General features: G+C 57.1%; 49 protein-coding genes and 7 pseudogenes (2 of these 56 only partly in view). 33 read left to right on the forward strand and 23 right to left on the reverse strand.

The annotated features are described in order from the left end of the window. The 3 genes in view from B0G73_RS18880 to B0G73_RS18890 are tightly spaced (each overlapping or abutting the next) and all read right to left on the reverse strand, a layout consistent with a single transcriptional unit that may run on beyond the window. On the reverse strand, positions 1–311 hold the 5' end (the start) of the coding sequence (locus B0G73_RS18880; protein ID WP_106282834.1) for an ABC transporter permease. The gene continues 643 nt to the left of window position 1, outside the view; 311 of the gene's 954 nt are visible here — the first part of the coding sequence; the start codon lies at positions 309–311; its stop codon lies off the left edge, out of view. Next, a complete protein-coding gene (locus B0G73_RS18885) occupies positions 295–1,869 on the reverse strand; it encodes a sugar ABC transporter ATP-binding protein (RefSeq protein WP_106282835.1) in 1,575 nt (524 codons plus the stop codon). The genes B0G73_RS18880 and B0G73_RS18885 overlap by 17 nt, the downstream gene beginning before the upstream one ends. Next, the gene (locus tag B0G73_RS18890) at positions 1,866–3,020 is read right to left on the reverse strand and encodes an ABC transporter substrate-binding protein (protein ID WP_106282836.1); all 1,155 of its coding nucleotides are present in this window, start codon (positions 3,018–3,020) and stop codon (positions 1,866–1,868) included. The genes B0G73_RS18885 and B0G73_RS18890 overlap by 4 nt, the downstream gene beginning before the upstream one ends. 233 nt (positions 3,021–3,253) lie before the next feature. On the opposite strand from B0G73_RS18890, the gene B0G73_RS18895 reads away from it, so the two are divergent. Both B0G73_RS18895 and B0G73_RS18900 read left to right on the forward strand, forming a co-directional pair. After that, the gene (locus B0G73_RS18895) at positions 3,254–4,174 is read left to right on the forward strand and encodes a helix-turn-helix transcriptional regulator (protein ID WP_106282837.1); all 921 of its coding nucleotides are present in this window, start codon (positions 3,254–3,256) and stop codon (positions 4,172–4,174) included. Positions 4,175–4,290: 116 nt separating this feature from the next. Then, positions 4,291–4,634 (forward strand): annotated as a pseudogene (locus tag B0G73_RS18900) (DDE-type integrase/transposase/recombinase); the annotation flags it as partial. 152 nt (positions 4,635–4,786) lie between these two features. Here the strand turns inward: B0G73_RS18900 and B0G73_RS18905 are convergent. Both B0G73_RS18905 and B0G73_RS18910 read right to left on the reverse strand, forming a co-directional pair. Continuing rightward, positions 4,787–5,362 (reverse strand): DUF308 domain-containing protein, encoded by a 576-nt coding sequence (locus B0G73_RS18905; RefSeq protein ID WP_106282838.1) that lies wholly within the window; start codon positions 5,360–5,362, stop codon positions 4,787–4,789. Between the two features lie 209 nt (positions 5,363–5,571). Beyond that, positions 5,572–5,871, reverse strand: coding sequence for a hypothetical protein (locus B0G73_RS18910; protein ID WP_181196584.1), 300 nt, complete (start codon positions 5,869–5,871; stop codon positions 5,572–5,574). Between the two features lie 401 nt (positions 5,872–6,272). On the opposite strand from B0G73_RS18910, the gene B0G73_RS18915 reads away from it, so the two are divergent. Further along, on the forward strand, positions 6,273–7,757 hold the full coding sequence (locus B0G73_RS18915; RefSeq protein ID WP_106282839.1) for an HD domain-containing phosphohydrolase: 1,485 nt from the start codon (positions 6,273–6,275) through the stop codon (positions 7,755–7,757). Between the two features lie 77 nt (positions 7,758–7,834). Here the strand turns inward: B0G73_RS18915 and B0G73_RS18920 are convergent. Then, positions 7,835–8,568 (reverse strand): annotated as a pseudogene (locus tag B0G73_RS18920) (IS6 family transposase). A gap of 1,465 nt (positions 8,569–10,033) precedes the next feature. On the opposite strand from B0G73_RS18920, the gene B0G73_RS18925 reads away from it, so the two are divergent. The 3 genes from B0G73_RS18925 (at position 10,034) to B0G73_RS18940 (ending at position 14,173) form a co-directional block, all read left to right on the forward strand. Further along, positions 10,034–11,281: a nucleotidyltransferase gene (locus tag B0G73_RS18925; protein WP_106282840.1), complete on the forward strand. Its 1,248-nt coding sequence runs from the start codon at positions 10,034–10,036 to the stop codon at positions 11,279–11,281. Between the two features lie 526 nt (positions 11,282–11,807). After that, complete coding sequence (locus B0G73_RS18935; protein ID WP_106282842.1) at positions 11,808–12,734, forward strand: S-4TM family putative pore-forming effector; 927 nt, start codon at positions 11,808–11,810, stop codon at positions 12,732–12,734. After that, positions 12,731–14,173 (forward strand): cyclic GMP-AMP synthase DncV-like nucleotidyltransferase, encoded by a 1,443-nt coding sequence (locus tag B0G73_RS18940; RefSeq protein WP_106282843.1) that lies wholly within the window; start codon positions 12,731–12,733, stop codon positions 14,171–14,173. Before B0G73_RS18935 ends, B0G73_RS18940 begins: the two co-directional genes overlap by 4 nt. A 323-nt stretch (positions 14,174–14,496) precedes the next feature. Here B0G73_RS18940 and B0G73_RS18945 read toward each other — a convergent pair. After that, a pseudogene (locus tag B0G73_RS18945) lies at positions 14,497–14,975 on the reverse strand (IS21 family transposase); the annotation flags it as partial. A gap of 399 nt (positions 14,976–15,374) precedes the next feature. Then, positions 15,375–18,086 (reverse strand): lipopolysaccharide assembly protein LapB, encoded by a 2,712-nt coding sequence (locus B0G73_RS18950; RefSeq protein WP_106282844.1) that lies wholly within the window; start codon positions 18,084–18,086, stop codon positions 15,375–15,377. A gap of 487 nt (positions 18,087–18,573) precedes the next feature. Here B0G73_RS18950 and B0G73_RS18955 point away from each other — a divergent pair, with 487 nt between their 5' ends. After that, on the forward strand, positions 18,574–18,855 hold the full coding sequence (locus tag B0G73_RS18955; protein ID WP_146144198.1) for a hypothetical protein: 282 nt from the start codon (positions 18,574–18,576) through the stop codon (positions 18,853–18,855). Positions 18,856–19,075: 220 nt separating this feature from the next. Here the strand turns inward: B0G73_RS18955 and B0G73_RS18960 are convergent, their stop codons facing one another. Beyond that, positions 19,076–19,627 (reverse strand): hypothetical protein, encoded by a 552-nt coding sequence (locus B0G73_RS18960; protein WP_106282846.1) that lies wholly within the window; start codon positions 19,625–19,627, stop codon positions 19,076–19,078. On the opposite strand from B0G73_RS18960, the pseudogene B0G73_RS18965 reads away from it, so the two are divergent. After that, positions 19,617–20,003 (forward strand): annotated as a pseudogene (locus B0G73_RS18965) (tyrosine-type recombinase/integrase); the annotation flags it as partial. The gene B0G73_RS18960 and the pseudogene B0G73_RS18965 sit on opposite strands and share 11 nt — an antisense overlap. A gap of 70 nt (positions 20,004–20,073) precedes the next feature. Here B0G73_RS18965 and B0G73_RS18970 read toward each other — a convergent pair. Beyond that, positions 20,074–20,451 (reverse strand): helix-turn-helix domain-containing protein, encoded by a 378-nt coding sequence (locus tag B0G73_RS18970; protein WP_181196585.1) that lies wholly within the window; start codon positions 20,449–20,451, stop codon positions 20,074–20,076. A gap of 150 nt (positions 20,452–20,601) precedes the next feature. On the opposite strand from B0G73_RS18970, the gene B0G73_RS18975 reads away from it, so the two are divergent. The 7 genes from B0G73_RS18975 to B0G73_RS40930 all read left to right on the forward strand — a co-directional run bounded on the left by B0G73_RS18975 (position 20,602) and on the right by B0G73_RS40930 (position 23,600). Then, the gene (locus tag B0G73_RS18975) at positions 20,602–21,069 is read left to right on the forward strand and encodes a hypothetical protein (protein ID WP_106282848.1); all 468 of its coding nucleotides are present in this window, start codon (positions 20,602–20,604) and stop codon (positions 21,067–21,069) included. A gap of 11 nt (positions 21,070–21,080) precedes the next feature. Continuing rightward, entirely contained in the window at positions 21,081–21,248 is a 168-nt protein-coding gene (locus B0G73_RS40545) for a hypothetical protein (RefSeq protein ID WP_181196586.1), read from the forward strand. 6 nt (positions 21,249–21,254) lie between these two features. Further along, the gene (locus tag B0G73_RS41905; RefSeq protein ID WP_106282849.1) at positions 21,255–21,515 is read left to right on the forward strand and encodes an AbiEi antitoxin N-terminal domain-containing protein; all 261 of its coding nucleotides are present in this window, start codon (positions 21,255–21,257) and stop codon (positions 21,513–21,515) included. 41 nt (positions 21,516–21,556) lie between these two features. Next, positions 21,557–22,219 (forward strand): type IV toxin-antitoxin system AbiEi family antitoxin domain-containing protein, encoded by a 663-nt coding sequence (locus B0G73_RS18985; RefSeq protein ID WP_106282850.1) that lies wholly within the window; start codon positions 21,557–21,559, stop codon positions 22,217–22,219. 268 nt (positions 22,220–22,487) lie between these two features. Next, positions 22,488–22,907, forward strand: a complete 420-nt coding sequence (locus tag B0G73_RS18990; RefSeq protein ID WP_106282851.1) for a hypothetical protein — start codon at positions 22,488–22,490, stop codon at positions 22,905–22,907. 26 nt (positions 22,908–22,933) lie between these two features. Beyond that, positions 22,934–23,377, forward strand: coding sequence for a hypothetical protein (locus B0G73_RS18995; RefSeq protein WP_106282852.1), 444 nt, complete (start codon positions 22,934–22,936; stop codon positions 23,375–23,377). Between the two features lie 112 nt (positions 23,378–23,489). Further along, positions 23,490–23,600 carry a DUF29 domain-containing protein gene (locus B0G73_RS40930; protein ID WP_146144199.1) on the forward strand — a complete coding sequence of 37 codons (111 nt, stop codon included), beginning with the start codon at positions 23,490–23,492 and terminating at the stop codon, positions 23,598–23,600. A 521-nt stretch (positions 23,601–24,121) separates the two neighbouring features. On the opposite strand, the pseudogene B0G73_RS19000 reads toward B0G73_RS40930, so the two are convergent. After that, positions 24,122–24,366 (reverse strand): annotated as a pseudogene (locus tag B0G73_RS19000) (DUF932 domain-containing protein); the annotation flags it as partial. Positions 24,367–24,655: 289 nt separating this feature from the next. Between B0G73_RS19000 and B0G73_RS19005 the strand changes: the two are divergent. Continuing rightward, positions 24,656–25,879, forward strand: a complete 1,224-nt coding sequence (locus tag B0G73_RS19005; protein WP_106282853.1) for an Eco57I restriction-modification methylase domain-containing protein — start codon at positions 24,656–24,658, stop codon at positions 25,877–25,879. Between the two features lie 3 nt (positions 25,880–25,882). On the opposite strand, the gene B0G73_RS40065 is transcribed toward B0G73_RS19005, so the two are convergent. The 4 genes from B0G73_RS40065 to B0G73_RS19025 all read right to left on the reverse strand — a co-directional run bounded on the left by B0G73_RS40065 (position 25,883) and on the right by B0G73_RS19025 (position 31,047). Next, positions 25,883–26,800 (reverse strand): hypothetical protein, encoded by a 918-nt coding sequence (locus B0G73_RS40065; protein ID WP_146144200.1) that lies wholly within the window; start codon positions 26,798–26,800, stop codon positions 25,883–25,885. Between the two features lie 9 nt (positions 26,801–26,809). Continuing rightward, the gene (locus B0G73_RS19015; RefSeq protein WP_106282855.1) at positions 26,810–28,759 is read right to left on the reverse strand and encodes a hypothetical protein; all 1,950 of its coding nucleotides are present in this window, start codon (positions 28,757–28,759) and stop codon (positions 26,810–26,812) included. Continuing rightward, positions 28,759–29,649, reverse strand: a complete 891-nt coding sequence (locus B0G73_RS19020; protein ID WP_106282856.1) for a hypothetical protein — start codon at positions 29,647–29,649, stop codon at positions 28,759–28,761. Before B0G73_RS19020 ends, B0G73_RS19015 begins: the two co-directional genes overlap by 1 nt. 303 nt (positions 29,650–29,952) lie before the next feature. Next, positions 29,953–31,047, reverse strand: coding sequence for a lactonase family protein (locus B0G73_RS19025; protein WP_106282857.1), 1,095 nt, complete (start codon positions 31,045–31,047; stop codon positions 29,953–29,955). Between the two features lie 245 nt (positions 31,048–31,292). Between B0G73_RS19025 and acnA the strand changes: the two genes are divergently transcribed. The 4 genes and pseudogenes from acnA (at position 31,293) to B0G73_RS19045 (ending at position 35,934) form a co-directional block, all read left to right on the forward strand. Beyond that, positions 31,293–33,965: an aconitate hydratase AcnA gene (gene acnA / locus B0G73_RS19030; protein ID WP_106282858.1), complete on the forward strand. Its 2,673-nt coding sequence runs from the start codon at positions 31,293–31,295 to the stop codon at positions 33,963–33,965. Next, positions 33,955–34,847, forward strand: a pseudogene (locus B0G73_RS19035) (FCD domain-containing protein). Before acnA ends, B0G73_RS19035 begins: the two are co-directional and overlap by 11 nt. 7 nt (positions 34,848–34,854) lie before the next feature. Then, positions 34,855–35,589, forward strand: a complete 735-nt coding sequence (locus tag B0G73_RS19040; RefSeq protein WP_106282859.1) for an ABC transporter substrate-binding protein — start codon at positions 34,855–34,857, stop codon at positions 35,587–35,589. A 36-nt stretch (positions 35,590–35,625) separates the two neighbouring features. Beyond that, positions 35,626–35,934, forward strand: a complete 309-nt coding sequence (locus tag B0G73_RS19045) for an antibiotic biosynthesis monooxygenase (protein WP_106282860.1) — start codon at positions 35,626–35,628, stop codon at positions 35,932–35,934. A gap of 136 nt (positions 35,935–36,070) precedes the next feature. On the opposite strand, the gene B0G73_RS19050 is transcribed toward B0G73_RS19045, so the two are convergent. Next, on the reverse strand, positions 36,071–36,823 hold the full coding sequence (locus B0G73_RS19050) for an alpha/beta hydrolase (protein ID WP_106282861.1): 753 nt from the start codon (positions 36,821–36,823) through the stop codon (positions 36,071–36,073). 179 nt (positions 36,824–37,002) lie between these two features. On the opposite strand from B0G73_RS19050, the gene B0G73_RS41260 reads away from it, so the two are divergent. From B0G73_RS41260 to B0G73_RS19065, 4 genes are all read left to right on the forward strand, one after another. Then, positions 37,003–37,185 carry an Lrp/AsnC family transcriptional regulator gene (locus B0G73_RS41260; RefSeq protein ID WP_258193364.1) on the forward strand — a complete coding sequence of 61 codons (183 nt, stop codon included), beginning with the start codon at positions 37,003–37,005 and terminating at the stop codon, positions 37,183–37,185. Between the two features lie 27 nt (positions 37,186–37,212). Beyond that, entirely contained in the window at positions 37,213–37,473 is a 261-nt protein-coding gene (locus tag B0G73_RS41265) for an Lrp/AsnC ligand binding domain-containing protein (protein ID WP_258193365.1), read from the forward strand. A gap of 590 nt (positions 37,474–38,063) precedes the next feature. Further along, positions 38,064–38,360 (forward strand): hypothetical protein, encoded by a 297-nt coding sequence (locus tag B0G73_RS19060; RefSeq protein ID WP_106282862.1) that lies wholly within the window; start codon positions 38,064–38,066, stop codon positions 38,358–38,360. Between the two features lie 185 nt (positions 38,361–38,545). Further along, positions 38,546–40,318: a hypothetical protein gene (locus B0G73_RS19065; protein WP_146144201.1), complete on the forward strand. Its 1,773-nt coding sequence runs from the start codon at positions 38,546–38,548 to the stop codon at positions 40,316–40,318. A 301-nt stretch (positions 40,319–40,619) separates the two neighbouring features. Here B0G73_RS19065 and B0G73_RS19070 read toward each other — a convergent pair whose 3' ends face one another. After that, complete coding sequence (locus tag B0G73_RS19070; RefSeq protein ID WP_106282864.1) at positions 40,620–41,960, reverse strand: MFS transporter; 1,341 nt, start codon at positions 41,958–41,960, stop codon at positions 40,620–40,622. A 222-nt stretch (positions 41,961–42,182) separates the two neighbouring features. Continuing rightward, complete coding sequence (locus B0G73_RS19075) at positions 42,183–43,121, reverse strand: dihydrodipicolinate synthase family protein (protein ID WP_106282865.1); 939 nt, start codon at positions 43,119–43,121, stop codon at positions 42,183–42,185. Positions 43,122–43,202: 81 nt separating this feature from the next. On the opposite strand from B0G73_RS19075, the gene B0G73_RS19080 reads away from it, so the two are divergent. Continuing rightward, on the forward strand, positions 43,203–43,997 hold the full coding sequence (locus B0G73_RS19080) for an IclR family transcriptional regulator (protein ID WP_258193366.1): 795 nt from the start codon (positions 43,203–43,205) through the stop codon (positions 43,995–43,997). A gap of 301 nt (positions 43,998–44,298) precedes the next feature. On the opposite strand, the gene flgE is transcribed toward B0G73_RS19080, so the two are convergent. After that, positions 44,299–45,534 carry a flagellar hook protein FlgE gene (gene flgE, locus B0G73_RS19085; RefSeq protein ID WP_106282867.1) on the reverse strand — a complete coding sequence of 412 codons (1,236 nt, stop codon included), beginning with the start codon at positions 45,532–45,534 and terminating at the stop codon, positions 44,299–44,301. A 1,394-nt stretch (positions 45,535–46,928) separates the two neighbouring features. On the opposite strand from flgE, the gene B0G73_RS19090 reads away from it, so the two are divergent. The 4 genes from B0G73_RS19090 to B0G73_RS19100 all read left to right on the forward strand — a co-directional run bounded on the left by B0G73_RS19090 (position 46,929) and on the right by B0G73_RS19100 (position 50,044). Continuing rightward, positions 46,929–47,453, forward strand: a complete 525-nt coding sequence (locus tag B0G73_RS19090) for a helix-turn-helix domain-containing protein (protein ID WP_106282868.1) — start codon at positions 46,929–46,931, stop codon at positions 47,451–47,453. Positions 47,454–47,910: 457 nt separating this feature from the next. Then, complete coding sequence (locus tag B0G73_RS40070; protein ID WP_146144202.1) at positions 47,911–48,312, forward strand: hypothetical protein; 402 nt, start codon at positions 47,911–47,913, stop codon at positions 48,310–48,312. A 132-nt stretch (positions 48,313–48,444) separates the two neighbouring features. Then, positions 48,445–48,972, forward strand: coding sequence for a DUF3331 domain-containing protein (locus B0G73_RS19095; protein WP_181196587.1), 528 nt, complete (start codon positions 48,445–48,447; stop codon positions 48,970–48,972). 85 nt (positions 48,973–49,057) lie between these two features. Further along, complete coding sequence (locus B0G73_RS19100; RefSeq protein ID WP_181196588.1) at positions 49,058–50,044, forward strand: alpha/beta fold hydrolase; 987 nt, start codon at positions 49,058–49,060, stop codon at positions 50,042–50,044. Positions 50,045–50,175: 131 nt separating this feature from the next. Here the strand turns inward: B0G73_RS19100 and B0G73_RS19105 are convergent, their stop codons facing one another. Both B0G73_RS19105 and B0G73_RS19110 read right to left on the reverse strand, forming a co-directional pair. After that, positions 50,176–50,796, reverse strand: coding sequence for an isochorismatase family cysteine hydrolase (locus B0G73_RS19105; protein ID WP_106282870.1), 621 nt, complete (start codon positions 50,794–50,796; stop codon positions 50,176–50,178). 239 nt (positions 50,797–51,035) lie between these two features. Beyond that, positions 51,036–51,575: pseudogene (locus B0G73_RS19110) on the reverse strand (c-type cytochrome); the annotation flags it as partial. Between the two features lie 10 nt (positions 51,576–51,585). On the opposite strand from B0G73_RS19110, the gene B0G73_RS19115 reads away from it, so the two are divergent. Beyond that, on the forward strand, positions 51,586–51,801 hold the full coding sequence (locus B0G73_RS19115) for a 2Fe-2S iron-sulfur cluster-binding protein (RefSeq protein WP_106282872.1): 216 nt from the start codon (positions 51,586–51,588) through the stop codon (positions 51,799–51,801). Between the two features lie 93 nt (positions 51,802–51,894). Here B0G73_RS19115 and B0G73_RS19120 read toward each other — a convergent pair whose 3' ends face one another. Further along, positions 51,895–52,746 (reverse strand): enoyl-CoA hydratase/isomerase family protein, encoded by an 852-nt coding sequence (locus B0G73_RS19120; RefSeq protein WP_106282873.1) that lies wholly within the window; start codon positions 52,744–52,746, stop codon positions 51,895–51,897. 193 nt (positions 52,747–52,939) lie between these two features. Continuing rightward, positions 52,940–53,368 (reverse strand): OsmC family peroxiredoxin, encoded by a 429-nt coding sequence (locus tag B0G73_RS19125; RefSeq protein ID WP_106282874.1) that lies wholly within the window; start codon positions 53,366–53,368, stop codon positions 52,940–52,942. Between the two features lie 556 nt (positions 53,369–53,924). Here B0G73_RS19125 and B0G73_RS19130 point away from each other — a divergent pair. From B0G73_RS19130 to B0G73_RS19140, 3 genes are all read left to right on the forward strand, one after another. Beyond that, positions 53,925–55,028, forward strand: coding sequence for an alkene reductase (locus tag B0G73_RS19130; protein WP_106282875.1), 1,104 nt, complete (start codon positions 53,925–53,927; stop codon positions 55,026–55,028). An 81-nt stretch (positions 55,029–55,109) separates the two neighbouring features. Next, positions 55,110–55,538, forward strand: a complete 429-nt coding sequence (locus tag B0G73_RS19135) for an OsmC family peroxiredoxin (protein ID WP_106282876.1) — start codon at positions 55,110–55,112, stop codon at positions 55,536–55,538. A gap of 313 nt (positions 55,539–55,851) precedes the next feature. Further along, positions 55,852–56,605, forward strand: the 5' portion of a protein-coding gene (locus B0G73_RS19140; protein WP_106282877.1) for an enoyl-CoA hydratase/isomerase family protein. It continues 80 nt past the right edge of the window; only the first 754 of its 834 coding nucleotides appear in the window; it begins with the start codon at positions 55,852–55,854; its stop codon lies off the right edge, out of view.

The raw sequence follows: 56,605 nt of genomic DNA on the forward strand, positions 1-56,605 counted from the left end.
AACGCAATCGCGACAGAAATCGCCATGCCCCATCCGCCTTGTGTCGCATCGGAGATGCCGGATGTGAGCGTGGCTGTCACGCTGATCAGCGAACCAACGGACAGATCGATGCCGCCTGTCAGAACGGCGAGCGTCTGCCCGAGAGCGACGAGCGCAAGGCCCGTCGCCTGCTGATGGACGTTCAGCAGATTGGACAGCGTCGAAAAACGGTCGTTGACGTTTGTGCCCGTGACAAACAGCACCGCGATCAGCACCGCGACGATGAACGGCGCTGCATTCTGCGAGACGTGGCGTCTAATGAGCGTACGCATGAGCGCCTCCCGTCTGCGTGAGCTGCGTGCCACCCGTTGCGAGCGCCATGATGTCGTGCTCGGTCATTTGCTGGCCGCTGACTTCGCCCGCAATACGCCCTTCGCGCATCACCAGCACGCGGTCGGACATGCCGATGACTTCCTGCAACTCGGAACTGATCATCAGGATGCCGAGGCCGCGATTCGTCAGTTCGCGCATCAGGCGATAGATTTCCGCCTTCGCGCCGATGTCGACACCGCGGGTCGGTTCGTCGAGAATCAGCACGCTGGTGCACACGCGTACCCATCGGCTGATGAGTACCTTCTGCTGGTTGCCCCCCGACAGCGTCGCGACGCTGCCCGCGGGCCGCGCGCCCGCAATGCCGTACTCGCGGATTGCATGCGCGCCTGCCGTGCGCTCTTCTTTCGCTCTCAGCAATCCAAAACGGGACACGCGCCGCAGGGTAGTCGCCGTGACGTTCTGCGCGACGTTCAGGTACATCAGCAAGCCTTCGGATTTACGGTCTTCCGTGACGAAGCCCAGACCGAGGCGGATCGCCGTTGCCGGTGTCATACGCGTATGGCGCGCGCCACGCACTTCGACCGTGCCGCGCGCGGGCAGCGCGCCGAACACGCCGGCCGCGAGCTCGGTGCGGCCCGAGCCGACCATACCCGCGAGCCCAACGATTTCACCCGCGCGCACGCAGAGCGAAGCATCGACTACCCGATTGCCGACCTGCAGACCTTCGACGTTCATCAGCACCGTGCCGCCCGCGGCCAGCGTGGACTTTGGCGGATAGATGTCTTTCATTTCGCGGCCGACCATCATGCGCACGAGTTCGGCGCGTGTCGTTTCCGACACGGCTTGTGTGCCGATCTTGCGGCCGTCCTTCATGACGGTCACGCGGTCGCACAGTTCGAAGATTTCATCCAGCCGGTGCGAGATGTAGATAATGGCGACGCCGCGCGCGCGCAGCACGCGCAGCCGTTCGAACAGGAGCTGTACCTCCTTGCCCGCGATGACCGCCGTCGGTTCGTCGAGGATCAGCACGCGTATTTCGCTCGCCATCGCCTTTGCGATCTCGACCATCTGCTGGCTCGCGACAGAGAGCGCGCCGACTCGCTCGCGCGGATCGAGTTGTACGCCGAGTTCCTGTAGCAGCGTGGCGGCGCGCTCGTTCATCGCGCGGTGGTCGATCGTGCCGAGCCGTGTGCGAGGCTCGATCCCCGCGAAGATGTTCTGTGCGACGCTCGACTGCGGAAACAGCACGAGTTCCTGATAGATGATGTGAACGCCGTGCGCCTTTGCGTCTGCGGGGGACTTCCACGCGACGGGCTGACCGTCGAAGCACAATGCGCCCTCGTCCGGCAGATACGCGCCGGCGAGCACTTTCATCAGTGTCGATTTGCCCGCGCCATTTTCGCCGACCAGTGCGTGAATTTCGCCGCCGCGCACGCCGAAGCTCACGTCATCGAGGCTCTTCACGCCAGGGAACTGCTTGACGATGCCCCTGACGTGGATGACGTCGGGCGAGGGCGCGACGACATCACCTGAAACACCCGCTATATGCGCGTTCATTTCTCACCCGGCAGCTTGATCTTGAACGTCGAGGGGTTGTAGTCCGCTCCCATGCCGCCGTCGATGATCTTGTCAGGCGGGCCCTTCGCATCGACCACCTGATCGATGTACTGGTCGGGATGCGGCACCGATGCCGTCTCGTCGCCCCGCGTCAGCGCGATCTGCGGGCTGATCTCGTAGATCTTCGGCAGCGGTTGACCCTGCAGCACCTTGAGGGCGACATCGAGCGACGTGCCGCCCATCGAAGGCGGATAGCCGATTTCGAGCATCGGAATCTTGTACTTCAACGCCAGTTGCAGCGGACCGTTGAGGTCGGCTGTCGTGTGCGGCGGAATTTCACCGGGCCTGAAGCCTGCCGCAAGGAACGCTTCGATTGAGCCCGCGACGGGCAAGCCATGCGCGCACCATACGGCGTTGATGGTGTGCCCGTACTTTGCGATCATCGCCTGCATCTGCTGCTTGGCCTTCACGGGGCTCCAGTCGGAGTAGACCGTGTCGAGCACCTTGATGCCGGGATATTGCGAGAACACTTCGTGCGCGGCAGCTTCACGGTCGGCGCTGACGCTGGAGCCCGCCTGGCCCGCCAGCATGATGACGTTGCCCTTGCCGTGCAGCTTCTCGACGATCCATTGCGCCCACACGCGGCCCATCATCGCATCGGAGCCCGTCACGAACGATACGAAGTTATCCGATGAAATGCGCCGGTCGACCATCACGACGGGAATGCCCTGTTTCATCGCACGCGTGACCACGGGGTCGAGCGCCTTTTGCGTGTTTGCACTGACGATCAGCAGGTCCACGCCTCGCGAGATCAGGTCCTGAATATCGGCGGCCTGTTTGGCGTCGTCCATGTTCCCGTTGGTGATCAGCAATTGCTTGATCTGGTCGGGATGCTCGGCGGCGGCTTTCATCAGCGAGTGCTGCATCACGACGCGCCAGCTGTCGCCGAGTCCCGCATTGGAGAAGCCGATCACGTAGGGCGGTTTCTTCTTGAACTTCGCAGTATCGGAGAACGGAATCTGCACGGCGGGATTGAACAGGAACGTGCGCGCCGCGCCGGTGTAGTCTGCACGCGCGGCACAGGAAGCCGTCAGGATGAATGCCGCAGCGGCGAATACGCTTGTACGGTGAAAGCGGGTCGAACGACGCATGAATGTCTCCGTAAATGTTTTGATATCCGTCGGAAGACGCGCGCGCCGCCGTCCCTGCTCTTCAACGCGTCTGGCCATCACATGCACCGGTAACGGGTTCTATAATCTGGCGTTACCGATGCGGGACACAGCGTGCTTCCCGACGGCGCCAATGTGGCATGCTTCACGGAGCGCATCTAGCAATTGCCATTACTAGTAATGGCAGTAACAGGGAAAGCCGGAGGAGGCGAGACATGGAGAAGCAGCAGCGTCTGAACGAACTGGCCGATTTTCTGAGGACGCGCCGCGCACGTCTTCGGCCTGAGGACATCGACTTTCCGAGTGGCACCCGCCGCAAGAACCCGGGCCTGCGCCGTGAAGAGGTGGCCGAACGCGCTGGTATCAGCGTGACCTGGTATGCGTGGCTCGAGCAGGGCAGGGAAGTGAATGTGTCGTTCAAGACGATTGAAAGCCTCGCCAATGCGCTGAAGCTTTCGCCGCACGAGCGAACGCATCTGTTCGAACTGGCCAATCACTACACGCCGCCTGGTCCGTATCCCATTGCACAGAACGCGACGGATACGGTTCGGCGCATGCTCGATCAGCTTGGCAACATGCCGGCGTATGTCGTCGACGGCAACTGGAACTATGTGACGTGGAACGAAGCCGCTGTGCGCGTATTCACCGACTTTCGCAAGATGCCTGCGGGCCGCTGCAATCTCCTGTGGTTCACGTTTCAGCAAGACGGCGCGCGTGCGCTCTTTCAGGGCTGGGACGCCTACGCGAAATGCGTGTTGGCGCAGTTTCGCGGTGACTACATTCTTCGGCCTTCCGGCGAGGTTTTTTTGCGCGATCTCGTCGAAGAACTGAGCGATACGGACGCTGACTTCTGCCGCTGGTGGGCGGAACACGAAGTGCTCAAGCGCAGCGACTGGCGCAAGGTGGTTGAGCATCCGGTGGCCGGGTTGCTCGAGCTGGATGCATTATCGCTGGAGGTGCCCGATGCGCCGGGGATGCGCATCATGGTCTACACGCCCGCACCGTCGACGGATACTGCCCAGCGTATCGAGGCGCTGATGAAAGCCAGCAATGCGGCTGCAATTCCCGTTCAAGCCGCCACGGTACTCGATACATTTCGAAAGTCGCGGGTTTCGAAAACAGGGCGCGGCGGATGAGCGTCGAAACCAATCTTTTTTGCTCGTTTTCTGCCATTCGCTAGCGCGACGCAGCGATCGCTCGAACGGCTTTAAAACGCCCGCACCGTCGATGCCGGGCTTGCGGGTGTCTCAGGAGAGCCGTCAAACATCAGGGCCAGCCGCCGAAGACCATCACGCTGGATGGCTACGCCGCCTCACACCGCGCGGTGCGTGAGATGAAGGATCACGGCCTGCTGCCTGAAGACACAAAGGTTCGATCCTCGAAATACCTCAATAGTCTGGTCGAACAGGACCATCGCACATCAAGTCCCGGACAAATGTCATGCTTGGTTTCAAACGTTTCAGGAGCGCAGCGATTACGTTGGCGGGCATCGAATTGATGCAACGCATTCGCAAAGGTCAGTTTAACCTCGCGAAGCTCGGTCTCAAGAATTTCGCAGCGCCCGCGCTTTGCAATGCGGTCCTGTCTGCTCAATAAGGCATCCTGATCTATAGAAAATAATTGACCGCAACGCTTATTCGCACCAGAGCCTATCCGCGGACCAGACCGTACGCCGGAAGGAGGGTGGGTAGCCAATGGGAGGGTCTCTGGACGCTTCGTCAGTGCGTACGGCAAGTGAATCCCGAGCATCACGAATTGCTGTGCCGCATCCGCCGCACCTGCAGCCAGATGGCCGATATCAGGAAATAGAGAGCGCCGATCGCCGCGTAGCCTGCGATCTTCACGATCGCGGGCGGCACGGAAGCGTGGCTTTGGACAATGAAGAACAATCCGGCCAGCGCCGATTGCGCACCGCTCAGGACCATCACCCACTGTGCGCCGACACGCTTCCAACGACGCACGGCTGTGCCGAGTTGAAGCGCACCGGAGAGCATCGCCCAGATTCCGAACACCGTGAGTACCGCGTGTGTGCCCGCATTCAACGCCGTAAATACCGCCAGGGTCGCGACGGCGCTGATCGCGACGTTGGCCGCCTGCGTACGGTTGGCCGCCGCCCCGCCGCTGCGTGCCAGGTCGACGAAATTGGCGAGCGCGTCCCAGGCCGGATAAACGACCAGCAGGATCGCGGCGCAGGCCGCACTCTGCCGCCCGACGGAAAACGCCAGCGCGACCCAGATCAGCGAGAATATCGCCCTGGAAAAGTAGTACCGTTTCAACCAGCTGCCATCGGCTGGGGCATCGAATTCGGAGGGGCGGTTGACCATTTGCATTCCTTTGTACATCGAATTGTCGTTCCGGCCGACGCGCAGTGGTGGGGCCGCTATGCGGATGCGGCTCTGACCGGATATCCAGGGCGTCGAGTATCTCAATCGTCGGGGCATGCCGCTATCGGTCGGATATCCGATGGCGAAGGTTCGCCGGCTGCCCGAACCGATGCAGGTATCCCGCGTATCGACAATGACGGTCGTGCCGTTCAGGCCGGCCCGTCTTTCGTCCGTTCCGGGCGATCCGGCTCAGGCGCGTCGACGTCCGCCCATCGGTCACCCAGTGCCGCGATCGCGAAGTAGACGGCGCCCCTCGCTTCGCATGAGAGCAGCGCGCCGGCCAGTGCCGTTTGCGCGCCGGCCGAGATCGCTCGCCATGACGTGCCGACGCCCTGCCGGCGACCCACAGCGATGCCAATCCGAAACAACCCCGACAGCACGGCGAACACGCCGAACGCCCGGGGCAGGCCGCTCGCCAACGCAACGATGAAGCGCTGATGTTCCGACATGGTGTCGTGGTCCCGGTTTGGTCACTCGAGTGACGGTTTCCTATCCTCGCATCAGGTCGTTCGCGGGCTCCATCGGACAAATGACCGATGGAGCCCGCCGGAACGAACGCGTGCCCGCGGCTCGGCGATAGGAAACGACGCAATACGTAAGGATCCTCCAGGTCGGACCGATGCAACGATGAGTGTCGAGACGGGCGACTACGGCCGATTGCGTTCAGGGCCGAAGCCCGGCCGGGCGGCCGCACGGCCCGAAGTCGGTGCGGGCGAACAATCCGTTCCTGCCGGCGGTCATGACACGTTCCGGTACCCGAACCGTTGCAAGCGCGGAGCCGTTGCGTAGCGCAATGACACTCCTAAGCTTCGCGTATGATCTGTGGCGATCACCACAATCCTCTGTACTCATGCCCACGTTCGACGTCGATGCCAACCAGACCGCGCTGCGGGTATTCGATTCGGTAAGAGCGCTGGCGTTCGTCGGCGACCTCAGTATGGGACAGCCGACGGACCATTCATTGCGCACCGGATGGCTGGCGGCTCGGCTCGCCCGCGCAGCCGGGCTCGATTCGCAAGCTTGTGACACGGTGCGCGAGGTAGCGCTGCTGCGCTGGTCGGGCTGCACCGCGAACGCGTCGGGCTTCGCCGATGTGTTCGGCGACGATATTGCGATCAGGGCGACGATGCTCGAGGGACGATCGGACTGGGCCGCGCCGCTGGAGGCGCTGGGCGGGGCGGCGTCCGTCATGCTGCCGCTCGCGGAAACCCACTGCGAGGTATCGGGAGAGATTGCGAGTATGTCGGGCCTTTCAAGCATGACGGTCACGTCGCTCCGTCACATTTTCGAAACATGGGACGGTTTCGGGTTTCCCGCGAAAATGGCTCGCGAGTCGGTGCCGATGGCGGTGTTCGTCGTTGCGCTGGCGGGCGATCTGGAGGTGTTCGGTCGCACTTACGGCACCGAACGGGCGCTCGAGCTCATCACGCAACGCTCCGACAGTCGATATCCGGCCCATCTCGTCGCAACGGCCGTCAGTAACGCAAGCGGCTGGCTCGATGAGGTCGGGCGCGCGACGCTCGACGACTTCGACGCGGCATTGATCACGCCCGACATGCAACAGCCGACCGCGGCCGAGCTGATCGCCGATGTGATCGATCTCAAGTTGCCGTGGATGACGGGCTTTTCGCGCGCGGTCGCGACGACTGCAGCAGCGTGCTGCGTGCGGCTTGCACTCGATCAAACCGCGCAAACCCGCGTCTACCATGCTGCGTTGATTCACGGCATAGGTCGAGCCGCCGTCCCCAACGAGGTGTGGAATCAGCGTGAGACGCTAGCGGCCAGCGCCTGGGAAAAGATTCGGCTGGTTCCTTACTGGACAGCGCGCGCCGGCAGGCAAACCGGCGCCCTCGCCGAGGCCGCCGGCCTAGCTTCCTACGCGTACGAAAGGCAGGACGGCTCTGGATACTTTCGCGGCGTAGCCGGACACGCGTTGACGCTCGAGGCACGTGTGCTGGCGGCCTCGGTCGCGTGGGTGGCTCTGCGTTCGCCAAGGCCCTGGCGCGACGCGCTGCCGGCCGATGCCGCCAGGAAGATCTTGCGCGAGGAGGTCGAGCGCGGAAGGTTGAGCGACGAAGCGGTCGACGCGCTCGTGGCGCAGGCGCCTGCGAGCGGACGGTTCGCGAAACGCGTCTCGCAGAGAGCGCGCCTGTCGGCGCGGGAGATGGATGTGCTGCGTGTGATCTCGCGTGGCGCGAGCAACAAGGAGGCAGCGCGCGAGTTGGCAATGAGCCCAAGCACCGTGCGCACCCACGTCGAGAGCATGTTTCGCAAGCTCGATTGCTCGACTCGCGCGGCAGCCACGCTTAAAGCGTCGGCGATGGGGCTGCTGTAGTGATAATGCCCCGCCTGTCGGGACGGCGTTGTCAACTTGCCATGCGTGAGACAAAACGCTGGAGGTGTGACGACGATTTAGAAACCAGTCGACGGATCTTGGGCGAGGTCGGTGAATTCGCGCCAGGCAACGAACCTTGCTGCAAGCTGTTTGCGATAAAACGAAGCGCGCAGCAGATGCCGCTTGATCGCGAAGTGTTGCCGGATCAGTCCGAAGCCCGACAGGAAGGCCTGCGTGCGTTTCGAATCGCGAAAACCGCGCATGCGACGCTCGCGTTCACGTGTCGGCTGGTGGCTGTTTTCAGCCCTGTTGTTCAGTCGGGCTGCCGCTTTGGCAAACACGTGCTTTACGCTCCCCAGCTCTGGAATCTCAGCTTTGGCGGCCGGATAGCTGCGCAGTTGATCGGTAATGATCTTGCGCGGCACCGGGTTCGAGCGCAGCACACGCTTGAAGAAGCGCTTGGCCGCGGCCTTATCGCGCCGCTTTTGCAGCAGGATGTCGAGTGCGGCGCCGTGCTCGTCCACTGCGCGCCATAGCAGGTACGGTTCTCCGCGCAACGTCACGAACATCTCGTCAAGGTGCCGTGTGCCGCCTGGCTTGCGACGCGCCGCTTTGACCCGACGAGCAAAGGCGGCGCCAAACTTATCGCACCAGCATCGGATCGTCTCGTAGGTCACGATCACGCCGCGTTCAAGAGCAGTTCTTCGATGTCACGCAAGCTCAATTGATATCGGTAGTACCAGCGCACGGCGCAACTGATCACGCCGGCTGGAAAACGGTGCCCGCGATACAGCGATTTCGATTTCTTCATCGCCTCATCTACGCGAGACGGCCAGCAACCTGACAACGCCCTCAGGGGAAGTTCAGTCATGGCCATGACCCACTCATTCATGCATTGATTGCCGCAACATGACAAATGAAGCAAAAGCCGACAGAAAATAAACCAAAAAGTTGAACGTCAGATCGGGAGCGCGGTCTGTTCGGAAGACGCTGAATAAACCAAAATCCTGCGATTATTTGCAGAAATAAAGCAAAAGCTGAGATTGTTTGAATTTCAATGTAATCCACTGATTTTAAATGTGATTTTTTATAAACCAATTGTTGGATAAGGCATATGTTGAGCGTTCCGCCGCCGTAACGTTGCGGCGGCAACCGTCTACTGGGTTATTAAGCAAAACGTGGTCTGTCCGAGAGGTCCCGCAGAGCAGATTGTATCTTTCCGTACGAGGCCGAAGTTGGGGACGGGAGAGTCTCAAGCGCGGTCCGAAGAATGGCTGCAGCTTTCAAGGGAGCATCTTTCGAACCGCATTTCTTTGATGCTCCTGTGCGCGGGCCTTAATGTTTGCTCCGCCCAAGTTCCTCGGGGGGCGACCGTTCAGTAGACGGCAAAAATGGTGCGTTTGCGTCAGAAATACGGCATTGCAGCAAAGCCGATAGAGGGAAACTATTTTGGGTCTCGCTCGTGGCGCCTCTCGACTACTTCAGCAGGGACCAAGCATCGAAGCTGCAGCCATGCATCACTTGGCCGAGAGGCATTCTAAGGCCACTCGTCCCGCATGTAGCGCAAGAGAGCATAGCGCTCGTCGGCAGTCCCGAAGTCGAATATTGAAGCGGGGGTGGGACTGGCGGTTGCCCGCGCAGAATGCGTCGAACGCTCCCAAAAACATTCGCCCCGCCCAAAGAGCTACGCCAGAAGCTGCGACGCCTCGACTTGGACCGCTCGCTCCAGCGCGTCTAGTGTGTCCAACGTCACCGAACTCGCGAAATTTGCTCAGATTCGCAGCGAGCGATTCGTGAAGGTCCCGGCGAGGCGTGCGGAGCCATGCCTGTCCTTTACCCCTCACAAAGGCTTAATTCGTCGCTCATGGCTCATGTTGCTTGTGGGCACGAGGCAAGACAAGTTTCCCGCGTACGTATCAAACTTCTTCGGCGTTACTTTCTGCAGATAGCCTGCCAACATCATTTGCACACTTCCCGTCGCCTCCCAAGCAACGCTGTGTCATGCCGACACGGCCTTTACACGCGGAGCGGGAAACACCGTATTACCTCCGCCTGTAGGCCAATCGCCAGCGAGATCGCCGCGACTATTCATTAGCAAGGTTTCGAGTATTTTCGGTCAAAGTGACGTCTATGGTCGTATGCAAAAGTCAAGCAGCAAAAATTTCCAAATGTATCTGAACTACACTATACTTAGGCGTAATCTTGATATCTTCCCTAGATGTTGATGCTATCGAGAAAATATTTCGATAGATTTTTACGACTCAGGAGATGCCAAGATGAAAAGAGATCTCTCGTTGAAGGAGCGCCATAAGCGCGTCTCGCTCGCCACGTCCGACAATTTTTTCTTTTTGCTGGACGCGATCGCTGAGCAGCAGGTGCCGACGCTAACTCAGCTTGGCGATATCGAGTCGTCATACCAGAGCATCGCGGAATTCCTTGCAGCCCGGCAGGAGTTCGAGAGTTTGATCACGCAAATCCATCCGCACGGCTCGCGCGAGCTCGGAACCATGGTTCGACCTTGGGGCCAGTCGCGCGAAGGCTTCGACATTGATGTAATTGCGAGGTTAGACCAAAGCGCGTCGGAACGTTACGGCGACGTCCGTGGGCCCGCTCGATTGCTTGCGCACTTTCATGCGGCCTTCGACGACTACGCAAATGCTCACGGACTCGAGGTCAAAAAGTGGAATCGATGCGTCACACTTATCTACTCGGGCGGTATGTGCGCTGACATCGCTCCGGTAATCGACAGTCCGCTTTTATCCTCACCATACGGCGAGACGCACGGCATAATTCCCGACCGCGGAGTTGCCCACTATAAGTCCACGAATCCACTTGGCTATGCCAAGTTCTTCCGCGAGACGGCATCTATCGCGGCGACCTTTTATGCCATGGAGGCGTTCGCGGCTGATTCTGTGCATAAAGCCGACATCATACCGCTGCGTAATCCAGACGAAGTGTTTGCTCCTTTGCTGTGCCGTATCGTGCAAGTCCTGAAGTTGCATAGAAACGTGCGCTTTGGCCCGCAGGATGGGGAGCAGGATCTCAAGCCATCATCGGCGTTCATCACGACCCTGGCAGCACATGCTTATGCCCAGCACGCACCAGAGGTGCACGTTAGTCCGCTGGACCTTCTTTTTGACATAGTCGCGACGATGCCGTCGAAGTTTCGGTCGGAAGAAACGGCGACTGGCGCAACGTGGTTTCTGCCTAACCCGGCAGCGCCGGCCAGTAACCTCGCAGAGGATATGAACGACCCGGCGCGTCAAGCGGCCTTCTACGCTTGGGTCGAAAAATTCACTGAAGATATCGACGAGATACTGCAAGCGGTTGAACAACGTGCAGGCATAGAAGTGGTGATTCAGCGTGTAGAAGCAGCCTTTGGTAACAAGTCCGCCGATGCCGCACGCAAGGCTCTATTGAAGCGCCAGGAGGCTGCGCGCAACGCAGGGCGAGCCAGTTTTTTCACCTCGACGGCCGCTCCGCTCATCGTCAAGTCGCGCCCGCATAATTTTTACGGTATTTGATTGTGCGCAGCTTTGAGCCGCAGCGATCACTTGAGCAACAGGCGCTAGAACTTGAGCGCCTAAACCTTCCTGGAGCGAAGTTGACGCGCGTTCAGGGTAAGGAGATTCGATACTGCTTCGAGATCTCGCCATCCGAGTTTTCGCCGCTTTACACGTGTCTGCTCATCGTGCCGAGAACGACTTCGCCACAGATGTATGTCATCAAGCCCGACCTCGTCGTCAAGGCAAGGGGCAGACGTCCTCCGCACATTTACGATCACTCGGACGGTAAGACGCAGTTGTGCCTTTGGTGGCCAAAGCAGCGCGAATGGAAGCGCGGCATGAAGTTTATCGAGAGCTATATAGCATGGACCGCAGAGTGGCTGTGGCACTACGAATATTGGCTCTCCTCGGGGAAATGGGAGGGCGGCGGTGCTCATCCCCGCAAGCGCAAAGGGAAGGGTTAGCGCTGTCGAGCATGTTATTGCAGGTGCCAATAGAGTGGATTTTGTAGCTGGCAATACCCCAGGATGAGAAGATCTCGAGAATGAATGATATAGACAAGCAGCAGGTGGAACCCCGGATGCTCAACTTGCTGCGAGCCCGGACGCTCATTTATCGCCGCGCGAAAAACTATCAGGCAGTGGGTTTGGCGATTTCGTTGGGGTTGCCGCTGATCGGTTTGGTCGTTTCCGCGTATTTTGCTCAATGCAAGCCGTTCATTGCGCTGCTTGCCCTTTCCTTTAGCTACCTGGAGGTTCTGTTTTTCGACCCGTGGCTTAAGGCTCAGTTGAAGACTGCGGCAAAGCTGCAGGAAGATTTCGATTGTTCTGTATTGCAAATGGATTGGAACAGCTTCGTGGCCGGCAGCAAGGTAGATCCGGAGCAGGTCTTCGAAGCTGCTCAGAACCTGAGTGAGAAGGACGAAAAGCGTTTGATCGACTGGTATCCGCTAGTCGTCCGGGAACTTCCGCTGTACCTGGCAAGACTTGTGTGCCAGCGCACGAACATCTGGTACGACAGCGCGTTGAGAAAGCGCTATCAGCGCATATTGTTGAGTGGAGCAGTCGGCCTTGGGGTTGTTGTGGGCGTGATTTCTTTGCATATCGATCCTACGCTGACGTCATTCGTTCTGACAACGCTCGCGCCCATTACACCCGTTGTGATCTGGGCGCTTCGCGAACGCAACCGGCAAGCCTCAACCTGCGAGATGTTGGATCGTTTGAATGAAGACATTAAAAAACTGCTCGCGGAATCAAGTAGCGGGGCAACCGAAGAGTATCTGAGCATAAGGTCTCGCGAGTTGCAGGATGCAATATACAACCATCGAGTTTCTAGCCCGCTTATCTTTGACTGGATCTATAACAAAATGCGGCGTGGGATGGAGGAGCGAATGAACGCGGGCGCGGAGGAACTCGTCAATGGCCTCCATCCAGCGGCGGCAAAAATCGCGGCTGCGGGGAGACAGCAATGAAACTCATCCAAGACTTCAATACCTTGCTTGCTGACACTGTGAACCTGAACAGCACCCGGTTCGGTTTGCTTGAAAGCAGCATTGAGGCCATCAAGGGGGCCGTCAGGGGGCTGGATTGGAAGCCGGCCATTGTCGGGTTTGCGGCACAGGGTTCATGGGCGCACAAGACAATCATCAAGCCATTGCCTGGCGATCCTTTTGATGCAGATCTGCTGGTCTACGTGAAGCCGGTGGCGGGTTGGGAAGCAAAAGGCTACGTGAATGAGCTCTACGCTGAGTTGTCCAAGCTGCCCTTGTACAAAGACAAGGTTAGAAGGTACTCGCATTGCGTAACAATTGAGTATGCAGGCGAACGCAAGATCGACATAGCCCCTTGCGTCAAGGAGCGCGTGCAGACAGGAGTGTGGGAGGTGTGCAATCGAGACACCAATTCCTTCGAGCGTTCCAACCCGCTTGATTATACAAACTGGCTGATAGACCAGAATACTATCTGCGGGAACAACAACTTTCGCAAGGTCACGCGCCTAATCAAGTATCTTCGCGATATCAAGACGAATTTCACCTGCCCGTCATTTCTTCTGACAACGCTGCTTGGAACGCAGGTGCGGTCAACGGATAAAGGCTCGTCTGCATTTGCTGACGTTCCTACTGCGCTCAAGACACTTTTTGGTCGACTTGACGATTGGCTGCAGGCGAACCCTAATAAACCAACCGTACGCAACCCGGTGCTCTTCGAAGAGATTCAAAGCGCAGCATGGGACGACACTAAGTATGCCAATTTCCGCGCGAAGATAAATCTTTATCGCGGCTGGATCGATGATGCCTATGATGAACCAGACAAGGAAGAGAGCATCGGAAAGTGGCAGCGCGTATTTGGTGAAGACTTCGCTGCTCGCGAGGCAGTGGAAAAGGCCAGCAAAGTCAGCGAGGCGGCTCTCGCCGTCGTCAGGGCGAACCACGGCTCGGCTGGTATTGGTGACCTTGTCGTTCTCGTTAAAAGGCTTGGTCGCACAGCACTACCGTACGGCTTTGAGCGCTTGCCGCACATGCGACGGCCTCGATGGCGCGTAGCGGCGGGTGGTCAACTCTCTGTGAATGTCGACAGTCAACTGTGGTCCGCTCGGCACGGACAGCAGATCCGCTCTATTCAAAGCCTGACTCCTGCTCAGCCCGGCTACTGGGTCCGCTTCAACGCACGAAACAATCTCGGTTTTCCGTTTCCTGACAGCTACAAGGTCGAATGGCGCGTGACCAACACCGATGAGGCGGCCACACGTGCCAATGCATTGCGGGGAGACTACTATCGCTCGGATGAGCCGTTTGTGCGGTGGGAGCGCTTATCGTACCGGGGCGTTCACATGGTAGAAGCGTTTCTGATTCGGAAGGCTGACGATACGCTTGCCGGAAGGAGCGCGCCGTTTTACGTCGTGATTGAGTAATTTCTGACAATACCACTACGTTTGCGGCGGCCGGGAGCAATTTCCCACTGTGAAGACTACGAATTCCTAGTCGTTCGCGCGGATCTTGAACTTACGCGAGCATCAGGCCCCAGCTCGTGTGGATATCATTCACGAAACATCCGGCGGATATAGCCGTATCCACTTTCTCATCGCAACACCTTACACTGATGCTGCAACTTTACCCAATACGGCATCATTCCGCTCTGAGTCTCTTATCGCGATGAACGCGATCCTTCCCACTGAGTGGGCTATCCGCGATATCCGTGATCTCGAGTCGGGTGGACGCAATGAGCCGACTTCGGCACGAAGTGGTACAGCAGGTGGTTGAACGGGATGCCACCAACCGTTACGCACAACATGTCCATATGCTTGAAGTCCGACAGGTCTCGCCCGGTTGATAAGTTTGAGGGAAGAACACTTCCTGGTTCGGCCCTTCGAGCGCGCGCCACTGGCTGACATGACGCTTAAACGTGCGCCGCATGCTGTCCGGAAAGCGCTCAGGATGGTCCTCCTGCAATTTGCGCAGCAGGGTGATCGCCTTCAGCTTTGGCGCAGCGCGTAGCAATGGGAACACTTCGCTCTCCCAGACATCGGTGAACGGATCAGGGCGCGAGCGCCAGTAGCGCCGGGGCTGCTGTGACGGCAGTCCGGCTTCGTGCTCGACACGTCGCGCCGTGCGCTCGCTCATGCCTGACTTCGCCGCAGCGAGGTTCCGCCGATGGTGTTTGTGATGGTTCATGTAGAGGCGGACCTGCTGGTCGGTGATGCGGCTTCCAGGCATGGGCTGACCGCCTCTTTTTAGGTTCAGTCAGCCATCCTAAGCCTCGCCGATCCGGCGCCGCCGGCAGTTCGTCGTCTCCGGCGGCTACGCCGCCTCCGACTCCTCACTACCGGCCAAGATGAATGTCGCTACACCGGACGTAGTCATTGTCGTCGCCCATGAACTGAACCGCCTCCTGGCGCTCGAACAGGTCGGCAAGTGGGCGCGGACAGGCGAGCGCAAGGCTGAAACACACCCGGCAACCCACGTGGAGGGCTTGCCGCGCGAGTCATGTCATCTTTCCCGCGGCTCGGCTGGCGACCGGGAGATTACAGCCGACGCTCGGCGGGAGGACGTCACTCGATCAGCTCACCGCGCGTGCCGGCGCCGCCGCCGGGCACGATGTGAAGCGGCCGCTCGTTACTCGGAAAGCCACGACCCGCCAGCATCGGCAGGAGGAAGTAATGAACTGCCATTGGGCAGGATGATTTCGGCCAGAGACTCGTGAAATCCGCGGTCCCCAATCCTGAGGAAAAAATCGAACAGCGTGTGACTCATCTGGGTGCGGGGGTATTTGGGGGACCGCGAAAACCGTTTCACAGCCCATCCTTCCGCTACGGCTCGATCTGAGCGTGTCTGGATCCGACCGACGATGGAGTTGGCTGCCTGCGCCTTGGGCACTTTGCTTCTGACGAGGTAGTCGACCGCCTGGGCTGCGGCCGTCCAGATCAGCGAATAGGCCTGAGACACCGAATGGCTGCGCAGTACGTTAGCGATGGTAAACCTCGTTTTCTCGCCCTGTGGCGCCTGCATGCCACGTTCCTCGGCGCAGTGCATAAGATATTCGAGGCATTCGTCGACTCCAAAGGAAAGCACCACATCAGGCGCCTGGGCGAACCAGTGATCCGGCCACTTGCCACTGGCCGCCGCCTGTTCAATATCGGTCACAATCGAGAGGGTTTCCGGCCTGACCGCCCATCGCACTTGATTGAACAGGTAGGCCACCGCATCGTCGTGTGTTACAAACGCAACGTCCGGCGTCTCGGGGGACACCGCTATCAGTCCCATGGCCATCAGACCAAACACGTCCTGACTGTCGTGGGGCACCGGCACAAGAGGTGTTTCAGACGAAGCGAAGGGCTCAAGGACGAGATCCTGGTCAAGGCCTCCACACAGACGGAACAGGCTGATTAGCATGGCCGCCTCGCCAAACGAGAGATCGGTGATGCCGGATACGAGCACGGAGTCAGGATACTGCGCGAGCTCGGTCGCGATCTTCGATTTTTTAATCACCGCTGGATCGTTGGCGAGCTTCAGACGGCTCGCCGAGATCTCGCGCGCGAGTGCCTCGAACGCTTCCAGTGCTTTACCTTCGAGCGAAGCGCATCGTTGGCTGACCAACTGCTCGAGCCGCTCCATCTCCGCCCCGTCGCGCTGGATTGACGCGAGGCGCAGCAGGTTACTGATCGCTCCCGCCGACAGATTCGGGGCCGAGCGCCAGTATGCCAGCCGCGCCAGATCGTGACGCCCGAGGTAATCGTTAGCGAGCCCGCGATCGAAATGCGTGTCGATATCCGCCCGGGTTGTTATCTCGTCGAGCAGCTCCAGCATCTCGGCATACAGTTTGTGGCGCAGCAACGCCGGACGCAACACCTGCTCATAGAGCCCGTGTGCAGCCCGCAATTTCGCGTCGTCAACCACACCTTGCACGGCAGCCCGGAATCCCTTGACGAAATTGCGCACCGTCGTCTTGTTTGCGCCATCAAGAATCTCCGCGTGACCCAATTCACCCAGTAATGCCTCGTTGGGCAGTCTGAACATCTCGAAACGGGTCAACGTCTCACCTGCCTGCACCCAGTTTCCACGTTGTACTGCGACCTCGAACCGGGCTTCGCAAAGAATCGGGTCGTCCAGTTCCTGCCCGGCGAGATCCACCTGTTCCAAAGCGGACGTCGTGAAATTTCCATCCTCGTCGCGCTCACATTGCGCCCACAGGAGTCTTAGAAACCCACGACTATTGTCCTCGTCGGTCGCATCGAGCATGCGATCGCGATAGGAGAGCAAGTCGAAACGGCTTTCGTAGCTTAGCCACGCTCCGTCGATAGAAAACGGCTGTGCTGCTCCCGACATCACTTCACTGCCAGGGTAGCGCCACTCGACGGGCAACTGTCGCATGCTCGTGGCGAATTCGATAGCGCGCTGTCTGACGGCGGCCTGGTCGCCCTGGCCAAGCGCGAGCGAGAGGCGCCCCCGGGCAGCGAACGCGATGAGTGTCCAATCCGCTACTGACGCACGCACCTGCGGGCCGCGCGCCACGTCCAGATACAGATCGTCGGCAGCCTGCCAGTTCTGCAGAACGGCCTGTTCCTGGGCAACGGCCAGCGTCAGCCAGCCGTTGTTGAGCGCGTCGGTCCTTCGCTGGAGAAAGCCGAGCCATTTATCCGCTGAATGGCTCCGCAGCCGCAGCGCCAGCCTGTATGCAAGCCAGACGAAGGGGGGATCCGTGTCGGGGGTGATCACATCGTCCAGCAGGCTGATGATCTCTGCGGAAGCGACAGCCGGGCAGGCGAGCGCAAGCCGTGAATACGCCTCAAGCACCGGGAGTGCTCGCGGATGAGCAGCAAGCGCGCGCGTAATCCAGACCTGCCGGTCCTGAGCGTCCTCGTTCGTTTCGCCATATAGCATGTTCAGGATGACGAAGGCAGCAATGGGGGCATCCTCACCTTCAGAAAGCGCCGCTACCATGAGCTGCCTGACCCGAGGCCTGAGTTCCTCGGATACCCATTGCCGGCCATCCAGCAGGCAATAGATGTGAACACAGTTCGCAATCGCCGACTGTCTCGGCGGTCCCGACGAAAACTCCGCGATGGCGCGAGGCAGTTCCCCCTGCTGGAACAGGCACCAGGCAAGCTTCTCCCGGGTTCGCCAGGAGGGATTTTTCAAACTGCCGTAGGCGTCGATCGCCTCAGTCCACATCTCCCGGCGGGCCAGTCTGTCGGCGTCAAGCTCCCGCCTTTCGTGCTCGCTGGCGCCTTGAACTTTGGCAGTGAGCGCGTGCATGGACTGGTCATCGGACGCGAGTAGCTGGTTCAGCGTGAGTGTTTGAAGAATTCGGTTTTTCTGTTTTTTCATAGTGATCTACTCAAGAATCGGGCAAGCCTGAAGGATGTATTTCTGGCGAACCTGTCACGGATGCCTTGCGATCCCTCAACCAGCATGATGAAGCGTCGAAGCGACAGCGCATCACTCACGAACCCGCCCGGCTCTGACCGAAGAACGACATTACCGATACTTAACACGTAGGCATATTTTTCGGCTGGGCTCCATGATACAAAAACGTGTGCCTGTCGTGCAGAGCGCTCGATGCCTCTCGAATTTCCGTTCAAACGTCAGGACGCTGTGTGACGGCTTCAGTTACGGCCAGGAGAGTCCAGTCGTCTGCGAGCCACTCTCAGGGCAAATGCAACAGTAGCGCGATAACACAACCAAATCGCGAGGAATCGTGAGGGCATTTATATTGATCTTTGCGGCGGTCGCTGCACTGAGTGCGTGCGGCAAATCTGACCAAACGACGGCCGAGTCGCCAGGCGTGCAATCGGACGTAGCGGCGGCATCGCCCGTGTCCAATCCCAACCCCACAGCGGTTGTAGATGTCGGTGCCCAAGCTACGTCAGTTGACGCGTGGGCCAACCTTAGCCCGAATGCGTTTCGAAAGCGGTACGACGAACTTGCGAAGGCTGACGGCGGTGACACCATCAAGCGGATGAGCAAAACGAAGGATGGGACGGCGATGACGCTTAGTGACGAGCAGTTCCAGCGCAGGATAGCCGAAATGAAAAAAACTGGATTTGGCGAATGGGCGATTTCAACGGAGGCTTGGTATTCAGCACTCCACCAATAGCACGGGGCAACGTGACGAAGATAGCGGTCGTGGGCGATCGATCTGATCCGGCCAACCTTGTGGGGTTCGTTGGTGCGGCGGCCGTAGTCAACAGCATGCTGAACCTTGGCATTGACGCGAAAGCTAATACGGATTTCCTCGCGACCCTCGGCCTCATGGGGGGTGGTGACGACCCGTCCGTCGGGCAGTCGGTTTCCTCATTCAATCGTGGCGGCGCGTTTCAATGCGTATCGATGCCGTCCGAGCAAACAATCGGTGTTGGCTGCGTCGTAGAGCCGAGATCATAGTCCGCATCCAGACGGACCAAAATCCGCCTCACTAATCCGTGCGGAATGCGCAGCCGCGTGCACATCGGGTTTTCCCGGTGCGACCCCGCCGCTGCAGAAAATGAAGCAGTCACGCAGCCCGTCGCGTAGATTGGACAAGCGCGGTCCCAGCTCCTAACCCGTTGATCCTCTTCGATCAGTCGAGCGAACGCCACTTGTGGCCGAAAGCTAACTCTTGCAACTAGCGACGAGGCTGCGGGTAGGGGCATCTGCATAAGCTCGACCGCGCCGCTACATTCCCATTGCGCGTGAGCGTTGGAGACCGTCGCGCCCGCGGCGCCCGTCTCCGCGATGATTGCCTTGGGGCGGAAGCGCGGCACGGTCGGGTCCGGTATCGCGTATTCCGCCAGCGGCCGCTGACTGATATCGTTTGTAATGCCGGTGCCGGTCAGATAGACGCGGTATTCGCTGAAGCGCCGCGAGATATCCCGCGTATATCTGCGCATCGTGCGTGAGTTCACCCGATACCTAGGGCGCTCGCCTGATACCGCCACCGTCGAGGACCTGCGAACCTACCAGCTGCATCTGGTCGATCATGGCACGTCGCCGGTTTCGCTCAATGCTGCGATCACTGGCTCGAAGTTCTTCTTCGAGAACACGCTCCACGAGCCCGAACTGATGGCCCGGATGCAGCCCGTGCGCGTGGCCCGTACGTTACCGGTCGTGCTCAGCCCCGATGAAGTGCGAGGGCTCATTGCAAGACGTGCAACCTCAAGCACCAGACGGCCCTTTCGGTCGCCTACGGTACCGGGTTGCGTCCCAGCGAAGTGGTGGCACTGAAGGGTCACGGACATCGATAGCCAGCGCATGACGCTGGGGGTTGCGCGCATCCTGTCGCGATACTGGAAGACCTCATCGGTCGCGCACTGCGGAGTGAACGACTAAAGTCGCGCTACCGACGTGCAGGGCCTTTGTTGCTCGCTCTGTGTTCGTGTGCGGCTGGCAACCGGCTGCACAGATCCTTGACCAGCGTCCCCACCCACGCGCGATCGTCGCTGCTGAGCCGCTCGAGCTGCTCAGCGATCTCTAGGCTGACATCTGTTGGCCGGTCGGACGCGCGCCTGAGCAACGTCGAGACCGGAATTCTGTAGAGGTCCGCTAGCTCCAGTAGACGCGGGATGGTCGGCCAATGCGCGCCGCGCTCAAAGCGGCTTACGGTCTCGACAAAAACACCAAGATGCTCGGCCACCTGCTCCTGCGTCAGTTCTGCATCGGCTCGGGCCGCTGCCAACGCGCGCCCCAGATGCTTCGCGGTCTTCTGCTCGTTCACGGCAGTCAAAAGTCACCATTTCATGTTGTCATTCAACATGGAATGGTCTCTTCAATGTGCTGATCTGATAACATCGAGTTATATTGGTAGGCAACATAAATTGTTGCTTTATCGTTGTTTCTGCCTCCCGTGTCATCGTAAGGAAGATATATGTTGTTCACAGATGCAAACTGGGCCGAGTCGAGTGCCGTCGGGCGCGCCATCGCGAAGCCGTTCCAGCCGTGGCGGTGCGTGGGATGGACGGACGACACGATCTGTTTCTGGGTTTTCCCCGAATCCGTGTCGGACCGGACCGGCGCACTGCCCGACGGGTTGCTGGTTGTCGACCCGGCGGCGCTTCTCGATACCGCCAGTCAACTGACGCCAGATAGCTTCTCTGTGTACGTTATGGAGGCACCCGCCGAAGGTCGTCCGGCTGCGCGAATGCAACGCGTGACAGGCTTGCTGACCCAGCAGCGAATCAATGCGTCGATGTGTGACTACTGGTACAGGACGCAAGAGGGCGATCTGCATCCCTGCTCCCGGCTGCAGCATCACCTTCCCAACGATGCCCCATTGCGGCTTGCGCTCAGCCTGGACGCACAGGATTACGACGACCCGATAGTGGTCGCGAGATAATCAAATCTGATATGGAGGACATCACCCGGCTGGTCCAGTTTCTCATGGATTTCGCTCCACGCGGCGAGCCGCTCGATCTTGGCTTCCTCGCCGAATACGGCGTGACGTCGGTCGAAGCATCACATCTCGTAACCGGCGGGTGGCTGCGGCGACTTTCTGACGACGCCTATCTCCTCTGAGGTGATTTGCCGGCGCTAGAGGGCACAGTTGCCTTTTTTGCCCGACGCATCCCCGGGCTTCATGTGAGCGGCAAGGCCGCACTGGACATGCGCGGCATACGCCATTACCTGTACGCACGCCCCCGGATCAACCTGTGGGGCGCCGTGCCCTTCGAATTTCCTTCGTGGGCGGAAGAGTTGCTGTTGCTCACGTACGAGTACGATCACCCGTTCGATGACGCCTTGGCAGCGGGACGCACTGTTCGGGGATGGCCAGGCACCAGTTAGTGCATCGCGTGGCATCAAGGGTAACCAACAGAGGATCCGACATGCTGAACGCAACAGAAATCGTGCAGTTCCTGATGGACTTCGCGCCGCGGTCGCAGCCGCTGGGCTTGCGCTACTTCGCGGAGCTTGAAATTGACGCACGGCAGGTTGGCGAACTCGTAAAACAAGGGTGGCTGCGACAGCTGTCCGAGGACGCTTATCTGCTACGTGGAGACCAGCCAGACATCGATGGAACGATTGCTTATTTGCAGGCATACACTTCGAATCTCCACGTGGGAGGAAGGACAGCGCTGGAATGGCACCGGATGATGCATCATCTGCGCTTTCGCGACCGGATTGATTTGTGGGGGCGCGGATATTGCAGCATTCCTTCCTGGGCGGTGGAGCGACTTGTGTGTTTCTACCATTCCCACCCTCTGTTCGATACGCGGATGGACGAAAGCTACGGATTGAAGCCGCTTGCGTGGCGCCATCCACAAGTGCTTGTTTCGGTTCCGGAACGCGCAATTCTCGAATACGTGAGTGTCTCGCTGGATTTGGTCTTGATAGAAGACGTGAGAGCTCTCATTGGGAGCCTGAGGAATATTCGGCTGAACATCCTGCAGGAGCTGGTCGATTGCTGTCTCCGAAGAGACGTAGTATGGGGGCTGAAATTTCTCGCAGAAGATGAAGGCATGAGTTGGGCTCAGCAGTTGCGCGTCTGAGCAGACCGTGGTGTGATGGCAGCGGTGATCGTGTCCCGAGGCACACTTGGAAATTCCCGCGATGGGCTCGTATGATCGTTTGAGCGTCAACCTGATTTGCGGGCTTTGGGGATCGCTACAGACAGTTGCGTGAGCGGTTCGATCGAACGCTTACCATAAGTGAGCGTGTCTGTTCTGACCTGACGGCACCCTCGGTATGGCTGCTGTTACCTTGCCGTCAGGCGATGATTGTTGTCATCGTTCCACTTGACGTGGTGGGAGTTGCGCCATGGCCCATCCATATAGGCTGATTCGTCCTGAGGAACTCGCCGCGCCCGGCGAAATGGCACCTGCTGTTGTTCTGCGAGTATCGTTAAAAGCAATTGCGAACGTCGTCGCAGAAAAGGTAGGAAAGAAGGGCGCCAACCTTATTTTCCACGACCGGGATAGCGATGCGATGTATCTTCGGGTAGATGATATGCCGCTTGTTTTCGTCTCATTCAATGAGCAGCCGCGCGAGGTGCATGTCTACGTGGCAGATCGGAACGTGCAAGGGGAGAGCGACTTGTTGGAGCTGCCAGGTCGGCTACCGTTGTCTGGGGTAGAAGGAGATTGGTGGGCGCGCGAAGATCAGCCGCGCTGGCCCGGAAACAAGGCTGAAACTTTTGTCATTCGCCAACAAGGCCGCGGTCCCCGGCTGGGGATCTGAAAGTCAAGATCCTTCGGAATTGCTCCATGACAGACCATCCTGAGCGTGACCCGGCCACGACGGTGGCGATCGGGTTCCGCGACGAACTGCTTGGAAAAGGGTGGCCCGACGCTCGTCATGTTGCCGACCTGGCAGGCCTTTCGCCCGAACGGGGGGATACGGCGTACGCAATCCAGGCGCGAGCGACAGGCGCTCTGCTCGGCGTCTGGTCTGCGCCCCAGCATCGGTTCATCTATCCGGACTTCCAGTTCAATCGCTCGGGCGCCCTCCGGAAGGACGTTGCTGAACTCCTCGCCGTCCTGCCAGCGAACAAGGACGATCGCGGAGGCTGGCGACGCGCTTTCTGGCTCTATTCGTCGCATGCACTGCTCGATGGGCAGACGCCGGCGGACGTATTTGCGAACGCCCCGATTCGCGTGATCAAGGTCGCAAGAGAAGAATTTCTGAGCGATCCCGAGGTGACCTGGTGAATCGGCGACTGGCCGGGCCGACGCGAGCTCTTACGGCAACACGTTCTCTGTTCGGTAAGAGAAGTCATTGCCCGTGGACATTTTCGCGGCCGCAAAAAATTGCAGGTGAGCTATGACCGGTTACGACGCGGATTTCGCTTTGCGGGTCGTTGAACTGGCTGAGTTGCTGCGCGCTGCCCGACTCGATGAACTCGATCGTGCGAACCTCGCCCAGACGAGGTGATAATGAACAGCAGACGGCCCGCTGGCCGGTCCACTGGCAGCAATTTTCCGGGGGGCGAACCACCGTGACCGTACAACTCATCCAGAATGGCCTGGAATATCGTAAAGCCCGGCAGACGCTCCTCGAACTGGTTCGACCTGCCCCGGCGCCCGGCGCCCGGCACGCCGGTGGACGACCAACTGCCGGCGCTGGCGAGCGAAGTGGAACGCTACGAGGTGCAGCATGTTCTAGATCTCCCCGCTGGCACCCGACGGACGTTGGTGGCGAAACACGGCTGGAGCGCTGACACTTTCGGGTCTAATCGGTTTCTGCAGCCGGACTGCCCTCATAGGCTAGCTGCATCAAAGTGCTCAAATGGACCAGTCTGGGTGCGGGACTCTGCGAGCCCGCGCCCGTTTCGGGAGCTTTCATGCGACCTCCAGAAACGAAAAAATGCTAGGCAGGCGAACCTGACCGGGCCAGCAGTGATTGCGGTGAGCAAATACGGGGAGTAAATACGGGAGAGGACTCGAGAGTGGGCGCTACACGACCAGCCTGAGCGCTTCATCCCACGCCTTCTGCTTTATGACTGCACTCCGGCCGAACCACGCAGCATCGCGCCGGTGATCGAGGTATTCCGTCACCGCGTTCAGCAGGCCCCATACAGTGCCGGATGCAGATCGCAACCCGCGCCCTTGCTGCGTCCGTTGAACAGCTCGCCGATCGTGCAGATCGCCCGTTCGTTGACGGACACCGCGTCGCGCTCGGTCTGGTTCATCGACGGGTAGGCGCTATGGATCACCATGCTCAACGGGCGATTCAGGAGCCAACGCATTGTGGAAATCTCTCGCTGCGTTAGTTGAGGACCCGGGCGACACTGTCTGTCTCATTGCACCGACACCGCGGGCCGTTTATAGGAGCATTATGAAAGGGTGAACGATGGGGGCAGCCCGGCTTATAATCCTCGTGCGTCTGAGTCAGACGGCCTTCGCTTGTCTGTCTCAGCTATTCGCCGATGTCGGGCAGCGGTTCCGTGCTTTGCATTGGCGCGGACGCTTTAACAACGAAGATCTAATATGACGCGTCGACTGAACTACAAGAATGAGTTGGGTCAACACATGACGCCGGTGACGATCGCCAACATGCTGTGCCAACAATTACCGCGTGGCGTGACTGTGGCGATTGATCTGGCCGTCGGCGACGGCGCTCTGCTTCACGCGCTCCGCGGGAGATGGAAGAAGATTGAGCTCTATGGCGTCGACTGTGACCGGGAACGAGTTACGAGGGCTGCGCGGTTGCTGGGACCGGGTTGCGCAGGACAGGGCGACGGGTTGACTGCCCGCTTACCTTCTCGTCTTAATGCGACGGCCGGCCGTACCGTATTGATCGGTAACCCCCCATACTTTGCGGTCGAATCTCGGGATATTGACCTACGGCTTCAGCGAAAGGCGTTTCCGGGTGTCTCTTCTAAACACGGGCTTCGAAGGATAGAGATGACCTTTTTTTCGCGTGCGTTGATCGAAGCGCGCCGCCGAAAAGGGGTGGTCGCAATGATTCTGCCGTCCGCCTTCGCCGCTGGAATCCAATACGCACCTTATCGGGCCGCACTTCTCGAACATTATCGTGTTCTAAAGGCGATCGAAATTCAGGACGGGGGTTACCGGGATACGGAGGCAACAACCATCTTGCTCATTATCGATACTGCATGTCGTCCGACACGCGAAGTTGAAATCAGTCGATACACGGTGAGTGAGGACGAGTTTGCGGTTGTCTATCGAGGTCGTATTTCACGCGATCAAAGGCTCGATGCCAGGTACTGGGCTGGTGCCCATCTGCACCAGATGAAGGCGCCAACCCTTGGCGAAGTGGGCGCGGATATCTCTCGTGGGCGAAGATCCAAAGCTGAAGCCTTGAAGGACAGCCAAATTGTCCTCCATACGACTGACCTTTGCAGACTCGAAGGACGCCGTATCAGATTGCCCGATTTACATCTGGAGACGATGGAGTCGAACGACGTAGACGTTATGGCAGAAGCGAAAGATTTTCTTATTGCAAGGACGGGCACGCGCGTGCGGTGGGAGCCGATTGAAGTGGCAGCGGGGTCGGCACCGATCAGCGATCATGTGCTACGCATCCGTGCCCCGAAAGGTTTCTATCGCGCCATCAAGGCATCTCTGCTCCACCCCAATTTTTCAAACTGGCTTGCGAGTATTTCAAAAGGTGTGTGCGCAACAGTGTTGACGAAACGCGAGCTCCTACAGATGCCTCTGTTCGCAATGCAGGGGAAGTGCAATGGCTGAGAATTAAGGCGCGTTGAATCGTACCCTATACAGGTGCCATTTACGGATCTCGGTGGAGCGATTCGGTGAGCGAGCGGGGTGATCATAAATGAGTGAAGACGCCTGAAAGCGCGAATGCGCTATCAGAAATAGCGCCGTCGCAATGCCGTGTGGTTTGGTACCTAACGGAGCGACCACGGTTGTGGCGTCGTCCGTGACCCCCTCCGCATGAATGGCCTCAAGCAGATCGTAGGCACCCGAGACAGATGCCGCGCCGCAAAAACGGACGCTTTCAAATCCTTCTTTCTGAAGCGTCGCTACATTGTTAGCCATAGCGTTGATTTCCCATCCAGGAGCGTATCCAGGAATGCCGAACACGGCGTACTTCCGCCAAGATGCTAAAGCATCCAGTTGTTCGCAAGCCTGCGCAAGCCTGGCGCCCTCGTATCCGAGAAATGCTACAAGTCGTCCTTGCCGCTCGGGTACGAGGCTAAGATCAGCCAGAAACCCTGGCACCCCTTCAAACCGTCGACTTGTGCTCAAAGAGAACTCGCGCGTCCACGGTGCATCAAGTACAACCTCGCGTCGGTATTCGTTGGGCTCAAGATAAAGGATATCAACACCGGCAAGTCCGTGGCTTTGCGCTGCTCTAAGCAGGTTCAAGAGCTCCACAAGCCCTAAGGTCGTTGCTTCCAATAGTACCGAACGTGCATTGACCAATTGCGTGGCAATATCCCGCGCGGGTGCGCGCATCCCGTTCAGTAACAGCCCACGGGAGTTCCGTATATCGTAGTCGCAGACATGCGCAAGGGACGCCCTCTCTCTTACCCATTCGACAGCGGCCGTGCCGCGCGCATCTATCGGTCCACCGTGAAATGCCAGGTCCCATTGTTTCGTCGTGACAAATTGCGGAGTGGATCCGGTTGAGGTCAGGATTCGCACGGCTACACCCTATAGGAGAGGAAGCTGGTCAGCCTCTACTACGGCCCATGCTTTCTTGTAATTTCTTAATAACGTGTCAAGTTGATCCCGACTTCCACACAGCAAATCAGTTGCCGCTTGCTGCGACAGTTCAAGCTTTCTTCCTTTATTAAACGATATGCCGAAATAAGGCGCATATATTGGATTCAGGACGTATTCATCGGTCTCAAAGCGTGCGTCCTTAACCTTGGTCTCCTGGCTAACGAACAACACTGACCACTTGATACACTCCTTTATGATGTCAGCGGCTTCTCCAGTCGGGATGCCGCGATCAATGGAGAAATGAGTGCGTTCAGGCTCGCTCTGAGAGGGGCGTTGTTGGGAGAGTCTGAAGATCTGGCCTAACGTATTCACGACGAGAAAAAGGCGATTACCTTGATCGCCTGAGCCTTGGGTTTCCTTCACAAACATTGCACTAGCGGTTCTTGCCGCGATCGCTTGTTTCTCGACGGGTATGCTTTCGCCAAGCTTAGGCTCACGATCGAGTTCGACCATTGATAAATGGCATAGTTCGAGGAAGTGACGCACGTTTCCTCGAGAGAGCTTCAGGAATGCTCCGAATCCGGCATACAGAGGACATGGCCGCTGAAGAGGTAAATAGATACTCAGGACCGTTCCGACGAAGTAGTGATGAATCCACTCACCTTGCGAAAATTTTGACGGCCTGCCTTGTTCATACGCGTCCAGCTCATCGAGCACAGCGTTGGGCTGCTTTCCTTGGTGGAGTACGGCAGCACTGCAAACTGACGCCATTGCTGTCGCGGAGCGCAGGAACTGATTTGCAGTGATATCCCGTGAGCGGTCCGTAAGAGCCGACTCGATCATTTTCCGCAAGCGAGCGCGCAACGTCGCGTCGTCGAGTATATGTTCCGCAATCTGCGAATAACTCATCGTCGGTAAGAATGAATGCGCCAGATCCCTGGTCGAACGTCTGTATTCTTCGTTGTCTCTCCGATACGTGATTTGCATCGGATCGCAAAGGACAGATGAATTTATTTTGGCCCCGCCAATATCCGCCCCGCTCTTAAGCAGTCGAAAGCAAAACACTTCAGCTGCGAAGAGTTCAAAGTCCTTATTAAGGTGCTCCTCAACGTCGAACGTACGATAGTCTGCAGGCTCCTGGAGCTGCTCGGTGCCGAGCGTTTCTCGAGTAGCCATGCCATTACGTTTTACAGCGATATGAAAAATGAGCGGCGGTTCGGAATGTTTTAGGAGCGTATTAATCACGCGCATCTGATACGGCAGGAGATTTTCGTATTCGTCGATGAATACAAAAAAAACAACATCAGCGAGAAATTCGAGCTGGTCCCGCGCGCTCTGGATGAGATTAATTAATACTGATTTAAGAGGCAGAAATCGTGGCCGATTGGCATCCTCTGGATTGTTTAGCCATGCTGCAAGGCGATTTTTGCTTCGTCGGACATAGACTAGCAGATCGTTCAAACTGGCTCCGCCGTTCGAATCAAAATCCTGGAAAATGCTCAAATCGAGTTGTTCTATTCCCGGAAAATCAATTTTTCGCTGAGGTCCGCTGGCAAGTGACGTTAGCGCTGAAAACAATTCACCCATGACCATGAGGCATAACGCGTGCTCGAATGCTAGCCGCCATTCGGATTCGTTGAGCCAATCTCCAGCAAAAGCGCGCAGATACTGCGTATCCGCGCGAAGATAAAGACCTATTTGCTTTGGAAGGGCTTCTCGTGGCAAATGCCGTTTCGGCGAGAGTTGCGTGTTATGAGATAGATAGCGTAGTAGGGTCGTCTTGCCACAACCCCGTCCACCTTCTATAAGAAGAGGTTTTCGCACATCGCTGAGAGCTAATTTGTCGAAGAAAAGGGGTATTACAAATTCGTCCCAGAGGTCAAATCCAAGCTCCTCTGCACGATTTTTCGCGAATGCGCGTGTGGCAAACTGGCTCATTATCTGTCGAGAAGAGGTGTCCATCCGTCCGTTTCATACCAGAAAACGGGCAGAGTGTTGTTTGGAGTGCCATGCGCAAACGCATAGGTTAACGCCTGATCTTGATAACCATAATTCCCGATTCGGCCTCCTAGGCCAAATGCATTGCAGACCATAACGTATTGATCGCGCAATTGCGTTTTGAGTGCGATGCTGTTGTACTGGTCGAGAACTGAGCCATCAAAGAAATGGTGACTTTTCGTGAGAATTTCGCCTGCCACAACGCAAATAGATGGCAATTCGTGTTGAATTTTCTGCAATCCGTCAGTGTGTGCAGCTGCTGTGACATACACAATCTGGCAATCTGGCCGCTGGGACAGGAAGTCAACCAAAGGCTTTCTGCTCATGAAGGAAGTGAACTGATCGCCCGTACCGCAAAAGTCGTCAACCATGATGAGCCGTGATACCGACGACGGTTGCGAATCCAAAAGTTCCGGCCAGATCATCCATTTGTCCCGGATGCCCAATGATCTCGCCAGTAATCGAAGCATATAGGTACCGCTCTTCGTCGGCGGTTGTTCGATGCTTATAATAGGAATCAATCTGGTATGCGGATCTTTACGTTCTTGGAGTGCACGGACGATCTGTAGATCGTCTGCAGCCTCGGTGCCAAGGAGCACGCTTGAGGTCATCGCACTTTTGAGCAGCGCCAGAACTTGCTGCTTGCTGCGATACACGAGGTTATCAAGCAGACATGCTCCAAGGAGCTCGCATTCGCGATCCTGAAATTGGCGATACCAGGCACGGCTACGTGCGACGTCAATTCCCTCCCATATGCCTTTAGCAATGAGTTGTTCAACGCGTTCAATCGTCGCATCGATAAATAGCCGCTCATCTCGTGTATCGATCACTATCGTCTCTTCCGGAGGCTGTGGTATTCACTGAGCGTCTATAGTGCGTTTCGCTGAATTTTCGCATGCGACGATAAGTGTAGCAAAGCCCTATTTGTCGGTCCTCCCCAGCGATCCCGGTAAGCTCGCGATACCAGGGCTGAGGAGAGCGTAGCCGAGCTCGCAGACGTATGCGCATTGAATGCTAGGGTCTTTCAGCACTCAGGCGACCGCTGCGGAGGCCTCTTGGGATTGCCTCGCTTCATCTCCGGCTGGCGGGGCCCCTTGGAGTTTGATGCCGCGTTTGGCTAGCTAGGCTTCGCGCTATGATTCGATGCCGAGAGCGCGGAAAGGAGGATAGGTTTCAGGTTGGGAGAAAACCATACAGACTGGACTGCCCGACGCCACGGAAAATCCGGTTGGCTCGAGGCGACCGTGCGTGCCATCGATAGAGAAAGCAACAATGCTGTCACTATCTTCGTTGAGCGCGTACATGAAGCGGCCGTCCGGCGCGCTTGTCATGAAACGCGGAGTGCGGCCTGCAGTCGGCTGGGCATTAATAAACGTCAGATGCCCGCTTGACTGATCGACGCTGAAAATGGCAATGCTGTCATAGCCACGATTCGATGCGTAGACAAAGCGACCGGTACTATCCACTTCGATTTCGGATGCGCGGCTGTTGCCAGTGTAGGTATCGGGCAGTGTGGAGACGATCTGCAGCGGCGTGAGCGCGCCACTTGCTGGCGAATACCGATAGGTCGTTACCGTCGAATCAAGTTCGTTGACGCAATACGCATAGTTCGCCGCAGGATGAAATGCGATGTGGCGCGGCCCTGCAGTTTCGCGCGACTCCACATAGGCCGGAGTCGCAGGACTGAGTCGGCCGTCCTTGAACTCGAAGCTGAATACCCGATCGAGCCCCTTGTCCGGGACGATCACGAAGCGGCCGGTTGGGTCAAAAGGATTGAAGTGCGGCTTTGCCTGTTTCTGTTCAACGCGGTGTGGACCAACGGGACCCTCAATCTGCACGAGTTGTGTGATTTCCAGCAGGGTGCCGTCCTGTGCCAGAGGTAGCACCGCAAGGCTCGCGCCGATATGGTTGGAAACCACAATGTAGCGGCCTGTTGGATCGATGGCCAGATGGACCGGATTTTTTCCTCGCGTACTTTGCGTGTTCAGTAGTGACAGTTCGCCTGATTCGCGGTCGACCGCAAAAGCCGTGATATCGCTCATATCCCCGTGTACGGCATACAGTCGGTCGCCGTTGCGGCTTAGAGCGAGGAACGACGGATTGACCAGATCCCTCATCAGTTGCACGAGTTCCAGCGAGCCAGTCTGGGTGTTGACACGATAGACGCTGATCCCTTCGCCGCGAGCGTTGCGTTCGCGCGTCGTACGCGATCCAACATAAGCAAACATGAGTTTCCTTCCTTTCGATTTTGATTGGCAACGCGCGCCCGTCGATCGGCCCGTTGGCATAGCAGGATAGATGCGACACCGTCCTGGATTGACGTACCCCGCTCAACTCCGCGGCCAAGTCGCCTCTGATCGCGGGAAATTGGATCGGCCTGAGGCCCGTCCACTATGCACGGGCGGTCCGTTGAGGTGCGCCGGGGGTTTCTACTAGATTGTATCGTGATGCTATAAAGTGCAAAAATACAGTCATGGAAAACACCTACGCTCCCTCCAATGCGACCTTGACCGTTCGCGACAGGTCGTATCGCTTCATCGATCTGCCGACCCTCATTGGCCCGTCCTTGAAGCGAATGCCCGTTGTCCTGCGCTATCTCCTCGAAAACGTGGTTCGCAACACCGATGGTGACGAGCGACAGCGCGCTGTAGAAGGGATTCTCGAATGGTGCAAGGACGGTACAAGTGAAACGGAAATCGCCTTCCAGCCAGGGCGGGTACTGATGCACGATACGACAAGCACGCCGGCTCTCGTCGATATAGCTGGCATGCGCGACGCGCTTGCAGAGGTTGGGGCCGATCCGGAGAGCCTCAATCCTGTATTGCCTGTCGATTCGTCCGTGGATCACTCCCTCGCGGTCGAATATTTTGCGCAGCAGGACGCGGTGCCGCTGAACCTTGCTCTCGAGTTGCGGCGCAACGAGGAACGTTATCGTTTCTTGCGATGGGCGTCGAAAACTCTTCACGGTGTGCGTATACATCCACCGGGCACGGGCATCATGCACACCATCAACCTTGAACAGCTGGCTACGGTTGTGACGGTTGAGACGCGCGACGGCGAAACATGGGCCGTGCCGGACACGATGATTGGCACGGATAGTCATACGCCCATGGTCAATGGCATAGGCGTGCTGGGCTGGGGTGTGGGTGGCCTTGAGGCGCAAACGGTCATGTTCGGCATGCCGGTCATGCAGCGTGTCCCAGATGTAATCGGAGTCAGACTGACCGGCGCGCTTCGCCCGGGCAGTCTCGCGACGGACGTGGCGCTTACGGTCACGCATCGGCTGCGCAACATGGGCGTTTCCGGTGAGTTTGTCGAGTTCTTCGGTCCTGGAGTCTCGACGCTAAGCGCCGGTGACAGGGCGGTGATTGCCAACATGGCACCGGAATACGGCGCCTCCACGGGATTTTTCCCAGTCGATGACAATACGCTCGAGTACTTGCGCGCGACGAAGCGTCGCGAGGAAGCCATCGACCTCGTCGAAACTTTCTGCAAACGTATCGGCGTATGGTTTGATCCTGAGGCAGAGCCGATGTACACCCGCACGCTAGAGATTGATCTTGCAGCAATCGGTATGCATGTCGCAGGTCCACGTCGCCCGCAGGACCTTCTGGGATATGCGGATACGGCGCGAGCGCTGCGCGAGTTCAAGTTTGAGCCGCAAACAGCACTTGACGGGATGCCTGCACATCCAGTGGCGATCGCGGCGATTACCAGTTGCACAAACACGAGCGATCCAGCGCTGCTCATCGCAGCGGGGTTGGTCGCTCGCAAGGCGCGGCAATTGGGTCTGAGGGTCGCTCCCTGGGTCAAGACGTCCCTGGGTCCGGGGTCGCCCGCAGCGGGCACCTATCTTGAGCGTGCCGGCCTGATCGATGACCTGTCGAGCGTTGGATTCGATATCGTGGGCTATGGCTGTACGACGTGCATCGGCAACTCTGGTTCGCTCACCGCGATGATTCAGGACGGGATGGCGGCCAGGGCCATTCATCCCGTCGCGGTGTTGTCTGGTAATCGTAACTTCCCGGGCCGTATTCACCCGGATCTTGATCTTGGCTTCATCATGTCCCCGCCACTAGTGATTGCATTCGCTCTGGCGGGGGACGCGGAAATCGATATCAGCGATAGCGTCATCCAGACCGCCCCCGATGGCTCCCACGTCCGCCTGGCGGATCTGTGGCCAACGCGTGAAGAGGTAGCAGAACTCGTACGGGCGGCAGCGGATCCCAACGATTATCCTGAGGCGTTTGCGTTAGCGACGGCAAATCCGTTATGGGCCGAACTGACCGCGCCTGAGAGTGCTTGTTTCCCATGGGACCCCACGTCGACGGCGTTGCGTCGGCCGCCATTCGCTTCGTTTAGCGAAGGATGCCAGCTAGGACGCTACAGTGCCTACCCGCTACTTGTCGTCGGTGACGACGTCACGACCGATCACATCTCGCCCGCGAGTGCGATTCCGGAAACCAGTTTCATTGCCGATTACCTCGTCGACAGAGGCGACGATCGCAATGACCTGAACGTTTTTGCGTCACGCCGCGGCAACTGGGAAGTCATGGTTCGCGCGGCCTTCTATAACAGGACGCTGGTCAATCTTCTGCACCCTGGCGCACCGGTCGGCCATACGCTTCATGTTCCTAGCGCAGAAGTATTGCCTATCTTCGAGGTGGCGCAGCGATATCGCGACGAAAACGAGCCGGTCGTTCTGATAGCCGGTGAGCGATACGGGATGGGATCGTCCCGTGACTGGGCCGCGAAAGGGCAGAGGCTACTCGGCATCCGCGCGGTTCTCGCTGTCAGCTTCGAGCGGATCCACCGGTCGAATCTGATCGGGATGGGTATTTTGCCCCTACGGCTTCCACCCAATGTAAGCCCAGGTACGCTGAACATTCAGCCGGGCGACAGGATCGAGATCGACGCGCCGGCTGCATCGCTCTCGCCTCGTTGCGCAGTGGAGGTGACGATTGTGCGTATCGGCGGCCGTCGTGAACGGATGACGGCCGGTGCGGCCGTGGAAACCGCTCTTGAAACCGAGTTGCTGCGATTGGGAGGAGTCATTCCGCTGATCCTGCAAAGAGCGACGTCATCATTGCCCTCACAGACAAAGCAGAGCAAAACACAAGGCAGGCGACGACGCGATGCACAGTAACCGGTCAATTGCGACCCAGATCCTGGAACTCTTCCATAGCGAACGCCTCCATGTCGGTGGCCGCCTGCCGGCCCAGATGCTGGGGGACCGCCTGCGCGTATCACACTCGCCGGTTAATGACGCCCTCGCGCTGCCACGCGAAAAGGGCGTCTTGACGCGAGAGCGCAATCGCGGGTTTTTCGTTGCGAGATCCGTGACCGAATCGCTTTCCGTTGTTGTGAGCGAACTCAGTCTGCCTGTGTCGGACGCGATAGCCGGAGTGTACTTCTGCATTGCCGACGATGCGCGGAAAGGTCTGCTAGCCGATGAGTTTCCGGAACAATTATGTGGGACACGATATGGCCTTACGGGTGTGCAGGCTACCGCTGTTCCCGGACGTATCGTGCATGAGGGCTGGGCCGGATGTCGTCCCGGTTACGGGTGGCGGTTTCCCCGCGTGCTTACGACACCCGACAGCTTACGCAAATCGTACCGTCTGCGTCTCGCACCTGAAACGGCCGCGTTACCGGAGCCCGGCAATCGTCTCGATCCAAGGGCGCTGCCACGGTGCCGGGTTGCATTGATGGCGGCATCGAGACCGATACGACGAACCGGTTGCACCATCGCGGCGACCGATTTCACGAGTCGATCGTGGAAGCGTCAGGCAACCCGTTTCTTATCGACACAATCAAGTCCCTGAACCGTGTGCACAGGCTGCTTTCTTACTGTTCGGCACAGGGCCGCGACAGGTACGCCGGGAATTGCAGGCAGCATCTGGGCATTCCTGAACTCCTGCAGCGCGAACGAAACGAGGAAGCGTCCGATACATTACGAGAGCGTCTTGTCCATCCGCTGAACGGGTTATCCAGTATGACGAGAATTTACCTCCTAACTTTTTTGTAGGCCCCCTATGTCGATTGAAGCGTCCATCGTCACCGCATTCGCGCCCACAGGCAAACTACGGGCGTCCATTAACCTGGGCAATCCTATCCTCGCAAACAGGAATCCCGAAACGGGCGAGCCGTTCGGCATCTCGGTTGATCTTGCCCGGGAACTTGCAAAGCGACTGCAGGTAGATGTTGAACTGGTTCAGTTTGAAACGGCAAGAAAGTCGGTCGAGGCTGTAACTGACGAACTGGCGGATGTCGGTTTTTTCGCCGTCGACCCGGCCCGCGGCGCAGGCGTCGCGTTCAGCGCGCCGTACGTGCTCATTGAAGGCTTCTATCTGGTCCGCGACGAATCGCCCGTACGTTCAAATGACGAGATCGACGTCGTTGGCAATCGCGTCGCGGTCGGGCAGGGCACGGCGTACGATCTGTTTCTGACGAGGGAGATCAAGGCAGCAACGCTTGTGCGGACTGCATCGTCGCAGGTCGTTGTCCAGTCTTTCCTTGATCAGGGACTGGAAGTCGCGGCTGGCGTAAGGCAGGTGCTGGCGGCCGACGCGCAGAAGATCCCGGGGTTGCGGTTGCTGGACGAACGTTTCATGGTTATCCAGCAAGCGATGGGCTTGCCGAAAAGTCGCGGGGAGCAGGCCGCGTCGTTCCTGTCTTCATTCGTGGAGGAGATGAAAGCGAGCGGCTTCGTTGCAGATTCCATGTGTCGCCACGGCGTTGCCGGTGCTTCGGTTGCGCCGGCAGCCTGAGGCCGCAGGTACCATCAAACAGGATAGGAGCACGTCGTGGTCTTTGAGATTGCACAGATCGAAATTGTCGCAGGCAAGGCGGAAGAATTCGAAGCAGGCGTGTCGCAGGCGATACCGCTTTTCATGCGCGCCCGTGGCTGCAATGGCGTCAAGCTACACCGGACAATCGAACACTCCGGTCGGTATCTGCTCGTTGTCGAATGGACGACGGTCGAGGACCATATGGTGCATTTCCGGGCGTCAAGCGACTTCCAGGAATGGCGGCGCCTCGTGGGCCCCTTTTTCCAGACCGCTCCGGTCGTCGTGCATACTGAACTCGCTGTTCACTCGGGGCAGTTCATCTGATTTTTGCACTGCGGGCCTGCGGTTAGCCTTCGTCAGTGACACATGCGGCGTCCACTCGGGCGCCTGGCGCCTGAACGGACTGCAGGAAACTAACGCCATCGCGCCATCGACGACAAAGGGCCGCGCCAGTTTGTCATCACGTCACCAGGTATGGAATATCAGTTTGCGGGTTGCCGTCAGCAATGGCAACCCGCAAGCAATTCGAATCCACGCCTGTATCCATGAAAGCAGCAGAAGGAGTTGCGTCGGATGCACGACAGTGACAACCATTCGTCGAGAGCGAAGGACTGACGACGGCCGCACTCTGAGCGTCCAATCCCAAGGGCTTGTTGATGTATGTCGTTACGAGGGGGCGCAGGTCATAGACGCCGGATAGCAGCACCGCCGCATGGAAGGGCGCGGTACTGAGCCCCCATTTCTGCCAGTCGTTCGCGATCAGCATTGCTGCCAGATGAGCACCAGCGGAGCTTCCTGCGATAGCAATCCGGGCATTGGGCCTTGAAGCGGCGAGCTTCTTTAGTGCTTTTGCACTTTGCGCGACGATGGTGGCAATGGACGCATGCGGTGCCAGCGTGTAGTTCACGGCGGCGTAAGCCATACCGCTGGACAGCAGCGAATCAGCGGGAAAGCAGGAGTCTTCCGCGGATAGGTCCTGCCAGTACCCACCGTGAAAAAATACAAGCAGCGAATCGGCGCCCCGCCCTTGCGGCTCAAACAGAATTACGTATTCATCGGATGTCTCGCCATAGCTCAGACGCAGCGACTCCGCGCGGGCCAGCGTACTGCGGCTGCTCCCTCCGTAGTCCGCGACCACCTCGCGATAGTTGGCGGCGATTGTACTTGGCGAATACGCTTTGTCCAGATCTTCAGGTGTTAGGGTCTTCCACATTGATCGCTCCTCCAGCTTGCGATCATTGTAGGTAGGCAAAAGAGATTTGTTTTTTTGATTTTTGCTGTGAGGCTATCAAATATCGGCAAGACATTTCGATTATTGTCGCGTAAAAGGTAAGGCATGCCGGTCTGCGAGACTAGAGGCCTTAAGTCAACCTTTCCCACATGAGGAGATCCATGGACCAACTGCTTTCGCCCGTCGATCGGGACATCCTTGCCTGCCTGCAGGCGGATCCGCGGATATCGATGGCCGCGCTTGCCGAAAAGACGAACAGTTCAGTGTCGCCCTGCTGGCGCCGAGTGAAGCGCATGGAGGAGGTGGGTGTCATTGATGGCTACAGCTTGCTGCTGAATCGCTAAGCCCTTGGGCTGGGTATAGACGCGTTTGTGTTCGTCAAGATTACGTCTCACCATGAGCGCGACGCAGTGGAGTTCGAGCGTGCCCTGGACGCAATCGACGAGGTCTTGTCCTGCTACATCCTATCGGGTGAGGAGGATTACCTGCTCCGCGTAGTAGCGACAGATCTCGACGCGTTTGCCAATTTCAGCCGCAAGGTCCTTGCCGCGCTACCGCACGTGAGGGAGATCCGGAGTGCATTTGTCATGCATACAATCAAGGAGTCGCATCGACTGCCTTTGCTGGCGTGAACGTCGCGTGCCCGAGAGTGTCGTGGCGCCTTACTTAAGCAAGTGCGCTTTGTTTGTTTTGAGCTCCCACGCGTCGGCGTCAGTAAGAGGCTCGACCGGGTCTCGTTGCCGGCGGAAATGTCTTGGCTAGACGTGCGTTTTCGGTGGTGAGATGTTTCCGGTCGGCGACCAGATAGCAAGTGGACACAGTCGCGCCAACGGCGCAAACGACTATGCATGTCGTACATCTCACGCAGTCCTTTGAGTCGATATCCAACATGCCGGTCCGATCGGAAGCTGTCATCAATGAGGCACACGAAGTACGGTGTCGGAAGGGATGAGCCGTTAGCGATTGCGCAAGGCGTAGTTGCACACGTAGCGAAAAATAGATGACTTCCAAATTGAAGTGTGTAAGCTTATCGCGGGCGTCAGTAAAGGTGGACTGGTCTGCGATTTCGTTGGACGCTGGCTTCACCGTATCTATGAGCCTTGTGCTTGAGGCGTCCTGCGGGATGTGGCATACGCAGTCCCAATGACATTGTGGATACATGCGGCAACGTGCATCGGTAAACGCGCGCGGTGCATGACCACGTGTAAGGTATGGAGAACACATGAGTATTCAGAATCCGATCGGCTCGATCTCTTCTTTTGCCGACCGCACCGCAACGGAAACGGGGAAAAAAACTGCTGGATCTTCGTTTCAAGCGCTGCTAAATGAATTGACCGACTACACTAAAGGTACGCTTAACCAGCGTTTGGAAAAGCAGATTCTTGCGAAGCTTGGCATCTCAGAAGACGATCTTAAGACCGCGAGCCCAGAGGTGAGGGAGAAGATCATGGAGATCGTGCGGAATTTGATGAAACAGGAAGCAAGTGCGCAGGTGCAACAAGCAAAGGCTAAAAGTTAGAAAATTGACTTGAGTGCCTAATGTCCCTTGTGGAGATTTTGACTGACAGGCATGGGTTGTTCGCCGATGCCGGAAAATGTTAGGCGGAGTGCACAACCAAGCGTACTTTGGGAATGCAGTAGAGCTCACTACTTCTCATCTATGGTTTGTTGACGAGGGGGAAACATCGTCGGGAGGTTCGCAGGGTGACGCAGTCGGTGGTCGAAAGTACTACTGAAATCGGCCAAGAATTGGATCGGATAACAACAAGCCGATTGTTCGTCAATTCGGCGAGACTCATCCGTTTTCTTCGCTTCACTGTTGACGCGGTGCTCAGTGGACGTGCACACCTGCTCAAAGAACACGTTATCGGTACGCAGGTGTACGACCGCCCGCATGCTTACGACCCCCGTGTTGACTCAGTCGTCAGAGTTGAGGCGCGTAGGCTGAGATCGAAGCTTCAGAAATATTACGAAACAGCAGAGAGATCCTCGGCGCTGAAGATTGTCTATCCGATTGGCTCATATGCACCCGTTTTCGTCGTCGATGAAAAAGCGGGTGGGAAATTCGAACGGCTGACTTCCTCGGAGCCGACCGGTCCAGCGGACCTGTATCGTGAGGGAGAAGGAACGTCTCTCGCAATCCTCCCATTCAAGTGTCTAACCGGAACGGAAGCGGATGTTATGTTTTCAGCCGCGCTGACCGATGAGCTCATCTATAGTCTAAGCATGTCGCCCGGTTTTCGCGTTGCTGCTCGCAGCGCGATCTGTGAAAAACCGGAGGAGAGATCCGTTGCAACCAGATTTTCAGGTGAACTTGGTGTGCACCTCTTCATGCAAGGAACGGTTAGACGGGACGGTGGAAGATACCGCGTTATAGTTGAGATGTACGATTCGACCGGCTTTGTCGTATGGTCTGACAGGTTCGATGTGGCGACCCATACCGATCCATGTTCCATGGAGCGCATCGCGTCGGCCATTGCGGCGCGCTGTCGTTTCGATTATTCGCCGGTGCGATCGATGTCAGTGTCACCGAGCCTGGCGGCAATCCGTGCGTTCGGTGTCGCCGCTCGCGCGAGGCGGGCGATCGACGAACAGGGGCCCTCTGCCGTAGCAGACGCGCTTCGTCTACTTACTGCTACTGTAGCGAAGCACCCGGATGACACCAGGTTGCTGTCTGCGACTGCGGACAGTCATGTCGAGCTTTTCTTGCGCGGAATGATTACTCACGAGGCAGCGTATGAAGCTGCCAAGCCGGCAGTGAATCGTGTCCTTCTACTCGACGAGATATCGTCTGAAGGGAATTGTGCGGCCGCAGGAGTTCAGGGTTGGCTGCGCTGGAATTGGCCGAAGGCTGCGGCGCATATTCGGGTGGCACTAGAGCCTGGGGACCTTGTTCGAGCAGACTACCTCTACGGAACATTACTTTCGTACGTTGGTCGTTTCGACGAAGCTCTTTCGCGATTGCATCATGCAACGGGTCTCGACTCGTTTGCCCAACCAATTAAGATATCGGTTGCACGCACGCTCTTTTTCGCACGGCGGTATGACTCTCTTATGGAGACATTCTCCGAAAAAGATGACTACACAAACAACATTGACGTCGTCAGATATCTCGGCTTGGCGTACATCGTAACAGGCGCTCGCGAAAAGGCGACGCGCCTGATCGAGCGGACGGCGCAATCGGCTTTGCTGTCTACGCCGCGTCGTGTCATTGCTGCCGAACTGGAGGCATGGTCGGGCCGCCCTTACGTAGCCGCTCGGCTGCTGGAGGACAAAACCATCACGCCTGGCGAAAGTGCACTGCTAGCTGTGGCGCTTGGGGATCACGCAGCTGCGATAGCTTCTTTAGATACCGCGCGAAGAAGGCGCGATCCGCTGGTTCTCTCGTTGCAATTTGACTCACGTTTTGACGCGCTGCGCGGGTACGAGAGATTTGGAGCGCTTGTGAAACAGAGCCGTGTTGTACTTCATGAATGAGCTGCATCCTGGTTCGCTGTTTGTTTCAGCGACGCCTCACTTTGCGTGTCCTCCGAAACCGGCCACATTCCGGCGGAGGCTCATACTAGTCGCCACATCGATTTGCTTCGCAGCTTGAGAGCTGAAACATTCTTTACCAGCGAATCTGGATCGGATGCCCGGCAACGGAGTACAGCTGTACTTTACACCGCTAAACCAGATAGCCGAACAATCCGACGGCCCGCGCAGGACCGCGGGCTGGACTAAGGGAGGGCGAAAGAAAACATCATCGGCTATCCTGCCCGCGCGAAGGCGATCGGTGTTAGCGTGGAAATGTCGGCCGAATAGAGTCGGCAGGAATGCCGATGAGTAACACCAGGGCGCCTAGAATGGTAACCGCTCCAACGCCTGCCAGACCGATGTAGAGACTGCCAGAAGCCGCTTTCAATGCCCCTACCATTGCTGGTGAGAAGAATCCACTGATCGCCGCAAGACTGCTAATGAGCGCTATGCCACAAGCCCTCGTTGCCTCAGGTAGGTAAGCAGGAGGGATCGTCCAGAACACGACAATCGCGCCGTATAGCCCAGCAGCGGCGACTGACAGGAGCGCCACCGTGATCAAGACGCTGCCTCCACCAAAGGGAAGAGCAGCGAGACATACGCCACAAGCGGCAGCGGCTGCCGCAGCATGCCAGCGCCTCTCCAGCAACAGATCTGAACTTCTGCTCAGGAAATACATGCCCATCGCCGCAGCGAGATAAGGAATCGCCGTCAACAGACCGACCGCTTGAAAGTCTCTAGCGCCCGCCTCTCTGATAAGAGTCGGCGCCCACAGCGCGATTGATACAGACGCCGAAAACATGGTCGCTGAGACGAAGCCAGCGACGTAGACCCGGATATCGAGCAACGTGTGCAGATACGATTCTCTTACACTTGGGCGCATGGAGCGGTCGACAGCTAAGTCACGTGCGATGATCTCTTTTTGCCTAGGCGTCAACCAGCTTACACGTTCAGGTCCGTCTTCAAGTAAAAACCATGCTATTACCCCAAGTACTGCGGCCGGCAAGCCTTCCACGATGAACAATACTTGCCATCCCGCTAGTCCTCGCAAGCCATGTAGTTGTGTCATTACCAACCCAGACAAGGGGCTGCCAAAAATGCCAGCGACCGCCAGAGCCGACATGAAGACTGACGTCATCCGTCCGCGTCTTTTAGACGGAAACCAGTAAGTTAGGTAGAGAACGACGCCCGGGAAAAAGCCGGCCTCAGCAACACCGAGGAAGAACCGGGCAACATATAGTTCTGTTGGGGTGCGGACAAACGCAGTTGCCGCGGATACAAGTCCCCAAAAAATCATGATCCGCGTGATCGTTGCGCGCGTTCCGATGCGCTGCAACAGCAGATTGCTCGGTACCTCAAAAATAACATAGCCAACAAAGAACAGACCCGCTCCGAACCCATAGACGGCGTCGCCAAAGTGGAGGTCCGCTGTGAACTGTAGTTTTGCGAAGCCTATGTTCGCCCGATCAAGATAGTTGACGAAGTAGCAAGCGAAGAGAAAGGGCATTAGTCGCCATACGACCTTTCTGTAGGCCGCATCTCGCTCTTCTCCTGAACAATCTAACAATGACGATTCCGTGCTATCAATCGATATCGAGTGCATCACATCTCCTAGATCAATGTCGAATTTTAATCCGGCATTGCCACGCAGTCGGCCGGAGTCTGGGTCATACGCTGTGGATGCGCTAGGCGGTTCACCCCCCGCGTTTGTCGGCTTGTCTCGAAAGAAAAAACGCGACATATTGCTCTCGAGCGACATTCATTTTGACCCGAGCCTGGAGCTCACGCACCTTCGCATGCCGTGTCGCAACGGATGGCCGTTTTCCTACATCAAACGGGCTTCTTCAAGTGCCGCGCGAACGTCAGCGATCTCATCCGGATTTAGCTTGACCCAAGGAAGTCGGACTTCGTCGTTTGGAAGCCGCCCTAGCATGAAGAGCGCCTCCTTCATCCTTGTATGCATGTCGAGTACAGGGGCTTTATAGAAACAGCGTGCCAGAGGATAGATTTGGTCGTTGAGGATCCGGGCTGTCTCAAGATCGTTACTTTGGACGGCTTTCCAGAGCGCGACATGCAGATCGGCAATAACGCTGCCAGACCCTGAAAGGATGCCGCTACAGCCTAATACCAAGGAGCTAAGGAGCCACGCACTGTGCGTCGTCAAGACATTCAAAGGGCGCGTGTGTCCCTGCAGTATGCGAATATTGCGCTCATGCAGAACGGGGTCGTTGCTTCGGTCCTTTATCGCTTTCACCGAAGGGACTTCGTCCGCCAGTCGCAATAGCGTATCAATAGAATGACCCTGCCCCGTGCCCATCTCGAACTGAAACACGACCAAGGGAAGATCCGTTGCATCGGCGATCGCCTTGTAGTGGTCAATCGTCATTTCCGGGCGCATCTCGGATCCGCGCGCAAACACGGCTGGGGGGAAGACCAGTAATGAGGACGCTCCGCCGGCATCGGCTTGCCTCGCGATCTGAGCAGCATCATGCGCTCCATGCGCAAAAACACCATGCATCAGCGGAATGTCATCGCCCACTTCGTCGACCATAATCTCGAGTGTGCGTTTTTGTTCCCCCAACGTCAGCGCGGTCACCTCCTGCGACACCCCGTTGACACAGATCGAGCTGATGCCATCGGTGTTCGCGATCTCGCGCATGTGGCTTCGGAGCGCTGTTTCATCGATGCTCATGTCCTGCCTGAACGGCATTAGGGCGGCTGGAATCACCCCCGCGGGTACGTGGTCCTTGAACTTACGACTCATTTCAAACTCCTCACAGTTGTTGAAAATGCTGAGTCGAGTTTAGACGCGACATACCAGAGATTCCATGATAGTGTCCATCAAATGAACACCATGTCGTCGATGCCTCGTTTAGGAAAGGGCTGGTCGCAATCGCTCCGGCGATCGGTCGCCATATTGCGTGTGCTGGCAGCGCCACGGGCGAATGGTTTTGCACTGGTCGAACTCACTCGCGCCACGGGTTTACCTCATTCGACGGTCTATCGGCTTTTGCAGCAGTTGTGCGACGAAGCACTCGTGGTTTATCAGTCCGATGCGCGTAGATATGTACTTGGCCCGCTGACCTTTGAACTCGGGCTTGCAGCTGCCGATCATTGCGACATCCGCGCAAAATGCGTCCAGTCAATGAATAGCATTCTTCAGGCAACTCAGGACACCTGCTATCTCGTCATGAGGAGTGGTGCGGATGCAGTCTGTATTGACAGGCGGGAGGGCACGTGTCCCATCCGTGTGCTGACGCTCGATATCGGCAGCCGCCGTCCTCTTGGCGTCGGTGCGGCGGGCCTCGCCATTCTCTCCGGCCTGCCGCAGGACGAAGTGATAGAAATCATCGAAAACAACGCAGAAAGGCTTCAACCATTCAACAGACTCAACACGCAGCTTGTAGCGGCTCATGTCGAAGAAACTAGAAGCCGCGGATTTGCGGTCAGTGGTAACTGGGTCACGTTGGGCGTAACAGGTATCGGAGTCCCTCTAAATGATGCTAGTGGCCGACCGTTCGGGGCGCTCAGCCTGTCCGCTGTGAATCATCGTATGCTAGAGGAACGTTGGGACGAGATCGTCGGCATCTTGCGTAGCGAGGCGAAGCGAATCCAGAATATCCTTTTGAACGGTACATAGTTGGTCGTACAAAAAATCAATCGACACTCCGATTCGGCGATGAGAGTGCAATGGCAGCGAAACAAGGGGCGCCGCGCAATCAGTTGAACAATTCTCCGCGTCATCGAAAATTGATGCCCAAACCGATGGGACTTGCTGCATGCAGCGTTCACTCGTGAATGCGGAGAATAAGCACGCTTGACCGGAGCAATGGTGGTTCTTACGGCGACATTACGTTGAAGCGCTGCGAAGTTTCGAGTACTTCGCAGCGTTATACCAATTGCGCTCGCAGCCAGCGCGCCAAGTCTGCGCCGAGCTTGTGCTACAGATTGATTAGCGTCTGATCGACGGTCTGCTGCGTTTTGATCGACTGCGAGTTAGCCTGATAATTACGCTGGGCAGTTATGAGATTGACGAGCTCTGTCGTCAAATCAACGGTCGATCCTTCAACCGCGCCGCCTTGAACGACTCCATGGTTGGTCGATCCCGGGGTGGAGACCTGTGGCGCCCCTGAGCTTGCAGACTGACTAAAAAGGTTTCCGCCCAGATCAGTGAGTCCGTCCGGGTTGGAAAAGTCCGCAAGTACTATTTGACCAATAGGTAGCGTTTCACCATTGGAGTATGTGCCGGTGATTGTTCCGTCATTGCCGACCGTATATCGCTGGAGTTGACCCGCGGACGAACCGTCAGGATTTAGCTTCGTGATGCCGTTGGCTTGTCCATACTGAGTTGTGCCCGTTAGATCAAGCGTCAAGGGTTGAGTGGTTGCTCCTCCGTCTGCACCATTGGGAATATTGAAGGCGAACTTTGCCGGGCTGGGAGCGGTTAAATTCCCGGACGTATCAAACGTTACTGTGCCGAGTTTGCCCGTCGCACTTGGCCCGACTGGCGTAGCGGGGTTTCCAGACGTACTGTAGACGTCCCACGAGCCAACCGCATTCTTCACGAAGTACAGGTTGACGTCATGCGAACCTCCAAGCGAATCATAGACCGACGCGGTCGTCGGGTAGTTATAGCTCGTCGAGTCTGATGCTGAGAAGGTGCCTGTCGTGGGGATCGGGTCCTGCGAGTTGAGGTTGAACGCTGCGGCGATGTTCTTGGTGGGTGTCGGCGCAAGGTCGGCACTCGGGATCTGTAGCGGAACGATGTTGCTCTTGTCGATGACGCCGCTTGAGTTGGCTGCGTAGCCCATAAGCGGAAGACCGTCTGCATTGACGATCGCGCCTGTTTTGTCGGGCTGAAACTGCCCATTGCGCGAATACACGGTGGCGCCGTTCTGCGACAGCGTGAAGAAGCCGTTGCCGTTGATGGCGACGTCTAGATCATTATTGGTGCTGGTTATGGTGCCTTGGGTGAAAATCTGATTGATATTGGAGACACGGGTACCGATGCCAATCTGATTGTTTACCGCGGTCGTCATTGCACTGGCGTACACGTCTGCAAACTCGGCTCGACTTTCCTTGAATCCGACCGTGTTTGCGTTGGCAATATTGTTGGAAATCACGTCGAGATCGCTGGATGCGCCAGCCAATCCGCTTAAAGCTGTTGCGTAGCTCATTCTTACCCTCTAGAAGTGTATGGGATCAGAAACTGAAAACTTCGAATTTCATCCGATCCGGATCCTCAAAAACAACGGTAAACCTCAACAAAAATGCTGCTAACTAGTGGGGGTGTCGGAACTTGAAGCGTACCGCCGCCGTTCAGTTGAAATCTGAGCTGGACGACAGTTGAAAGTGGGAGACCAAGTTCTTCAACATTGAACTCGATAGTCCTAGGCAGATGCTCACCGAAGTATCTGAAGTCCAACAGGCCAATGAATGTCAGTTCATGGTCGAACAGATAGCCTGTAGCCTGTATAGGACGTCTAGCGTGGTCCGTACTCGTCACCCCAATTTTGATTTTTTGGATGATGCTGAGGGTACTGATATGCCTCGCTCTAAAGCTTGGCCCCGGATAGTCATTGTTCCAAGCCGTCACACAGACGTTGCAGGTGGCGAACCCTTTCCACCCGTCGACGGACGGATGGCATTCGACGATCTCCGACGGCAGTGGTAACCGTTCGTTTCGCCCGTGTTCTACCGGGCGAACGCTCTGCCAGTAATCGGAAGGTGGAAAGAAGAGAGGCTTAAGGCTTTGCTCGGTGGGTTCCATAGAACTTTGAGTAGAACTAGTCGCTGTGTGGGTCATCGCATTATTGGACTAGATACTTGGAATGTTCTGTTGAACTACGAGTGAATCCACTGCTAATTCATGTTTTAGCAGTGGTGGCGCATATGATGCGAAGCTGAATTCCGTTGTCGCTTAACGGTTATCAAGAAACAGTGAGTTCCTGAAAATATCGTTTAACGGTTAGTTGGGACCTTCATTGAATCAAGGGCAAGTTTGTTCATCACATAAAAAATGATGTTCGTTATGCACATGCCTTTGAGTTGAAAATACACCGTGACAAGGCTCGGGGATTTCAGGCCGTGGCCGTCGCGCCTATTTGTTGTCGAGTGTCGAACGTTTCGTTAAGGTTAGTGTGGAATAGTGTTTACGGTTAGCAGGCGGTAGGGTGTCAACGGTCAGGGGGCGAGAAAGACGCTCACCGCGGTCCGCAAAAAACGACTGTGGGCGGCGCTTAATCAATCCTCGCGGGCATCAGTGTGTGTCGGCGCCGTCCCGAGCGAAAGCTCTTCAGCCAGATAGTCGATCGTGTGGTGAGTTTCGACGTTTGGGAGGCACAATTTGCTGTGCCAAACGTGCCGCGAAAGGTGATATCGACAGCAGAATAGTGTGGAGATTTCGATCTGGTGCGAGTAGTATTTATGAATACGTTCAAAAAATGAAGCGACGGCGTATGGCAGGTACAAGAGAACTCAGAAATTCGGCCGCGTCGTTACCAGATGCGCGTCCCAGTGGGTCAATGTCCGGGCCCAGACGCGTTCTAAAACCCGGAATGTAGGAGCAAACATGCGCTGGGATGATATTGGTTTTAGTCTGTGTCCGATTGCTCGATCGCTCGCCGTGGTGGGTGATCGTTGGACGCTTTTGATCTTGCGGGAACTGGGCATGGGCATGCACCGCTTCGAAGAGGTTCAAGCGCAGACCGGCATGTCATCACACCTACTCTCGACGCGACTAAAACGATTGAAGGCAGAAGGTGTTATCGAATGGCATCTCTACAGTGCAAAGCCGGCGCGCTATGAATATGCTGCAACGACGAAAGGGAAGGAGCTTGACGCGGTTCTTCTTGCCCTTCAGGCGTGGGGGCAGAAGTGGGGTGATTTCGATCCGCAAGCTGAGCCATCGCTCACCTGGGTGTTGAAAGAAACGGGGCAACAGATTGGCCCCTTCCTGAAGTCTCCCTCCGGCGACAAGCCGTTCACGTTTGATGATGCCACACCCGTCATAAGTGCAGCGTTCCAGGCCGAACGCGAGGCGCGTCGACTAGCGTTTCTCGCTTTCCGGCGCGATGGCAGAGGCGGACGCAAGTAAGCAGGCAAGGGGCATCCGGCCCGTGGTTCAGTTTCAATACTGAATGTCTGACAGAGTGAGATTGTTGCGTAACGCTCGGGTGCTCGACGCGTCCTGACGTATCAAGTCCGCAGAGTTAACTACCTCTCTTCCGCGAATCGACATCAGGACTCAAGCATCTTGGTGTTCGTGACTGCCCCGATCTACCTTTGGCGCAACGCATGAGGTAGCAATTAACAAATCTTAATAACACGCAACTCGTCACGTTCGCACGAAAAGCCCACCATTCACCTACTGTTGCTTGGGGGCTGTGATGGAAAGATTTGGACTGGACGAGAATGAGGGGCCCACGCGCCGGTCTCCGTGTATCGCGAGAGCATCTGATCCTCAAAAGCGTGGCACCGATACGTTAGAGGTAGCCATGGAGGACAAAAGGCTGTCGTTTGGTACACGGGTTCCCCATTCGGGGGAGTCTCGTATGGAGGTTCGCAACGCGATCCACCACCTTCCATCTGAGATGGATATCGGCTATGAGTGGCGATTGAAGAATTCTCCTCCCGAGCGCTCATTCGGGTTCTATGCAAGCCCGTCATTTCTTGGACGGTATGGTCACCCTGTCAGTCCTCAAGACCTGAAGCCGGGCCAGTTCATGTCCTATTCGGGCGCTAGTGTCACTGCAAGGATTGTTTTTCGGCACGGAGTGAACGGATACAGATCGCTGCTGGTGTCGACCTCCGATACGCAAAGCAGTTGTGCCATAGCTCTGGTAAAGGCCGCGATTCGTGGACTGGGCGTGATTTGGGTGCCGCACTGGGCTGCGGAGTCTGCGCTTTACCGATTCGAGCTAGTACAGATTATGCATGAATGGGGTCTGTCGTAGCGGCGAAGAATACTAATGCTGTGAGCCGTTGTTTCAGCCGAAATTCCCATGCGTCTATCAGGCAGTCCGCGATGGCGGTCTGCGCTGCTTATTGCGGTACCCCTTGTTCAGGGACTACAGGCCGATAGGACGATGACTCGCGCGCAGTTAGAAGATTTTGATGGAAAGAGCTTTTACTTCATTTGCCGAGGCTGGACTATGCAACGCCTTTTACACACCAGCGATCCGTGGCTTCATGCGATAAAGATGCTCCGACGGGCCGTTGCCTACGGTATCAATCAGTCCGACCAAGATTCCTTCCAACTGCCGATGCGTGTGCTTTCGCGTCAAACCACGGGTAGGCACGAAAACATCATCGTAAAAGTACTCGATAGACCGACTAGCAGCACCGCAACGGTTTCGTGGCGCGATTCGACGTCTTGTCACTATGGCGATCAGCTTTGGTCGCGGCGGATTGCTCGGTTCAACGGCGTATGCGCACTGACCGGCAAGCCGGTTCGAAAGGGCGACCTTGTCTACCAGCCACGTACATCGGGCCATCGGCCGATCAATGCCAACCGAATGATTCTATCGTCGGTAATAACACTTGCAAATTCATCGGAGATTCTACAAATGCCGGCCGCCATAGATTCGTCCGTGGCCGAATGTGCGCCGGCGTAATCAGCGTATTTTGCTTTTGTACGGCTGTCGGATTGTCCCCCAAGGGGCTCTTTGAGACAGCGGCCTAGCTAAGAAAGGAACACAAATGAAGTTGAAATCTATCATCGTTGCAATGACTATCGCGCTTTCTTCAGGCTTTGTCGTCGCCGCACCGGCCAAGACATCGGCTAAGACCTATGCCATGTCGGATAACGCGCTAGTAAAAAGCTTACCTGGCTTCAAAAACGAATACGCGGAGGTTGACGGCATCCGTCTGCACTATGTAACGGGAGGCCAAGGGAGTGCCGTACTATTGTTGCCAGGTTGGCCCGAGACATGGTGGGGATATCACAAGATCATGCCAGAGCTGGCGAAGACACACCGCGTATATGCCGTGGATATAAGAGGGATGGGTAGCTCCGACAAACCGCCCGGCGGTTATGACAAGAAGACCATGGCTAACGACCTTTCCGAGCTCATCCATCAGCTAGGCTACGAGAAAGTTGATGTGGTAGGCCACGATATTGGGGCGATGGTGGCCTTTAGTCTGGCCGCCAACCACCCCGAACAGGTGCGTAAGCTGGTGATGTTGGATGTCGCTCATCCGTCAGCGGGGTATCTGAAGCTACCTCTCTTGCCTGAAGCAGGAACGTTTGGGGACAAGATTGATGAAGATCATCCGTATCTCTGGTGGTTTGCCTTCCATCAGGTTAAGGGCCTTCCCGAAGATCTTCTCCAAGGTCGCGCCGGGCTGGAGCAAGCTTGGTTCTTCCGATACATGCTGAAGGATGAGACGGCGATAGATGCTCGAGACCGTGCTGTCTACGCTGCCGCCTACTCAAGCCGGGACGCAATCCGGGCGAGCAATGGCTGGTATCAGGCTTTCCCCCAGGATATTGCCGACAGTGGCACCTACAAGCCAATGATCATGCCGGTACTGGGTCTTGGCGGCCCCGGATATTCACGATTGAAGGCGTCGCTTGATGCAAGCGCTCCAGGATCGACTACCCTCCGGGTCGAGGGAAGTGGCCACTTTATCGCCGAAGAAAAGCCGGCTGCGCTTCTCTTCGATCTAAATGGATTCTTGAACTAGTCGAATTGCGCACCGATGCGCCGCGATGGGGCGCTTTTCAGCCCGCATGGCGGCGCGATCCAACCGCTACCAGAGCGTTGCAACACCTGTGCGATCCCGTTGTTCCGTGTCAATCATCAAAATGGCCTGCCTTACGCGGCTGGAAGTTGTTCCAGAAGCTCGGCTGTTGTATGGATCGCGTGGGCAAACATTGGGGCATTCGTTGCGGCAGCCTGCATGCCTTCCGCGCTGAACGCAGCCGTAGCATCGGTGACGAGCGTGACGTGGTAGCCAAGTTCCATACCGAAGCGTGCGGTCGACTCGATGCAACTGTTAGCGATCAATCCGACCAGAATAATTTTCTGGATGCCGTGCTGCTTGAGCTGTGCGTCGAGATCGGTGTTGGCAAAGCCGCTTTGTGCCCAATGTTCCTTGATGATCACGTCACCAGGTTGCGGGCCAAACTCAGGATTGAACTCGCCACCCCATGTTCCGACCTCAAAAGCCTTGATGGGAAGGCCTGCTTTCTGGAACATATTCATATGTTGCCAACCGTCGAAATCACCATGGTGAGAGCGATGGTGAGGTACGATGAAAACCTGTATTCCGGCGGCACGCGCAGCCGGAATAATCTTGCGGAGATTGTCATACATGCCGTTGGCCTCTGCTGTGGCCTTGATGGCGTCGAACAACTTTCCGCCTTCACTCATAAAGTCGTTGTATGGGTCGACAATGAGGAGGCCGGTCCGGTCCGCACTATAGATTGAAGTCATGAGATTGCCTTTGCGTGTTCGGTAAGAAATTGAGTCGCGAAATAGGTGCGTGCGGTTGCCGCAGCATACGAACATTGAATGGTGCAGAGGCTTGACGACCCGAACATTGCATTGCTTCACCCTCGTAACGAGATCAACGTGGAGCGGTCATCCAATGGCTTTGGGCTGCCTGCCAGACAAGCTGATGTGCAGTAAGAATAGACGCTTTAAAAATGAAAGTCACGAGTTTTTTCTTGACGCTAGTCCTGCGTGGCCTTGCGCATCTTCGCCACCTCGCTTGACTCCACTGCCGGTGCGCCATTGTTCCAGCCGGCGCGGACGAACGTCAGAACGTCGGCAATCTGCTGATCATTCAGCACCTTCGCATACGGCGGCATCAGGTAGGGAGCCGGAACGCCCTGAATCACGAGGTCGTGAGTGCCGTTAAGTGTGACGTTTATCAATGAAGATGCGTTCTTTTCCAGCACGTTCGGATTGCCCGCTAACGGTGCAAGTAAGGGCGCGAAAGCCTTGCCGTCTACAGCATGGCAATGCATGCAATATGCTGTATAGACCCTGGCACCGGCACTCGTTGCGGGATGCGCAAGTTCCGCCAGGCTCGCCTTCGGATCGTAACGATAAGGCGGTACGTTCGTGCCACCCTCCGATCGAAGCGACTTCAGATAGACAGACATCGCTGCGAGGTCGCGGTCGGTCAGTGCCTGTGTGCTGTTGTTGATCACGTCCGTCATCGAACCAAACGCTGACGCGTGCCTGTTCGCGCCAGTCTTCAGGAACGCCGTTCAGCGCATGTTCTGGGTAAAGAACGCGTTCCAGTGGGGCTTCTGCCTGTCCGGGCATATCCTCTGCCTGGTCGCGCTATTCCGGGAGAATCCCTATGCCGGACGTAAGGCGATCGAAGAAGCCCTCGCTGGTAACCTTTGCCGGTGTACTGGATATCACCAGATCATGTCCGCCGCTTTGTCGGCGGCGGAGGAAGCGAAAACAGAAGCAGAACCGTGCTAGCGAGAAAGCGCCGGTGTGATTTTGGTAACGGCGCGAGAGGTCTCGCGCTTTTTCCGCAAAACCTCTCGATAGCATCTGACCTTTAGCTCAAGACTACAAACCCGCCTTAGGGAAAATCTCCCCGATATCCCGACCAAGGTTGTACTCAAGCTCGCCGCGGGTCTGAAGACCTTGCTCAAACAACTGACTGCTAATTGACTGGAACTGTGGGCGGGCTGCCGCGCCCCAGAACGCGTCGGAGTGCAGTGGATACTCGCTGTCCGGCAGGATCGTATACTTGTTGACGAAGTGTTTGATTTCGGCAATCACGCGACGATCCCACTTCGATACTCGGGTGGCATAAGCCGTAATGAACGCCTCGAAATCAACATCGGGAACGGATCGGTTGACATACCCGTACTTCTCAGCGAGCTCTGCCGAATAATCCTCTCCGCCAAGTAGAATTTCAAAGGTTCGACCGCGACCAACCAACGCGGGCAGCCGGCCACCGGCGCCGCCACCAGGCAACGCAGTGAACCCTACCTCCATCTGACCGAGGATCGTTTTTTCACGGCTTGCAAAGCGCATGTCCGACGCTAGTACGAACTCGCTTCCGGCACCACGAGCTATGCCACGAATAGCGGAAATGGTGACCGCAGGAACGCGCGATAGCCGCACCAGCACGTCGACCCAGGCAGCGTAGCCGGTAGGGCTTGGCAATGCTTCGGCAATAGCGGGGTCGGCGGCGAGATCGTAGTGCGCCAGGAAGAAATCTGGATCAGCACTTTCGAACACGACGACGTTGACTTCCTGGTTTGTCTCAAGCTCTGTAAGTAGCTGTTTGAGCTCACCAATCATAGCCGGCCCAATGACGTTGACCGGTGGATTATTGAACGCGACGCGCCAGAACAAGGGCGATACCGCAGTTAGCTTGAACTGCGTAGGCTTGAAATCATTGATGAACATATTATCTGTCTCCGCGTTGCCTGCTTTCCTGCATCAGGGCGCTGTAGGCAACGTTAAAGAAATTGGAAGTGACAAGCCGGATGACTCGATTCCGGCGTGCTACGAAGTAATCTCAGGTGGATCTGCGCCAGCTGGGCGCTAACGATCACAACGGTCTCCACTGATCGCCCAGATCAGCGGACACGTGGTTGCATTACGGCAACAAAGTTGCCGCAATGCCAAGATTGAGCTTCAGGATCAGAGCAATTGTGCAGGTGGTCCGTGCGCGTTCTACGCAATGGTCAAACTGCGCCTGCGCAATTCCGGGGCATTTTGCCTCGGTCGTGATGAACGAACTCTTGATTGCAGGGTGCCCGTCGTCGCCATAACCAAGGTCGACAACCACGTTCGTGTTGATGCTGTCGGCTTTGAAACCGATCATGCCGAAGTTGTTTGCAAGCGCCTGGTTAAAGCAACCGGCCTGCGCAGTCGCCAGCAGTTCCTCAGGGCTGGCACCGGGAGTGCCTTCAAAGCGACTGGAGAAACTATATGGCTTGTCCTTGATGGTGTCGCTGCCGGTCGAAACGGTGCCGCTGCCTTCTTTCCATGTTCCGTGCCATGTTGAATAGCCTGTCGCTTTCATGATTCCTCTCTTAAGCAAGTGTTGGTTGGTATTTCACTTCTTTGGCTTGTAGACCCGGTGGGACGGTGACGTGGTGACACCACGAATCAACGAAACTACCCAGCGTTGGATGAAGTGTGCTCGGAACCGTCTCCGCGACAAATACTCGGAAAATCAAAACACTCTTTGTGCGCGGTGAACAATTCACGGAAGGCGTATCGGAATCCCATGGTGCGTTGCATTGAACGTGCGGTTCCCCGCTCGTTGCGCGACAGCGTCTGTGCTCTGAGCAATGCATTCTCACAAGTAGGAAGAGGCAGAGCCGTTGCGCGAAGGTGGGCGACAAGCGTTCGATGGTCCTCCGAGGCGCCTGCCGGAGAGATCGGAAGCCAATTGTTTCCACCGGCTTGGCGATGTTCTTTGACATCAGCTACTATCCGCTGTATTGTAGCTTCAAAACATGAAGCAACATGTGTGTCGGCCCTGGCTGGGCCGACGTTTTCCGGTCGCTTGAATCGAGCCTGAGGCGAGTCGGCTCGCTCCGAGCGATGGTGTCATCACCTTCATTCCGTTTTCAATGACTACACTTTTCGACCCTGTTCAGATAGGCGACATTGCTGCGGCAAACCGCGTCGTGATGGCGCCACTTACTCGCGACCGTGCCGGACCCGGTGGTGTTCCGCCAGCTATGGCGGCGACTTACTACCGTCAGCGTGCGAGCGCCGGACTCATCATTTCCGAAGGTACGCAAATTTCGCCTCTGGGGCAGGGGTATCTGGATACGCCGGGTATCCACACCGCAACTCAGCTGGCCGGTTGGCGTCACGTGACCGATGCCGTGCACGAGGCCGGTGGCAAGATTGTGGCTCAGCTATGGCATGTGGGACGCATTTCGCATACCTCACTGCTGTCAGATAAGCAGATTCCTGTTTCCAGCACGGCTCGCGTCGCGAAGGCGCAGACATTCACAGCGACGGGATTTGCGCCAGTCTCTGTGCCGCGGACGCTGGGTTCGGGGGAGGTGGCCAGCGTGATCCATGACTTCCGGGTCGGAGCTAGAAACGCCATCGCAGCAGGATTTGATGGCGTTGAAGTTCATGGAGCGCATGGATATCTGGTCGAGCAGTTTTTGCGGGACAGTATCAACGACCGCACGGATATCTATGGCGGATCGATTGAGAACCGCGTGCGTTTTGTGACCGAAGTCATGACTGCGATCGCCAATGAGATCGGGGGCGGGCGCTCGGGAATCCGATTGTCACCTGTGTCGCCGGTCAACGACGCCGCACTTGATAGCTCAACGCAGGCTACTTACAACCTGGTCGTCGAGCGTATGGCAGCGCTGAGGATTGCTTTCATTCACATCGTGGAAGGGGCCACAGGAGGAGCGCGCGACTTCGCGCATCTTGACTATGCCGATTTGCGACGCCGGTTCAAAGAAGGCAACGAAGGCGGCATATGGATCGCTAACAACGGCTACACCCGCGACATGGCGTTGGACGCCGTGAAAAACGGAGCCGCAGACGCGGTTGCTTTCGGCAAGGCGTTCATCAGTAACCCGGATCTTGTGCTCCGCCTCAAGGAAAACGCGCCACTCGCATCGCCCGACCCAAAGACCATGTATGGCGGCGACGAAAGAGGATACACGGACTATCCGCTACTCAACGGCGAGGTCACGTAGCAAGAGTTCGTTCTATCTGGGGCTTAGATTGTTGGGATATCGCGAAGCCTCTGATCCTGATCAATTTGTCTGGAGAATTTGATGAAAGCAACCGGCTTGTCGACATGGGTGGGATCGTGGAAAGGCGGGAAGGGCTCCCTGTCGACCGAAACGCAATTTTTCAAGAACGAACCCTATTCCTACGCTAGCCGATTCGAAGGGGCCGTTGGCGGCAGTCCAGAGGAGTTGCTGGCCGTCGCACATGCAGGCTGTTTCAATCAGGCACTTGCAAACAACTTCGGCAAGATCGATCTGGAGGCGGAAAGCATCGAGACCGCTGTGGCGATCGATTTCGGAACCGGTGACGATGGGTCTCCCGTCATCAAGAGTTCCCATATTACGGTGAGCGCCAAGGCGCCCGGCGCATCAGAGGAGCAGTTTCTTTACTGTGCGAATCGAGCGCGTACGAATTGCACGATTTCCAAAATCATGAAGTGCGAAATCACGATGGACGCCAAACTTCTGCCCTAAGCGGCCAACTTCAGCAGTCGTTCGGCAAAGAAGCAGTTTTAGCATTGGCAAACGTCGCTCCGCGACGGCTTTCTTCTGCATCTCTTCGAAATGCAGAAGCCCTTTTGATATGCGAATGTAGTTACGCGTACGGAACGAGGCTATTTCATTGCCCCTTAAGCCATCACCTATTTTCTCCACGCTTTCGCGCAGACAATTGTTCAAGCGAGGAGTTGCCTTAGCCGGCGTCGCTGCGCTACCGGTATCGGGCAATCTTTTAAACGCCGCGGAGGTTCGAACTGACGGCCAATCGCTGGCGCCTACGGAGCACTCCATGACATATGATTTTGCAACAATCAAGACTCGTCTTGATGCTGGCGTACTGTTTGCCGCGTTCGACAATCCGCCCATCAATCTTATCGGACCGGAGCTGGTTCGAGACCTGATCAGTCTTCTTGACGCGCTGGAGCACGACGCGGAAGTGAACGTCGTCGTGTTTGCGAGTGCGGACAAAGAATTTTTCCTGCCGCATGTGGATATTGCCCGAGTCGCGGAATATACGAAGGAGGCCGCGCGTATCCCCGGATCGGTGAGTGGCTCGCTGGGAGGACTGTTGCGGCGTATCAGCGAGATGCGCCAGGTCACGATCGCCCAGATCGAAGGAGTCGCGCGTGGCGCTGGTAGTGAATTTGCGCTTGCTTGCGACATGCGCTTCGCGTCGAAGGAACGGGCCGTTTTTGGACAGATCGAGGCCGGCATCGGCGCCGTTCCGGGTGCAGGTGCCATTCAGCATTTGACGCGACTGCTCGGACGTGGGCGTGCGATGGAAGTCGTCCTGTCTTCGAATGATTACAACGCTGAGCTGGCGGAGCGCTATGGTTGGATCAATCGCGCAATACCGCAAAGCGAACTGGAACCGTTTGTTCGCGCACTTGCCTATCGAATCGCTGAGTTTCCGGCGACGGGGTTGATTGCCAACAAGCGAAGAATCAACGACGTGTCGTTGGCGCCTTTGGCCGATGTGCGCACCGATGCGGCATTGTTTCAGCAGACTATCCGCGAACCCCGTGCGCAAGAACGCACGAAGG

Origin of the sequence: Paraburkholderia sp. BL25I1N1 (assembly GCF_003002025.1) — a bacterium.
In the GTDB taxonomy this organism is placed as follows: domain Bacteria; phylum Pseudomonadota; class Gammaproteobacteria; order Burkholderiales; family Burkholderiaceae; genus Paraburkholderia.

What these genes read in the sequence shown, in the direction of transcription:
- B0G73_RS18885 (WP_106282835.1), bottom strand. Translation starts at nt 1,869, where the DNA reads ATGAACGCGCATATAGCGGGTGTTTCAGGTGATGTCGTCGCGCCCTCG.
- B0G73_RS18890 (WP_106282836.1), bottom strand. Translation starts at nt 3,020, where the DNA reads ATGCGTCGTTCGACCCGCTTTCACCGTACAAGCGTATTCGCCGCTGCG.
- B0G73_RS18895 (WP_106282837.1), top strand. Translation starts at nt 3,254, where the DNA reads ATGGAGAAGCAGCAGCGTCTGAACGAACTGGCCGATTTTCTGAGGACG.
- B0G73_RS18905 (WP_106282838.1), bottom strand. Translation starts at nt 5,362, where the DNA reads ATGGTCAACCGCCCCTCCGAATTCGATGCCCCAGCCGATGGCAGCTGG.
- B0G73_RS18910 (WP_181196584.1), bottom strand. Translation starts at nt 5,871, where the DNA reads ATGTCGGAACATCAGCGCTTCATCGTTGCGTTGGCGAGCGGCCTGCCC.
- B0G73_RS18915 (WP_106282839.1), top strand. Translation starts at nt 6,273, where the DNA reads ATGCCCACGTTCGACGTCGATGCCAACCAGACCGCGCTGCGGGTATTC.
- B0G73_RS18925 (WP_106282840.1), top strand. Translation starts at nt 10,034, where the DNA reads ATGAAAAGAGATCTCTCGTTGAAGGAGCGCCATAAGCGCGTCTCGCTC.
- B0G73_RS18935 (WP_106282842.1), top strand. Translation starts at nt 11,808, where the DNA reads ATGAATGATATAGACAAGCAGCAGGTGGAACCCCGGATGCTCAACTTG.
- B0G73_RS18940 (WP_106282843.1), top strand. Translation starts at nt 12,731, where the DNA reads ATGAAACTCATCCAAGACTTCAATACCTTGCTTGCTGACACTGTGAAC.
- B0G73_RS18950 (WP_106282844.1), bottom strand. Translation starts at nt 18,086, where the DNA reads ATGAAAAAACAGAAAAACCGAATTCTTCAAACACTCACGCTGAACCAG.
- B0G73_RS18960 (WP_106282846.1), bottom strand. Translation starts at nt 19,627, where the DNA reads ATGCGCAGATATACGCGGGATATCTCGCGGCGCTTCAGCGAATACCGC.
- B0G73_RS18975 (WP_106282848.1), top strand. Translation starts at nt 20,602, where the DNA reads ATGTTGTTCACAGATGCAAACTGGGCCGAGTCGAGTGCCGTCGGGCGC.
- B0G73_RS40545 (WP_181196586.1), top strand. Translation starts at nt 21,081, where the DNA reads ATGGAGGACATCACCCGGCTGGTCCAGTTTCTCATGGATTTCGCTCCA.
- B0G73_RS18985 (WP_106282850.1), top strand. Translation starts at nt 21,557, where the DNA reads ATGCTGAACGCAACAGAAATCGTGCAGTTCCTGATGGACTTCGCGCCG.
- B0G73_RS18990 (WP_106282851.1), top strand. Translation starts at nt 22,488, where the DNA reads ATGGCCCATCCATATAGGCTGATTCGTCCTGAGGAACTCGCCGCGCCC.
- B0G73_RS18995 (WP_106282852.1), top strand. Translation starts at nt 22,934, where the DNA reads ATGACAGACCATCCTGAGCGTGACCCGGCCACGACGGTGGCGATCGGG.
- B0G73_RS40930 (WP_146144199.1), top strand. Translation starts at nt 23,490, where the DNA reads ATGACCGGTTACGACGCGGATTTCGCTTTGCGGGTCGTTGAACTGGCT.
- B0G73_RS19005 (WP_106282853.1), top strand. Translation starts at nt 24,656, where the DNA reads ATGACGCGTCGACTGAACTACAAGAATGAGTTGGGTCAACACATGACG.
- B0G73_RS19015 (WP_106282855.1), bottom strand. Translation starts at nt 28,759, where the DNA reads ATGAGCCAGTTTGCCACACGCGCATTCGCGAAAAATCGTGCAGAGGAG.
- B0G73_RS19025 (WP_106282857.1), bottom strand. Translation starts at nt 31,047, where the DNA reads ATGTTTGCTTATGTTGGATCGCGTACGACGCGCGAACGCAACGCTCGC.
- acnA (WP_106282858.1), top strand. Translation starts at nt 31,293, where the DNA reads ATGGAAAACACCTACGCTCCCTCCAATGCGACCTTGACCGTTCGCGAC.
- B0G73_RS19040 (WP_106282859.1), top strand. Translation starts at nt 34,855, where the DNA reads ATGTCGATTGAAGCGTCCATCGTCACCGCATTCGCGCCCACAGGCAAA.
- B0G73_RS19050 (WP_106282861.1), bottom strand. Translation starts at nt 36,823, where the DNA reads ATGTGGAAGACCCTAACACCTGAAGATCTGGACAAAGCGTATTCGCCA.
- B0G73_RS41260 (WP_258193364.1), top strand. Translation starts at nt 37,003, where the DNA reads ATGGACCAACTGCTTTCGCCCGTCGATCGGGACATCCTTGCCTGCCTG.
- B0G73_RS19060 (WP_106282862.1), top strand. Translation starts at nt 38,064, where the DNA reads ATGAGTATTCAGAATCCGATCGGCTCGATCTCTTCTTTTGCCGACCGC.
- B0G73_RS19070 (WP_106282864.1), bottom strand. Translation starts at nt 41,960, where the DNA reads ATGCACTCGATATCGATTGATAGCACGGAATCGTCATTGTTAGATTGT.
- B0G73_RS19075 (WP_106282865.1), bottom strand. Translation starts at nt 43,121, where the DNA reads ATGAGTCGTAAGTTCAAGGACCACGTACCCGCGGGGGTGATTCCAGCC.
- B0G73_RS19080 (WP_258193366.1), top strand. Translation starts at nt 43,203, where the DNA reads ATGAACACCATGTCGTCGATGCCTCGTTTAGGAAAGGGCTGGTCGCAA.
- flgE (WP_106282867.1), bottom strand. Translation starts at nt 45,534, where the DNA reads ATGAGCTACGCAACAGCTTTAAGCGGATTGGCTGGCGCATCCAGCGAT.
- B0G73_RS19090 (WP_106282868.1), top strand. Translation starts at nt 46,929, where the DNA reads ATGCGCTGGGATGATATTGGTTTTAGTCTGTGTCCGATTGCTCGATCG.
- B0G73_RS40070 (WP_146144202.1), top strand. Translation starts at nt 47,911, where the DNA reads ATGGAGGTTCGCAACGCGATCCACCACCTTCCATCTGAGATGGATATC.
- B0G73_RS19095 (WP_181196587.1), top strand. Translation starts at nt 48,445, where the DNA reads ATGACTCGCGCGCAGTTAGAAGATTTTGATGGAAAGAGCTTTTACTTC.
- B0G73_RS19100 (WP_181196588.1), top strand. Translation starts at nt 49,058, where the DNA reads ATGAAGTTGAAATCTATCATCGTTGCAATGACTATCGCGCTTTCTTCA.
- B0G73_RS19105 (WP_106282870.1), bottom strand. Translation starts at nt 50,796, where the DNA reads ATGACTTCAATCTATAGTGCGGACCGGACCGGCCTCCTCATTGTCGAC.
- B0G73_RS19115 (WP_106282872.1), top strand. Translation starts at nt 51,586, where the DNA reads ATGTTCTGGGTAAAGAACGCGTTCCAGTGGGGCTTCTGCCTGTCCGGG.
- B0G73_RS19120 (WP_106282873.1), bottom strand. Translation starts at nt 52,746, where the DNA reads ATGTTCATCAATGATTTCAAGCCTACGCAGTTCAAGCTAACTGCGGTA.
- B0G73_RS19125 (WP_106282874.1), bottom strand. Translation starts at nt 53,368, where the DNA reads ATGAAAGCGACAGGCTATTCAACATGGCACGGAACATGGAAAGAAGGC.
- B0G73_RS19130 (WP_106282875.1), top strand. Translation starts at nt 53,925, where the DNA reads ATGACTACACTTTTCGACCCTGTTCAGATAGGCGACATTGCTGCGGCA.
- B0G73_RS19135 (WP_106282876.1), top strand. Translation starts at nt 55,110, where the DNA reads ATGAAAGCAACCGGCTTGTCGACATGGGTGGGATCGTGGAAAGGCGGG.